The sequence below is a fragment of the Mesorhizobium sp. M2A.F.Ca.ET.043.02.1.1 genome (genome assembly GCF_003952405.1).
In the GTDB taxonomy this organism is placed as follows: domain Bacteria; phylum Pseudomonadota; class Alphaproteobacteria; order Rhizobiales; family Rhizobiaceae; genus Mesorhizobium.
Genome location: NZ_CP034445.1, coordinates 900,991 through 958,661, shown reverse-complemented (window position 1 = coordinate 958,661; position 57,671 = coordinate 900,991). Strand labels below are relative to the sequence as shown.

The window sequence follows — 57,671 nt, the reverse complement described above, 5'->3', positions numbered from 1 at the left end:
ATAGGCGTCGTTCTCCCAGCCGATCAGGACGTCGCCCAGGCCCTTCTGAGCAAAGGTGACGGTCGAACCGCGCGCGCCGCTGTCGAGCACCGGGGCGTTGGCATAGAGCTTGGCGACGAATTCCTTGGTCTTGGCCTCGTCGTTGCCGTCATGCGCGTTGGCGTAGGCCCAGGCCGCCAGGTAGTTCCAGCGCGCGCCGCCGGAGGTCTTCGGGTTCGGCGTGATCACCTGGACGCCGTCCTTGACCAGATCGCTCCAGTCGTGGATGCCCTTGGGGTTGCCCTTGCGCACCAGGAAGATGATGGTCGAGGTGTAAGGTGCTGAATTGTTTTCGAATTTCTTGCGCCAGTCGGGATTGATCTTCTTCGACTTCGAGACGATGGCGTTGATGTCGCCTTCGAGCGCCAGCGTCACCACATCGGCGTTGAGGCCGTCGATCACCGCACGGGCCTGGGCGCCCGACCCGCCATGCGACTGCTGGATGGTGACCGTCTCGCCGGTCTCGGCTTTCCAGTGCGCCGCGAAGGCCTCGTCATAGGCCTTGTAAAGCTCACGTGTCGGATCGTAGGACACGTTCAAAATGGTCGTATCGGCAAACGCGAAACCGAGCGTGCCGAACTGGACAGATGTGGCGACCAGCGCGCCGAGCAGTTTCCTGAAATGAGGTTTGGTCATTCCCGCCTCCGTTGAACTGCTGCGAACTCTAGCGAGTTTATAGAATTTAGATGCATTGAATGTTGCCTTTTTCGCCTCCTAGAAGCAATTTTTCGCCGTATGTCCGTCGCTCGAAGAAATATCTTCCTCAAGCCGGCGACACCATGAATCCTTGCCAGCCCGCCTAATTAGAACCGGCGACGGTTTGGGCAAGGCTGGATGGTTCCCGGTTAAGGCGCTGTGACCGGAAAATCGAAGCGCTGTTTTGGAAAAGGCTCTTTGGCGAGGGTGAAGTGCCACCATTCGCGCGCGTAGTTGCGGAAGCCAGCGGCGTGCATGGCGGCAAGCAGCATCTTGCGGTTCGCCGCCGCTTCGGCGGGGAGCGGGCGGTGCGCCGTCTCGCTCATCGGATCGAAGCAGTCGAAACCGGTGCCGAAGTCGAGCGTGTCGCCGTCAGGCGCGCCGCAGGCCGGGTGAACCGCGCTGGTGGCGTCGGCGATAGCGAGGTCGAGGGTCGAGCCGCGCGAATGGCTGGACAGCTCGCCGATATAGCCCTTGGCGATAAGATCGCCACGCCGGACGGTCGGATACCACTGCGGATCCGGCGGGCCCGCTTCTCGCGTCCATCGGACCATATCGGCGACGGCTCGTGCGGGCCGGTAGCAGTCGAAGACGACCAGCGTCAGGCCTCTGGCGGCCACGACTTTCTGGACGCTGGACAGCGCCTTCGCCGCTTGCGTGGTCAGTACGCAGACGGGCGCGTCATAGCCGTCGACCTTGCGGCGCAGGAAGTTTTCGCGGCCGGCGTAGCGGATGTCCTGGCGGATGGTCGGATCGACATCGGCCAGCCTGACGAAGCCGGGGGGCAGAGGATCGGCAAGGGCTGGGGTGGGAGTTGCGGATAGGAGGGCTAGGGCTGCGGCCAGAGCAACTCCTAATGGAAAGGTATGGCGCGAGGCCCCCCTCTCTGCCCTGCCGGGCATCTCCCCCTCACGGGGGAAAGGCAGTTTGGGCGCCGCGCTCGTGCTTCCTGCGTTGAAGACTAGCGAAAGCGCCGAAGCGAATAATCTCCCCCCTTGAGCGGGAGATGGCCGGCGGGCCAGAGAGGGGGGCCTCGCACCGGACATCAGTGGAGAAGCTCCGCGCGCCCATCCCTCGAGAAACGCAATCCCCAGATCGCCTGCCGGTGTTCTACTCAACGAAAACCTTCACGCTGGCAGCGCGGCCGGCGGCGTCGATTACCGTCAGCGTCGAATAGCCGGTGCCGTCGGGCTGCCAGGTCGCGGTGCGGCGGCGGTCGATGCCGGCGAGCGGCCTGCCGTTGGCGAGCCAGCGGAACGGCGCGCGGCCGCCCTGCAGCTTCAGCACCAGCGGCGTTGCGTCGGCTGAGTTGGTGCCGAGGTCTACGCGGGCGCCATTGGGCGGGAAGATGATGGTCGGCGCCGGCTCGGCGGCGGTGGCCTGCACCAGGCCGTCGGCGCCGGCGCCGAAGCGGGCGAACGTCACCGGCAATTCTTCGCGCTTGGGATTGAAGACACCCGGCGGCCGGCCGGGCAGCGGCACGCTGGCGAGGCCGGAACGGACGAAGCCTTCGAACAGGATGGGTGCGGCGGAGACATAGCCCGACAGGCCGGGGACGGGGCTGGCATCGGCGCGGCCGACCCACACGCCCAGCACGTAGCGGCCGTCGAAGCCGATGGACCAGGCATCGCGATAGCCATAGGAGGTGCCGGTCTTGTAGGCGATGCCGCGCTGCATGGCGCCTTCCGGCGGCTTCACGCCGGACAGGATGTCGTTGATCTGCCAGGCCGCCTGGTCGTCGAGGATGGTGGCGGTGGCGCGCTCGGCATTGGCGGGCTCGGTGCCGTCATGCAGCGTGTGCATCTTGCCGCCATTGGCGAGCCCCGTATAGAGCTGCACCAGGTCGCGCAACGTCACGCCGACGCCGCCCAGTCCGATCGCCAGGCCCGGCGCCTCGTTGACGGGCAGGATCGGGTTGACGCCGGCCTGGCGGAAGCGTGCCGTCAGCCGCGCCGGGCCGACGGCGTCGAGCACCCGGATCGCCGGCACGTTGAGCGACAATTGCAGCGCCTGGCGGATAGAGACGTCGCCCTGGTAGCCCATGTCGAAATTCTTCGGCCGGTAGCCTCCGAAATCGGCCGGGCTGTCCTCGATGATCGTCTCCTGCGCCACCAGCCCCTGCTCGAAGGCCAAGCCGTAGATGAAAGGCTTCAGCGTCGAGCCGGGTGAGCGCACCACCCTGGTCATGTCGATCCAGCCGGAGCGGCTGGCGTCGGAGAAATCGGCCGAACCGACCTCGCCGAGGATGTCGCCGGTGCGCGCATCGGCCATCACCATGGCGATGGAAAGTTTCGGGCCAAGCTTCCTGGCGGCATCCCTTGCGACCTGCTCCAGCCCTTGCTGCACACTCCAGCGGATGGTGAGTTGCAGCGGCCTGCCGGGCACGGCCTTGGGCAGCATGGCGTAGGAGGCGTGCGCGGCCAGCGCCGGCAGTTTTCTGCGCAGGCCGGAGACGTCGTCTAGCGCCGCGCGCTGCGCTTCGCGTTCGCCGAGCAGGCCGGCCGAGACCATGCGGGTCAGCACGCGGTCGCGCGCGGCGTGCGCGATGCCGAGATTGCGGTCGGGCCGGCGCTTTTCCGGCAATTGCGGCAGCGCGACGAGGAGGGCGGCTTCCGAGACTGTGAGGCGCTTCGGCTCCTTGCCGAAATAGGCGAGCGAGGCGGCGCGCACGCCCTCGAGATTGCCGCCATAGGGCGCCAGCGTCAGATAGCGTTCGAGGATTTCCTGCTTGGAAAGCCGCCGCTCGATCTGGATGGCGCGCAGCATCTGCTTGAGCTTGGAGCCGAGGCTGCGGCTGTCGCGCGGCTCGATCAGCCGGGCGAGCTGCATCGACAAGGTCGAGCCGCCGGAGACGATATGGCCGCTGGTGAAGAGCTGGCCGGCGGCGCGGCACAGCGCCAGAAGGTCGACGCCGCGGTGGTCCCAGAAACGTTTGTCTTCATAGGTGACCAGCATGTCGACGAATTGCTTGTCGACCTGGTCGAGCCGGGTCTCGAGCCGCCAGTAGCCGTCGGGCGTGGCGAAGGCGCGCAGCAGTTGGCCGTCGCGGTCCTGGACTTCGGTGGAGACCGTCAGCTTTGCCGGCAGCGGCGGCGGGAAGACGCGGTCGAGTTCCCAGAGCGCGGCGAGGGAAAGTGCCGCGAGGCCGGCAAGCGAGATGCCTGCGATCGCGGTGCGTCTGAGAAATTTCCTGGAGAGCATGGCGCTGCCCCTCATCCGCCTGCCGGCACCTTCTCCCCGTATAGGGACGGGGAGAAGGATAGACCGGCGACCTCGCTATTCCGCCTTCACCTCCATCACGCCGGTGGCGGTGCGGGCCGAATATTGCGGCCGGTACATGTCCTCCACCGTCGCCGCCGGATGGGCGTAGGTGCCGGGTGTCACGGCGCGCACGACATAGGCCAGCGTGATGTTGCGGTCGCCGTCGCCTTCATTGGGATTGAAGGCGGCGACGAAGCGGTCGTCGCGGAACTCCAGATGCGCGGCGTCGGTCTGCGCCAGCCAGGAGAAGTTGGACAATTGCGCGCTGGAAACCAGGCTCGGATTGTCGATCTCGAAGCCGGCGGGCAACAGATCGGTGATCAGCAGCCGCGACGGCCACTTGTTCTGCTCGTAGATCTTGAGCACGACCACATAGCGCTCATTCTGCCTGGCTTCGGTGACGTTGGCCTCGGTGCCGTCGAGCTTGTAGTAGGTGCGATCGATGGTGAAGCCGTCGCCGCCGGCGGGCAGTGGATCGACCGGCGCGGCGACCGCGGTCACCACCGCCTGCAGCGACGTCGCGCCGGTGTTGGCGATGGTAAGCGGGCTGTCGACCAGGTCACCGCCGGCGACCTGGTCGGAATAGCCGCCCGAATGCGGCGCGCCATTGACGGAAAGCGTGATGGAATCATTGCCTTCCTTCAGCGCCCGCGCGGCAAGCAGCATCCAGGATTCGTCCTGCGTGCTCGTCCAGCGGGCATCGGCGCGCGCCACGCCGACCAGCTTGATCAGTTGCGGCATGATGCTGGGCACCGGCTTCGATTCCGCCGCCAGCGCCAGTATCGCCGCGCCGTCACGCAGCCGCGAGCCATAGTCGGAGCGGTACCAGTCGTAGTCGGTTTCAGACTGCGCCAGCCGGAGCGCCGTCTGGAAGGTCGATTCCGAACGCTGCGTGTCGCCGTAGAGCGCCAGGCTCGCCGCCAGTTGCGCGACCGCCATCGGGCTGGAGAAAGCTTCGAGCTGCGTGTCGGCGTAGTAGCGCAGGTCGCCTATCGAGGCCTTCTTGTTGCGGGCAAGCACATAGAGCGCGTAAGCGATATCGCTGCCCTTGTCCTGGACGTCCTGGTCGTAGCCTAGCGAGTTCTGCAGATTGTTCAGCGCCTGGTTCATCGCCAGCGCCGGCACATCGTACTTTTCCTCGCGCGCGCGGGTCAGGAACTCGCTGACATAGGCATCGAGCCACAGATCGCCGGAGCCCGGCCCCCAGAGGCCGAAGCTGCCGCTCGACGACTGATAGGAGAGCACCTTGTAGATGGCGTCCTGGATGCGTTGATGCAGGTCAGGGTCGCTCTCCATGCCGATGCTCTTGGCCATGTCGTTGACATAGAGCAGCGGCATGGCGCGGCTGGTGGTCTGCTCGGCGCAGCCATAAGGGTAGCGATCAAGGCTCATCAGCAGCGACGGCACGTCGAGCGCGGACGACTGCGAGACGCCGACGCTGACCGAAGCGCCGTCGAGCACGCTGGCGGCAAGCAGCTCCTTGTCGACCCGCAGCGAGCCGCCATGCGGCTTCAGGTCGACAACCATGCGGTTGGTGACCGGAAGCTGCGCCGGCCGCACCGGCAGATAGAGCGTCTGCTCGACCTGGGTGCCGTCGGCATGGGCGAGCTTGACGGTGACCGAAGCGTCGCCCGCGGTCTTGGCGACCAGCGGGAAGGTGAGCGACTGGCGCTTGCCCTGGGCGAGCGTCAGTTTTTCCGGCAACGGCTTGTCGCCGGTCGAAAGGTCGCCGGTGGTGGTGACGGACAGCGCGTAGTCGCCGGCCGGGCCATCGGTGTCGGCTATGTCGAGGCGCATGGTCGCCGCATCGCCCGGCGCCAGGAAGCGCGGCAGGCCGGCGGTGATCACCACCGGATCGCGCACGATGACGTCGGTCTGGGCATGGCCGACGGCCTCCTTGGTCCAGGCGACCGCCATGACGCGCACGGTGCCGTTGAATTGCGGGATGTCGAAGTCGATCCGCGCCTTGCCGTTGGCGTCGAGCTCGACCGGGCCGGAGAAGAAGGCGACCAGCTTTTCGGTCGGCGGGCTGCCTTGCGCCTGCATGTTGGCGCCGTCGCCACCGGTGCGTATCTTGCCCATCGTGCCGAGCGAGCCGTCGATCAGGCGGCCATAGAGATCGCGGATCTCCAGCCCCAGCATGCGTTGGCCGAAGAACCAGTCCTCCGGATCGGGCGCCTTGTAGTTGGTGAGGTTGAGGATGCCGACGTCGACGGCAGCCACCATCACATAGGCGTTTGTGCCCGGCTGAGCGCCGTTCACCGCGACCGGGATTGACAGCTGCTGGCGCGGCAGGGTCTTTTCCGGCGGCGTCAGCGAGACTGCGAGCTTCTTCGAACCCGGGTCGACCGACAGCCACTGGATGCCGATGGCGCGGGCCGGCATGCGCGATTCCTGCGCGTCGCCGGGCCGGAACAAGGTCGCCGTGACATAGGCACCGGCGCCCCAGTTTTCGCCGACCGGAATGTCGACAGTGCTGCCGCCGGCCGGCACCGAAGCGGTGACGGTCTTCAACAGCTTCTCGGCGCCGATCGTGACCAGAAGTTCGCCGGCAAAATGCGGCGAGATCTTCAGCTTGGCGACTTCGCCGGTGGCGTAGCTGTCCTTGTCGAGGGCGATCTCCAGCCCATCGGGTGTCTCGGTGGTGGTCGAGGCGACGTACCAGCCGGCGTCGAATTCATAGCTGGTCGCCGGACCATCCGGGTCAGCCGTCTCGACCTCGAGACGGTAGCGGCCCCAGTCGACGGGCAGCGACACGGTCGCCTCGCCATCGGCCTTCAGATCGACCGAGCCATTGGCGACGGCCTTGGTGAGGTTGACCGCCTCGTAGTTCCAGGAATTGTTGGAACGGTACCACTGATAGTTCCGCTCGACCTTGACCAGCGACCACTGGGCGCCTTTCAGGTCCTCGCGCTCGCCGTTCGGATCGACGGCGATGATGCTGAATTTGGCCGTTCCGCCTTGCGGCACCTCATCGCCTTCGAAATCCGGGCGAATGCCGATGACATCGCGCTGCGGCCGAACGCCGATATCGAGCGAGCGCTCGACGGCGCGGCCGCCGGCTTCGCGCATGCGCACCGTGACCTTGGCGTTGATCAGCTTGGTGGTCGACGGCAACTGGTCGATGGTGATCGGGAAGGTCGCCTTGCCGTCGTCGCCAACGATCGGAAGATTGGCGAGGGGCGTCACGGTCGGCTCGCTCGACTGCTCGTCGGCGAGGCCGAAGGTGAAGTCCTTGAAGCTGTCCCAACTGCTCGTGGTCGACAGCGTCATCTCGCCTTCCAGCGCCAGGCCCGCGGCCGGCGCGCCATAGAGGAAGCGGCCGTCGACGGTGGCGTTGGCGGTCTCGCCCTGGGCGATCTCCCTCTTGTCGGCGGTCAGGTCGAATTCGATGCGATCCGGCACGAAGTCCTCGACCAGGAACATCTGGCTGGCGACCGGCGACTGCTTGGGATCGGTGTAGATCGACACCGTCCAGGTGCCGCGCATGGCGTTGGCTTCGAGCGGCAGGTCGACGGCATGGCCGCCGGCGGACTCGCCATTGCTGACGATGCGGCGGTTCTCGACGCCGTCCGGACGGGTGAAGATGAAGGTCAGCGGCAGGTTCTCGACCGCTTTTGCCGCGCCGTCGCGGGCAAGCGCCGCGACATGGACGTCCTCGCCGGCGCGGTAGATGCCGCGCTCCGTCCAGGCATAGACGTCGAGCGCGCCGGGCGAGGCGCGCCCTTCGACGCCGCGATCCGACAGGTCGAAGCCGGCTTTGCCCATGTCGAGGAAGACAAAGTCATTGTCGCCCTGCTTGGCCATCAGCACGGCCGGCACCATGCCGTTTTCGCCGCGGGTCAGCCCCGGATTGAAGACGGCGTGGCCCTCGGCGTCAGTGGTCGCGGTGCCGAGGATTTCGTTGTTCCTGGCGAGCAATGTCAGTTCGGCGCCGGAAATCGGCTTGGCCGAGCCCAGCGAACGGGCAAAGACGTTGAGCCCGTCCTGGCCGGTATAGGTGGAAAGGCCGATGTCGGAGACCACGAACCACTGCGTGGCGCGCGAACCGTAATCGTCGCTCTTGTCGTCGACCGGCTGCGCGGTCAGCACATAGACGCCGGGCTTGCGCTGCGGGATCGCCTCATCAACCGGGAAAGAGGTGGTCACCTCCTTGTTGAGATCGTTGGTGATGTCGAGCGTGCCGGACCAGACGGGCTCGCCCATCTGGTCGGAAATGGTGGAAATATCGTAGCCGTCGAGCTGATGCAGGAACTGATAACCGGACAAAAGCTGCGCCAGCGAACGATCACCGATGCGATAGAGCGTCATCTTGGCGGCGTTCATGTTGACGGTGACGACCGGAATGCCGCGGCGGGCGCCGGCCGGCAGCACGAAACTGTCGCCGGTGAAGCGGGCTGACGGGGCGCGGTCCTGAACGTAGATCGACAGCACGACAGGCGCCGCGATCGTTTCACCGATTGCCGCCGGCAAGCCGGCGCGGAAAGTCACGTCATAATGCTGGCCGTGTTCCAGGCCCTCGACGCAGATCTGCTTGTCCTTGGCCTCGACGGCCTTGGGCGCGGCATTGTCGACGGTCACGAATTGCGCATAGTCGACGCCGGTCTTGACCAGTTCTTCGGAGAACTGGGCGCAGATGAGCGGCGAAGAGGAATCGGCGTCGACGGTGTGCTCGACGACGCGGAAACCCTTGCGTGCCTTGAGGTCGGCATAGTCGGCCTGGACGGCCGGCGAGCTCACCAGCGCAAGGCTCGCCTCATAGGCCTGAAGCGACGGCCGGTAGAGATCGCGCTTGTCGAGGCCGGCGCCAAGCAGCGCCAGCGCCTCGGCGCGGGTCTTTGCCGTGCGCACCAGCTTGTAGGCGTTGAAGGCCGCCGACGTGGCGTTCATCGGGAAAGTCGAGGGTTCGGTGGTGTTCGACGCCGGCTCCACGGCGAGTATCTCGCGAGCCAGCGCCAGCCAGAGCGCGCCGTCATCGGGCAGAACGGAGATCGCGGCCTCGTATTTCTGCGTGGCAAGGCGATGGTCGCCGGTGAGCGAGGCCTGCTCGGCGGCGGCCTGCAAGGCAGCAAGGCCCTCGGTCGGCTTGTCATAGGCCGGATCGGTCAGCTTGTTGCGGAACTGCTGGGCCTGGTCGGCCATCCAGTTCGGGAAAAAGGGCAGAGCCGGCGGAGCGCCGATATCGGGGTCGCCATCGACATTCGCGACCTTGCCGGCAACGGCACCGGTGAAGGATTTCAACTGGTTATAGTCGGATTTGAGAAAGCACCACTTTGCCTTGGTGTTGTAGGTGAAGGCGCGGCAGGCGGTATCGCCAAGGCATGTGGTCTTGCACTGGTCGAGGCTGACATTCTGCTCCGATCTCAGGTCGAAGCCGAAATAGTCGGAATTGTCGGTCGTCACGATTCGCCGGGCTTCGGCCGCAAGCGCCGCCCCGCCCAGGGCGAAAAAGATGAGAAGAAGGAAAGAGACACCACGAGCCGCGCGCATTGCCATACCACCCTCCAGACATCGCCAGCGTCCGGGCATGATCAAGCTTCGTGCAGGCTTGTCAACGCCGGAACGCCGCGGGTTTTTCACCCGCCAACGGTTTCCATGCCGGCCAAAGGCCGGTATTTCGACAGAACCTCTATGAGACGGATCACACTTTCTTGCGGAATCGCAAAAGGTGTGAATTCCAAGCCCGGTCCATTTCAGACAATTGGATTGTGGCCCCTTTACGAACATTTCGGAACTTCATTCCAATTTTAGTTTTGTCGACTAGGTTGTCTTAATGCCGGCGCGTGAAAAGCAGATGTCAGGAGGGTTCGCGCCAGGGCGCGGGCTTCCGCGCGCCCTGCTTTTCGCGCTTTTTTGCGCCGCAATGCTGGCCGGGGAGGTACGGCAGGCGGCGGCTTTCGAGATTTTCGGCATCAAGCTCTGGGGCTCGTCCAAGGACGAGGATGCCGACATCGTCGATCCGCTTCGCTATTCCGTGACGCTCAATGCGCCTGATGCCGACAAGGATCTAGTGAAAAGGCTCGAAAACGCCTCGGCGCTGAAGAACGACGAGGACCATCCGGTGTCGGGATCGCTCGGCCTGATGGCTAAGGCGCGCGGCGACCGCGAACAACTGGTCGCCGCGCTCTACGCCGATGCCCGCTACGAAGGCGTGGTCACCATAACGATCGAAGGCAAGTCGATCGACGAGTTGCCGCCGGACGCCGAATTCAAGGGGCCGCAGCCCATTCCGGTCGTCGTCAGCGTCGCACCCGGGGCGAAATTCACGCTTGGCAATATCCGGCTGAAGGGCGATGCCGCCGGGCTGGCGAGCGCCGATTTCGGGCTGATCGCCGGCGGCGATGCCGGCTCCGGCGCCGTGCTCAAGGCCGAAGCGCTGATCGTGCGAGCGCTGAAGGACGAGGGCAGGCCGCTTGCAAAGATCACAGACCGCGAGATCGTCGCCGAGCACGCCAGCTCGACGCTGGACGTGACGTTGACGGTGGCGGCCGGCCCGGTCGCCGGCTATGGCGACACCACGGTCGAGGGCACGGAAAAGGTCGATCGCGACTTCACCGAATACATGACCGGGCTGAAGCGGGGCCAGCAATATTCGCCGCAGGAAATCGACGATGCCCGCGACCGGCTGCTCGGCCTCGAGGTCTTCAACAGCGTGACCATCAAGGAAGGCGACAGCCTCGACGCCAACGGCAACATCCCGATCGACGTCCAGGTAAGCGAGCGCAAGCCGCGCTTTTTCGGCCTCGGCGGCACGTTCTCGAATACGGAAGGGCTGGGGCTAGAAGGCTATTGGGGACACCGCAACCTGTTCGGCCAGGCCGAGAAGCTGCGCATCGACGGTTCGATCAGCGGCATCGGCAGCAACAGCCTTTCAGCTCTCAACTACAATGCCGGCGTCATGTTCGAGAAGCCGGGCGTGCTCGGGCCGACGTCGAAATTCTTCACCGGCGTCAAGACTGTGTTCGAGCACCCCGATGCCTATGACCATTTCTCGGTGAAGGGCGACGTCGGCGTTTCCTACGATCTCGACAAGCAGCAGCGGGTCTCGGCCGAATTCGACCTCGACTATTCGAGGATCACCGACGCTTTCGGCAAGCATACCTATCTGATCGCCAGCGTGCCGCTGCAATATGTCTATGACAATCGCGACAACAAGCTCAACCCGACCAGGGGCTTCCGCTTCCTCGCCTATGCCGAGCCAAGCTACGACATATTGAACGGCGCGACCTTCCTGAAGCTGAAGGGCGAGGGCTACACCTATCAGTCGCTGGACACGGCAAGCAGGTTCTTGCTCGCCGAACGCGCAACGCTGGGCTCGATCGTCGGCACCGGCCTGCAGAACGTGCCCGCCGACCGGCGCTTCTATTCCGGCGGCGGCGGCTCGGTGCGCGGTTATTCCTACCAGGGCATCGGCCCGAAGGATATTGACGGCCAGCCGATCGGCGGCCTCTCCTTCTTCGAGACCTCGGTGGAGATGCGTATCGGCGTCACCGACACGATCGGCATCGTTCCCTTCGTCGATGCCGGCACGGTCTCGATCAAATCCTTCCCGGATTTCTCGGATGTGAAGGTCGGCGCCGGCGTCGGTCTGCGCTACATTACCCCGTTCGGGCCACTGCGCATCGACGCGGCGGTGCCGCTAAACCGCGATCCGGGCGATCCGCATTTCGGCATCTATGCCGGCATCGGCCAGGCGTTCTGACGATGAAGATCTTTTGGCGCATCCTCCGCATCTTTATCTGCACGCTGCTTCTGCTGCTGGTGGTGGCGATCGGCGCCCTGGTCGTCCTGACAGGCACCGAAGGCGGCCGTCAGAACCTCGCCGGCCTGATCTCGAAGATGGCCTCGAGCGAGGACCGAAAGGTTACGGTCGCCGGCATCGAAGGCATCTGGTCGGGGGCGCTCAGGGTCGATCATGTCGTGCTGGAGGACCGCGCCGGCCCCTGGATGGTCGCACGCAACGTGGCGCTCGACTGGTCGCCGACGGCGCTGCTCTCCCGGAATTTCAATGCTGACCGCTTCGCCGCCGAGCGGATCGAGCTGGCGCGGCTGCCGCAGCCGAGCCAGCAGCCGTCGCAGGGCGGCTCGTCCAGCCTGCCGGTGTCGATCGACGTGAAGCAGATCGACCTGCCGGAGATCGCGCTGGGACAGGAGCTTGCCGGCAGCGGGATCGCCGAACTGGCCGCCAAGGGCTCGCTCCAGGCCGATCCGTCGCCGCTGGCGATCGAGAGCGTGCTCAATGTCTCCCGCCATGACGGCAAGCAAGGCAATGTCGACGCCAAGATCCACTTCGCGCCGGCCGACAACAAGCTCGACCTCGATCTCAAGGCGTCGGAACCGGCCGGCGGCATCATCGCCAATCTGCTCAAACTGCCGAATGCGCCGCCCGTCAACATCGTCGTTTCCGGCAGCGGACCTTTGGCCAATTGGAGCGGCGTCGGCACCTTTATGGTCGACAACCGGATCGTCACCCAGTTCACCGGCCGACACCAGCTGTCCGATAAGGGTCATCACATCGAGGCCAAGGGCGACGGCGAATTCGAGCCGTTCCTGCCGGAGAAGATAAAGTCGCTGTTTGCCGGCAAGACGAGCTTCGACCTCGCCGGAACGGCCACCGCATCGGGTGGGATCGATATCGAACAGGCCACCATCGAGAGCGACTCCGTGCACGGCGCCGCAACCGGCAATGTCGATCCGAAGGGCGCCAGCGACCTGGCCGTCGAGCTTGCCGCCAAGGACAAGCCCGTCACCATCGATGTCGGCAACAGCGCGGTTCCGATCCTGGTCGCGGTTGAAAAGGCCACAGTGCGCGCCTTCGGCGACGGCAAGGCGCCGATGGTCGATATCGGCACGTCGCTCACCTCGGTCGCCGTCGGCGGCACCCAGCTCAACAATATTACCGGCGCGATCCATTCCGATGGCTTTGACATCGAAAACCGCAGCGGACCGCTCAGCATCAAGCTCGCCGCCGCCGGGCTGAAGACCGACGTCGCCACGCTGGCGCCGCTGGTGACCGGCAAGCTCGCGGCGGATCTCTCCGGCACGATCAGCCGCGAGACCGTGACCATCGACAAGGGCACCTTGAGCAGCGATGCGCTCAATGCCGGGCTGACGGCAAATGTGGCGCTGGCCGACCTGTCGATGACGCTGAAGATGAATGCCGACGCCGACTCCAAGGCATTGCCGCCGCAGATCAGCTCGCTGCTCGGCGAGCGGGTGCAATTCTCGGCCAGCGCCACGCGCGATCCGCAAGGCGCGTTCGCCGCCAACTCGCTGGAGATCAGCTCCGGCTCGCTCAGCGCCAGCGGCACCGGCAGCATGCAGGGATCGGACCTCCAGGCCAGCGTCAAGGGCACGTTGGGCGACGTCTCGCCGCTGTCGTCGCTTGCCGGCACACCGCTTGAGGGCGGAGTCAATTTCGCGCTGACGGCAAGCGGTCCGCGTCTGGCGCCGGATTTCACAGTGTCGGCAGACAGCGCCAGCCTGACGGCGGCGGGCCGCACCGTGAAGGACATCAAGCTCTCGGCCAAGGGCAAGGCCGATGTCGCCAATCCGACCGCCGACGTCTCGCTGACCGGGAATGCCGAGGGGCAACCACTCGACATCGAGGCTTCGCTGGTGACCGTCGACGGCAAGCGCTCGATCAAAGGGCTCAGCCTGGCGCTCGGCGACAACAAGGTGTCGGGCGATCTCGCGCTCGACGACAAGTTCCTGCCGCTCGGCACGCTGACGCTTGCCGTGCCCGATATCGGGCCGCTCGCCGCGCTGGCAAACCAGACCGCCACAGGCGACATCAACGGCACGATCGACTTTGCCAAGGAGGGCGAGGCGCCGACCGTCACCATCAATGCGGCCAGCACCTCGATCGCGCGTGGCGACCTGGCGGCAAAAGCCATCACCGTCAACGCGCTGATCGCCAACTATCTAAAGGGGCCGGCGATCTCGGGCACGATCAAGGCCGACAATGTGACCTCCGGCGGCACGGTCATCAGCGGCATCGGCATCGATTTGAAGCGCGATGGCGACTGGACCAACTTTACCGGCGGCGCCACGGCGTCCGGCATTCCGGCCACCGCCACGGGGCGGGTTAAGATCGCCGACGGCACGACAAGCGTGGAAATCACGTCCGGCGAGGCGACAGTGCGCGGCATCAAGGCGGCCATCGCCGAGCCATCCAGCCTTTCCGTCGCCAATGGCGTGACGACAATCGATAAGCTCGCGCTCAACCTCGGCGGCGGCTCGGCGACGGTTTCCGGCAGCGCCGGTGAGACCCTGGACGTGATGGCCAATCTCGCCAACCTGCCGCTGGCGCTCGGCAATGATTTCGTGGCCGGCCTCGACGGGGCCGGAACGCTTGAGGGCACCGCGCACGTCACGGGTCCATCGTCCAACCCCGACATCCAGTTCAACGCCAAGGTGGCGGGCGCCGAGACCAGCCAGACCCGGCAGGCGGGGCTCGGGCCGCTGAATCTGGACGCTGCTGGCAGCTACACGCTGGCGGGCGGCGTCGCCCTGGACCACGCCACGCTTTCGGGCGACAAGATTTCAGGCAAGGCCGCCGGCACCCTCAATCCCAACGGCGCCAGCGACTTCTCCCTCGACCTTTTATCATCGGGGCCCAGCCTGCCGTTGACGCTCGGCCGCGCCGACAGCCCGGTCAAGGTCGAAGCCCAGTCCTTGTCGGCAAAGATGGCGGGCGAAAGCACGCAAGCGCGGCTCGATGTGTCCGCCATCCTGCCGTCCATCGTCGCCAGCCAGGGGAAGGTGGATGGTCTCACCCTGGCGCTGCATTCGGATGCCTTCGACCTCAAGGGACGGGCAGGCCCGGTCTCCGGCACGGTCTCGCTGGACAGGATCGGCCTCGACAATCCGTTGATCGCACCGCTGATCGCCGGCAAGGTGGTCGCCAAGGTCAATGGCCGCCTGGCTCCCGATTCCGTCGCCCTCGACAGCGGCTCGCTGACCAGCGATGCGCTCAACAGCCAGGTCTCCGGCCGGGTATCGCTGGGCGATGGCGCCGTCGACCTCAATATGAAGGCCGAGGTCGCGTCTTCGGCCTTGCCGGCGGCGGTGCGCGGCATGCTGGGCGAGACGGCGCAGTTGAGCGCCGCGCTGAAGCGCGATGCCGGTGGCAATGTCAATATAGACGGCCTCAAGCTCAATTCAGGCGCGCTTACCGCCGATGGCCAGGCGAGCCTTGCCGACGGCAAGCTGGCCGCCGGCATCAGAGGCGCGTTGAGCGATGTTTCGGGGCTCTCGAAGGACGCCAAGGGCGCCATCGCTTTCGCCCTCAACGCGCAAGGCCCGGTCGCCGCGCCCGACCTGTCGATGACGGTGGACAGCGACCGGCTCCTCGTGGCGGCGCGCGAGATCACCGGACTGAAGCTGACGGCCACCGGCAAGGCCGATGCCGCTAATCCGGCAGCCAATGTGCAGCTCACCGGCATTGTCGCCGGGCAGAATTTGCAAGGCAGCGCCGTGCTCGCCACGACCAATGGCAGCCGAGCGATCAACGGGCTTCTGCTGTCGCTCGGACCGAACAAGATTTCCGGCGATCTCGCGCTCGACGATGCTTTCGTGCCGGTCGGCACCGTTTCGCTCGACCTGCCAGATATCGGACCGCTCGCCGCGCTGGCCTTGGAAAAGGCCGAAGGCAATGTGCGCGGCACGATCGCCTTTACCAAGGCGGCCAACGGGCCGAATGTCGCGGTCAAGGCGAACACCTCGGAGATCAAGCGCGGCGATCTTTCCGCCAGGAATGTCGCCATCAACGCGCAGATCGCGAACTATATGGCAGCACCGGTGATCGCCGGCACGGTGCGGGCGGAGAGCGTGACTTCCGGCGCCACCGCCATCACCGGCATCGATGTCGATCTCAAGCGCGACGGCGACTGGACCGGTTTTTCTGGCGGGGCCACCGTCAAGAACATTCCGGCCAGGGCGGCCGGGCGCGTGAAAGTGGCGAACGGCACGACGACCATCGAGCTCGCGTCCGGCCAGGCGACCGTGCAGGGCATCAAGGCCGCGATCGCGCAGGCCTCGACGGTGACCATCGCCAATGGCGTGACCACGCTCGACCGGCTGGTGCTCAACCTCGGCGGCGGCACGGCAACGGTGACGGGCAAGGTCGCGCAGGCGCTCGACATCAACGCCAACCTCGCCCGGGTGCCGATTTCGCTCGCCAACAGTTTCTCGCCGGGTCTCGACGCGGCCGGCTCGATCTCGGGCACGGTCAAGGTGACCGGCCAGCCTTCGATCCCCTCGGTCGCCTTCAAGATCGATGCCGCCGGCGTGCAGACCTCGCAGACGCGTGGCGCCGGCCTTGGCGGCATGAATGTGTCGTCATCCGGCACTTTTGCCGGCAACAAGCTCGCCTTCGACGCCAACATCAGCGACGGCGCCGGCCTCGGCCTCAAGGGCGGCGGCTCGGTGACGACGGCGGGCACGCCAACCTTGGCGCTCGATTTCAACGGCAAGGTGCCGTTCTCCTTCCTGGCCGCAAAGCTCGCCGCGCAAGGGCTGGCGCTCAACGGCACCGCCAATGTCGATGTGCAAGTGCGTGGTCCTGCATCCGCGCCGGTTATCAGCGGCAAAGTCACGACATCCGGCGCGCGCCTCATCGATGCGCGCTCCGGCCTAGCGGTGAACGACATCGCCGCCGACGTCTCGATCGGCGGCGGGGTGGCCAGGATCAACCGCCTGACCGGCACACTGTCGACGCGCGGCAGCCTGTCGGCGAGCGGCACCGTGGGCATCAATCCGGCGCAGGGCTTCCCGGCCGACCTGTCGATCAAGCTCACCGACGGCCGCTACACTGACGGCCGGGTGGTGACCGCCAATCTCGGCGGCGACCTGACCGTCAAGGGGCCGCTCGTCTCGGCGCCGGTGATTGCCGGCACCCTTAACCTGGCGAGGACGGTCATCACCGTCCCGGAAAAGCTGCCGGGTTCGCTCTCGGCGCTGGATGTGAAGCACAAGAACGCACCGGCGTCCGTACGGGCGCAGGACAAGGCGCTGCGCCCGGCAACGTCCGGCGGCAGCAGCAACAGCGGCAGCGGCCTGACGCTCGACGTGACGGTCAACGCGCCGAACCAGATCTTCATCCAGGGCAGGGGTGTCGACGCCGAACTGGGCGGATCGCTCAAACTAACCGGCCCGGCTTCGGCGCCCAGGGCGATCGGCACCTTCACCCTGCAGCGCGGACGGCTGATCATCCTTTCCAAGCGACTGACCTTCACCGATGGCACGATCGGGTTCCAGGGGTCGCTGGTGCCCTATCTCAACTTGACGGCGACCACCACGACGAGCACCGCCACAGTCACGGTCGTCGTCTCAGGCGAGGCGACCAATCCGAAGTTCACGTTCTCCTCCGTGCCGGCGCTGCCCCAGGACGAGATCCTGGCACAACTCATCTTCGGTCAATCCATGTCCAAGCTGTCGCCGCTGCAGATCGCGCAACTTGCGAGCGCCGCCGCGCAACTGGCCGGCGTCGGCGGTTCGACCTCGTTGCTCGAGAACCTGCAAAGCGCCATCGGCGTCGATGATCTCGACGTGACGACGGATGAGAAGGGCGGCACCGCGGTTTCGGCCGGCAAGTACCTCAACGATCGCACCTATGTGACGATACAGAAGGGCGACAAGCCAGGCTCCGGCAAGGCGACGATCGACCTCAATGTCGGTCGCGGGGTTAAGCTGCGCGGCGAAGCCAATGACGCCGGCGAGGCCAAGGGCGGCGTCTTTTACGAACGCGAATATTGAGGTTGTGCCGGGCCGGATTGGCCAAGGCGAACCAGGGGCGACCGCCGGTACGGGGCTGCTATCCTTATAAAATGTATCGATTTAATGGCCCGCGGGAATTTTTTAGGGAATCCGCGTCGCGATAACAAATTTGCGTCAAGACTGTCGCTATCACGCGAACCGGGTTGCAGCCAAAGATGCACATTCCCTGGCATGTTCCTCCTCCATACCGTCTTTTTGACAACGCGGTCCGGATGCGGAATGTTAAAAGGCGGAAAGCCAACAATGGGAGCAAGTCATGGCAATCTATAAGAGCAATGGTGATCAGGTTCCTGATCATATCTTGGCGTTGGCCGAAGAAGCCAAGGCGGGAAAGGTCGATCGTCGCGAATTCCTGGCGCTCGCCAGCGTTTTCGGAGCGTCCACGGCGATGGCCTACGGCCTGATCGGTCTGGCCGATCCGACCCCGGCGAAAGCCGACGACGTACAGGGCAAGAAGGGCGGCACGCTGAAGGTCGCGCAGTGGGTCAAGGATCCGAAGGATCCACGCAAGGCCGACTGGTCGGAAATCGCCAATGCCGAGCGCCAGGCGCTTGAGCCGCTGGTTAAGTACACCACCGAGTACACATTCCGCCCCTATCTCCTGGAAAGCTGGGACGTGAACGATGACGCGACCGAGTACACGCTGCATGTACGCAAGGGCGTGACCTGGTCGAACGGCGATGCTTTCACCGCCGACGATGTCATCTTCAATCTCAAGCGCTGGGCCGACAAGAAGGCCGAAGGCAACTCGATGCCCGGCCGCCTTGGCACGCTTGTCAAGGACGACAAGCTCGACGAGAGCGCCGTGACCAAGGTCGACGACATGACCGTCAAGCTGAAACTCGGCAAGCCGGACATCGCGCTGATCCCGAACATGTGCGATTATCCGGGCCTGATCGTCCACAAGAGCTTCGACGAGAAGGGCGGCGATTTCAAAGCCTGCCCGATCGGCACCGGCCCGTTCGAGCTCGTTTCCTACGACGTCGGCCAGAAGGTCGTCTACAAGCGCCGCGCAGACAACAAGTGGTGGGACGGCGAGGTGTTCCTCGACGGCATCGAGTTCATCGACTACGGCACCGATCCTGGCGCCATGGTCAGCGCCTTCGAGGCTGGTGAAGTGCACACCAATTTCGAGACCTCGGCCGACTATGTCTCGATCCTCGACGGCATGGACCTGGTGAAATCCGAGGTGGTGACGGCTGCGACCATCGTCTGCCGCACCAATGTCAACCACAAGCCGTACGACAACCAGAAGGTTCGTCAGGCGCTGCAGCTCGGCGTCGACAACGCGGTCGTCCTGCAGCTCGGCTACGGCAATGCCGGCACGCCCGCTGAGAACCATCACGTCAGCCCGATCCATCCGGAATATTTCGAGCTGCCGAAGATCAAGCGCGACGCCGCCAAGGCCAAGGCCCTGATGGCGGAGGCAGGCCAGGCCGACTTCGAGCACGAGCTGATCACGGTCGACGAGGACTGGCACAAGAACACCGGCGACGCGATCGCAGCCCAGCTGCGCGACGCCGGCATCAAGGTGAAGCGCACGGTGCTGCCGGGCTCGACCTTCTGGAACGACTGGACGAAGTATCCGCTGTCGATGACCAACTGGAACATGCGCCCGCTCGGCGTGCAGGTTCTGGCGATCGGCTATCGCACCGGTGAAGCCTGGAACGAGACTGCTTGGTCGAATTCCGACTGGGATACCAAGCTCAACGCCGCGCTTGCCGTCGCCGACGCGGCCAAGCGCAAGGAAATGATGAAGGACATCGAGCAGATCCTGCAGGATTCCGGCATCATCATCCAGCCGTACTGGCGCAAGCTCTACAGCCACTCGACCAAGGCGGTGCAGAACTTCAAAATGCACCCGACCTACGAGCACGACTACGGCAAGGTCTGGCTGGAACAGGCCTGATCGGAACGAACGGACAAAGGGGCGCTCGGCCCCTTTGTCCCCTTCCTCGCGTGACCCGGGACCGGAGAGCCGTTGCAACGAAAAAGTTGCGGACTCGTCGAATGGGGTCATGCAATAAACTGGGTTGATTGCATTCGAAGGTCAGTTTGCCGGCTTGCCCCGCATCGCGTCGGAGTGGTCGCGCAATCAGGCTCCCCCAACCCATCGGCAGGGGTCCGCCATGCTTTCTTTCATCCTGAGACGTCTCGGCACCATGGCGCTGACGATGCTGTGCCTGACCTTGGTCGTTTTTTTCCTGATCAATCTCGGTCCCAATCTGAAGAAGCTGGCGATCAGCCAGACAGAAATGCACACCTCCGCCGAACAGCTGGAAAGCTGGCTGGCCAACCATGGCTACCGCCAGAACTTCTTCCTGCGCTACGGCCAGTGGCTGGGGTTCTCCCCAAACAGCCGATCACCGACCCGGCGACTGGAAAACCGGCGCAGCGCTTCTCCTTCTGCAACGACCCGGTCGCGCCGACATTCTCCGGCGTGCTGCAGGGCGACTTCGGCTGCTCGACCAAATTCAAGACGACCGTCGCGGCGAAGCTCTTTCCGGCGCTCGGCGCAACGGGGCTTTTGATGTTCTGGGTGCTGGTGGTGATGGTGCCGATCTCGCTGCTCATCGGCATCCTTGCCGGCATGCGCGAGGGCTCGCGCACCGACCGCACGCTGTCTGTCGCTTCGATCGCCTCGACGGCGACGCCTGAATATGTCTCGGGCGTCATCTTCACCGTCATCTTCGCATCCTGGCTGGGCTGGCTGAACGGCTCGGCTGCGTCCGCCAGCCAGGGCCTCACCTTCTACAATTTCACCCTGCCGGTGATGACACTTGCCATCTACGGCATCGGCTACATCGCGCGCATGACGCGCGCCTCGATGGTGGAGGTGATGACGCAGCAATACATCCGAACTGCCCGCCTCAAGGGTCTGTCCTTCGGCAGCGTGGTCGTCAAGCATGCGCTGCGCAACGCTTTGATCGCGCCGTTTACCGTCATCATGCTGCAGTTTCCCTGGCTGCTCACCGGCGTCGTCATCGTCGAGGTGATGTTCCGCTACCAGGGGTTCGGCTATACGCTGGTCGAGGCTGCGGGCAACAACGACATCGACCTGCTGCTCGGCTGCTCGCTGGTTTCGGTGTTCATCGTCTTGATCACGCAGCTCATCTCCGATGTCGGCTACGCGTTCCTCAATCCGCGCATCAGGGTTCAATAAGGGGCAGGGCCGATGCAGACCGAGTATATCAATGCCTTCGACATCGTTGTCGGCGTGCTCTGGCGTTTCTGGCCGGTGTGGATCGCGTTGATCCTAGTGATGGGCGTCAGCTTTGCCTATAAGAAGCGGCTTGGCCTTTACGGCCAGCTCTTTGACAGCGGCGTCGGCATCGCCGGCGTCTTCATCTGCCTGTTCTGGCTGTTCACGGCGATCTTCGCTTCGACCATCTCGCCCTTCGATCCCCTGGCGCAGGTCTCGGTGATGAAGGACGCGCTGCCCGGCGCGATCGAGCCGGCGTCGAAGCTGATCTATTATTTCGGCGGCGATAAGCTCGCCCGCGACGTGTTCTCGCGCATGGTCTACGGCAGCCAGATCGTGCTGATCATCGCGCCGGCCGCCACCGGCTTCGCGCTCATGGTCGGCATCACGCTCGGCCTGCCGGCCGGCTATTACGGCGGCAGGATTGACACGCTGCTGTCCTTCCTCGCCAATCTGGTGCTGGCTTTCCCGGTGATCCTGTTGTTCTACCTCCTGGTGACACCGGGCATCATGGACACGCCGATCCCCTATGCGATGGCGGGTCTGTTCTTCTTGTTCCCGATCATCTTCTTCAGCGTCCTGTTCTGGACGCGTTTCAAGAACCGGCCGGACCGGCTCTATATCCTGCTCGGTATCACGCTTATCCTCGGTGGCTGGATTTATGTCGGCCTGGTCTTCGACAAGGATCCGCTGCACATCGTCCACATCGATCCCAACCAGCTCAACATCTTCGTGGCGGTGGTGTTCGCTTCCAGCCCCGGCGTGTTCCGCATCGTGCGCGGGCTGACCATGGACATCAAGACGCGCGACTATGTGGCGGCGGCGCAGACGCGCGGTGAATCGCCCTGGTACATCATGCTTTGGGAGATATTGCCCAATGCGCGCGGGCCGCTGATCGTCGATGCGTGCCTGCGCATCGGCTACACGACGATCCTGCTCGGAACGCTCGGCTATTTCGGCCTGGGGCTGGCGCCGGAAAGCCCCGACTGGGGCACCGCGATCAAGGACGCCAGCCGGCTGCTGCGTTCCTTCATCCACCCGGCGCTGCCGCCGACGATCGCCCTGATGTCGTTCGTGCTGGGGCTCAACCTTTTGGCGGACTCGCTGCGCGAACAGTCGATGAAGGATTGATGGCGAGGGCTCAGGCCCTACCTGCTGGAACAATTTAGGATTGGAGCGACCCATGAACGAGGCAGTTCGAGATCCGGCTCAACCCATCATCGAGATCGAGAACCTCTCGATCTCCTTCTTCACCCGCAAGGGGGAGATCCCGGCCGTGATGGATTTTTCCTGCACGGTGATGCCCGGCGAGGCGATGGGTATCGTCGGCGAGTCCGGCTGCGGGAAGTCAACCGTGTCGCTCGGCATCATGCGCGACCTTTCCAACATCGGGAAGATCGTCGGCGGGCGCATCAAGTTCCAGGGCAAGGACATGGGCGAGCTCTCCGAGGAGGAGCTGCGCGCCATCCGGGGCAACAAGATCGCCATGATCTACCAGGAGCCGATGGCGAGCCTCAATCCGGCAATGAAGATCGGCCAGCAGCTGATGGAAGTGCCGCTAATCCACGACAAAGTATCGAAGGAGGAGGCTTATAACCGCGCGCTGGAGATGGTGCGGGCGGTGAAGCTGCCCGACCCTGAACGCATGATGCGCTCCTATCCGCACCAGCTTTCGGGCGGCCAGCAGCAGCGCATCGTCATCGCCATGGCGCTGCTGTCGAAACCGGCGCTGCTTCTGCTCGACGAGCCGACCACCGCGCTCGACGTCACCGTCGAGGCCGGCATCGTCGAGCTGGTCAAGGGGCTTGGCGAGAAGTTCGGCACCTCGATGATCTTCGTGTCGCACAATCTCGGCCTGATCCTGGAAACCTGCGACAGGATCACGGTGATGTATTCCGGCGAGGCGGTCGAGACCGGGAAGATCGAGGACGTGTTCGACCGGATGCGCCATCCCTATACGCAAGGGCTGTTCCGCTCGATCCCGCTGCCTGGCGCCGACAAGAACTCGCGGCCGTTGATCTCCATTCCCGGACAGTTGCCGCTGCCGCATGAGCGGCCGAAGGGCTGCAATTTCGGGCCGCGCTGCCACCATTTCGTCGAGGGCGTCTGCAACGCTGCGGAAATCCCGATGGTCCCGGTTGAGGGCCATGAGGGGCATTTCTCGCGCTGCGTGCGCTTCAACGAGATCGACTGGGAGGCGCTGCCGCCCGGCGCCAAGAAGGTCAACGAAAAGGTCGAGCCCGGCGCGCCAGTGCTGAAGATCCAGGACCTCAAGAAATACTACAAGGTCGGCGGCAGCGAGCTGTTCGGCTCCAGCGAAGGCCGCGTCGTCAAGGCCAACGAGACGATCTCGTTCACCGCGCGCGAATCCGAGACGGTGGCGATCGTCGGCGAGTCCGGCTGCGGAAAGTCGACGCTGGCCAAGGTGTTGCTCGGCCTCGAGACCGCCAGCTCCGGCACGGTGACCTTGGCCAACAAGGAGATCCAGTCGACGGGCATCGAGAGCCGCGGCGTCGACACCGTCTCGTCGATCCAGATGGTGTTCCAGAACCCCTTCGACACGCTGAACCCCAGCCACACGGTCGGCTCACAGATCATCCGCACGCTGGAGAAGTTCAATGTCGGCAAGACGGTCGCCGAGCGACGCCAGCGTATGCTGGAGCTGCTCGACCTGGTGAAGCTGCCCAGGGCCTTCGAGACCCGCAAGCCGCGCCAGCTTTCGGGCGGCCAGAAGCAGCGCATCGGCGTCGCGCGCGCCTTTGCCGGGGACGCCAAGGTGGTGGTGGCCGACGAGCCGGTCTCGGCGCTGGACGTCTCGGTGCAGGCGGCGGTGACCGAGTTGTTGATGGACATCCAGCGCAAAAACAAGACGACGATGCTGTTCATCAGCCACGATCTGTCGGTGGTGCGCTACATCGCCGACCGCGTCGTGGTCATGTATCTGGGCTACATCGTCGAGCAGGGCACGACCGACCAGATCTTCTCGCCGCCCTACCATCCCTATACCGAGGCGCTGCTGTCCGCGATCCCGATCGCCGACACCAGCGTGGTCAAGAAGCACATCGTGCTCGAAGGCGACATCCCGTCGGCGATGAACCCGCCGACCGGCTGCCCGTTCCAGACGCGCTGCGGCTACAAGAAGCTGGTGCCGGACAATCTGTGCGAGACGAAGGTGCCGCCGGTGAAGAATCTCGGCGGCGGCCATACGAGCCTATGCTGGCTTTCGGACGACGTGCTGGCCAAGATGGAGCCGGTCATCAAGTTCGACAAGGAGCATGCCGCGCATGAAGGCGTGCCGGATGATGCGCCGCATGGCGTGGGGCCGGGCTTTGCCGGTGCGCCGCCGCAGCGTCCGGACGGCAAAAACGCCAGCGCGGAAGCCGACGCGATCGGAGAGGGCGTCGAGGAGAACGACGCGGTGCGTAAAGCCCGTCGCCATGAAGTGCGCGACGAGGATTCGGAAACCGGCGTCGCCAGGCCGAAGGATACGACAAGGCGGCACTAACCCAGGACGGGTGTCAGCTGCCGCATTGCCGTAGCTGCGCCTGATAATCGCGCGCCATCTGGTCGGTGGCGCGTGCGTAGCTTTGAACGCCGGCGTCGCCGCGGTTGCCGCGGCCATAGGCGGTCCAGCCGAGATAATAGGCCAGATAAAGATTGTAGGTGTCGTTGCGCGCGACACCGAAAGAGTCGGCGGTCTTGGAGTGGTACCAGCCGACGAAATCGATGGCGTCGGCGAAGCGTGTGCGGCGCGCCGCCCAGTTGCCGGTCTCGCTTTGATATTGCGACCAGGTGCCGTCGAGCGCCTGCGAATAGCCAGTGGCGCTCGAGACGTGCGTCCACGGGATGAAGCCGAGGAGCTTTGTGCGCGGCGGGCGGGCATTGCTCTTGAAGCCGGATTCCTTGCGCACCGTCGCCATCAGCACGGGAATGGGAATGCCGTATTTCTGCTCGGTCCGCTCGGCGGCGGACTGCCAGTTGTCGAACCAGCCGTCATTCTGGTCGAACACGGCGCAGACATTGTTGATGTGGCTGGGCGCTGTCGCGCAGGCCGACAGCGCCAGCAGCACGCAAACAGCGACAATTTTACTAAAACTCGACCTACGCATTGGAAGACGAATAGGCCGAAATCATAAAAGGAGTCTTGCGCGGTTCCTTAACGCTGACGCGGGAAGCGCGAAAAATCCAGTATCGATATTCCGACCAACTGCGTCGCTATTCTCTTCGTCGATTTCCAAAAATGCCGCCTTGGCTAAAATCGCGCCGGCAAATGGCGAATTCCTGACAGCTCGCCTGTGATACCGGCGCTCTGATGCGCGCATGAGCGAACCAAGACGCAAGCGCGGCGCCGAGCGCACCAGCAACCGAGGACCCGCCGCCATCCCGCAACTGCCGCTGCGGCGGGTGGAGAATCCCTATCCGCCGATGGCGCTGTTGTCGGCCGACCAGATCGAGGCGATCCACCAGGCATCGATGCACCTCCTGGAGAATTTCGGCGTCGAGGTGATGAGCCCGCGGGCGCTGTCGCTGTTCGAGCGCGCCGGCGCCAAGGTCGATCACGGGTCGATGAATGTGCGCGTCGACCGCGGCATGGTCGAGGAAGCGCTGCGGTCGACGCGCAGCAGCTACACGCTTACCCCGCGCAATCCGGCTCGAGCCATCCATCTCGGCGGCAGCACCATCAACTTCACGCTGGTGGCCGGACCGCCCAATGTGCACGACATGGAGCGCGGCCGCCGCACCGGCAACATGCAAGATTATCAGGACCTCGTCCGGCTGGCGCAGCATTTCAACTGCATCCATATGCTCGGCAACCAGGTCTGCGCGCCGATCGAGCTGCCGGCGAACACAAGGCATATGGACACCTATTTCGCCAATCTGACGCTGACCGACAAATGTTTCCACGTCTCGGCGATCGGGCGGGGCAGGGCGCTGGACGGCATCGAGATGATGGCGATCGCGCGCGGGCTGACGCTGGATGAGATGGCGCAGGACCCCGGCGTCACCACCATCATTTCGGTCAACTCGCCGCGCCGCTTCGACGAGATGATGGCGGAAGGGCTGATGACCATGGCCGAATACGGCCAGTCGGTGGCGGTGACGCCGTTCACGCTGATGGGCGCGATGAGCCCGGTGACGCTGGCCGGCGCGCTGGCGCAGCAGAACGCCGAGGCGCTGTTCGGCATCGTGCTGACGCAACTGGTGCGGCCGGGCGCGCCGGTGATGTATGGCGCCTTCACGTCCAATGTCGACATGAAGTCGGGCGCGCCGGCCTTCGGCACGCCGGAGAACACCAAGGCCAACATCGCCTCCGGGCAATTGGCGCGGCACTACAATTTGCCGTACCGCACCACGCCGGGCTCGGCCTCCAACGCCGCCGATGCGCAGGGCGCCTATGAGACGATGATGGCGCTGTGGGGCGCGGTGCTCGGCCACGGCAATCTCGTCTATCATGCGGCCGGCTGGCAGGAGGGCGGACTGACGGCTTCGTTCGAAAAGCTCATCATCGATGTCGAGATGATCCAGCACATGATGGATTCCTGCGGCCGATCGTGGTCGACGAGGCGGAACTCGCCGTCGAGGCGCTGGGCGCGGTGCCGACCGGGGGTCATTTCTTCGGCGAACCGCACACGCTTGAGCGCTACGCCACCGCCTTCTACCAGCCGATGCTCTCCAACTGGCAGAATTACGAAGCCTGGCAGGAGGCAGGCGCGCTCGACACGACGGCGCGCGCGACCAGGCTGTGGAAGAAGGCGCTGGAGGAATATGTCCAGCCGGCCATGGACCCCGCCATGCGCGAAGCGCTCGAAGCCTATATGGCGCGCCGGAAGCAAGCGATCGGGCAAGGCGAGCCGTGAGGGAACGGCTTTCCATCTTGAATCATTTCAGCCTCTCAACTCACTGAACCAACGAGAAGAACCCATGAAGTCGCATGCAAAGGTCGTGGTCATCGGCGGCGGTGTCGTCGGATGCTCGGTGCTGTTCCATCTCGCCCGCCATGGCTGGACCGATGTCGTGCTTCTGGAGCGCGACGAGCTGACTTCGGGTTCGACATGGCATGCGGCCGGCGGCATGCACACGATCAATGGCGATCCCAACATCGCCAAGCTGCAGAAATACACGATCTCGCTCTACAAAGAGATCGAGGAGCTTTCAGAACAGGCGACCGGCGTGCATCTTACCGGCGGCGTGCTTCTGGCCGCGACCGAGGCTCGAATGGATTGGCTGCGCGGCGTGGTGTCGAAGGGCCGTTATCTCGGCTTCGACCTCGAAGTAATCTCGGCCAAGGAAGCGGCGGAACTGATGCCGCTCATAGATCCCAGCCAGTTCGTCGGCGCGGTGCGCAACAAGGAGGACGGCCATCTCGACCCGTCCGGTGTCACGCACGCCTATGCCAAGGCCGCACGGAAGCTGGGGGCCGAGGTCGAGCGCTTCACCAAGGTCGAGGACATCGTGCGCCGTCCCGACGGGTTGTGGCGCGTCATCACCAACAAGGGGGATGTCATCGCCGAGCATGTTGTCAATGCCGGCGGCCTGTGGGCGCGCGAGGTCGGCCGCATGGTCGGACTGGAACTGCCGGTGCTGGCGATGGAGCATATGTACCTGATCACCGAGGACATGCCGGAGGTCGCCGACTGGAACAAGAAGACCGGCACCGAGATCATCCACGCGGTTGATTTCGACGGCGAGCTCTACCTGCGCCAGGAGCGCGGCGGCATGCTCATGGGCACCTATGAGAAGGCCAACAAGGTCTGGTCCGAATTCCAGACGCCGTGGAATTTCGGCCATGAGCTGCTGGAGCCGGACATCGACCGCATCGCGCCGTCGCTGGAAGTCGGCTTCCGCCATTTCCCCGCTTTCCAGAAGACCGGCATCAAGCAGATCATCAACGGCCCCTTTACCTTCGCCCCGGACGGCAATCCGCTGGTCGGCCCGGTGCGCGGCCTGCCGGGCTTCTGGGTCGCCTGCGGCGTGATGGCCGGCTTCAGCCAGGGCGGCGGCGTTGGCCTCGCGCTGTCCAACTGGATGATCGAGGGCGATCCGGGCGCCGACATCTGGGCCATGGACGTGGCGCGGTATGGCGACTGGGCGACGATGGCTTATACCAACGCCAAGGTGCGCGAGAATTATTCGCGGCGTTTTTCGATCCGCTTCCCGAACGAGGAGCTGCCGGCCGGGCGTCCTCTGAAGACGACGCCTCTCTACGACATGCTGGCCGCCAGGGGCGCGCAATGGGGCGTGTCCTACGGGCTCGAAGTGCCGCTCTGGTATGCGCCGGAAGGCGTCAAGGACGAGTTCTCGTGGCGGCGTTCGACCGACTTCGACCATGTCGCCAAGGAAGTCGCGGCGGTGCGCAATGGCGTCGGCCTGTCGGAGATCTCGAACTTCGCCAAATACAAGGTGACGGGCGAGGGCGCGGCTGGATGGCTCGATCGCGTATTCGCCTGCAAGCTGCCCAAGCGCGGCCGCATGACGCTGGCGCCGATGCTGAAGGACGACGGCAGACTGATCGGCGATTTCACTTTGGCCAATATCGACGACGCAGAGTGGTTCGTCGCCGGCTCAGGCATCGCCGAGCAGTATCACATGCGCTGGTTCGAGGCCCATCTGCCCAAGGATGGCTCGGTGCGGATCGAGGCGCTGGGACAGAAGCTCACCGGCCTTGCGATTGCCGGGCCGAAGGCGGGGGAGGTGCTCGCCAAGGTCACCCGCGCCGATGTTTCCAACAAGGCGTTCCCCTTCATGGCGGTGGCCAGGATGGACATCGGCATGGCGCCGTGCCTTGTCGGCCGGGTCAGCTACACAGGCGATCTCGGCTATGAGATCTGGGTGGCGCCGGAATACCAGCGCGCCTCCTACCAGGCGCTGCTCGCTGCGGGAGAGGAGTTCGGCATTGGCCCGTTCGGCTCGCGCGCGCTGAATGCGCTGAGGCTGGAGAAGAACTACGGCTCATGGGCGCGCGAGTACCGGCCGATCTACGGGCCGGTCGAGGCCGGGCTCGACCGCTTCGTCGCCTATGGCAAGGACGCCGATTTCATCGGCAAGGAAGCGGCGCTCGCCGAGCGCCGAGAGGGCGGCAAGCTTCGGCTGCGCGCCTTCATCGTTGATGCCGTCGATGCCGATGTGATCGGCGACGAAGCGATCTGGCATGACGGTGTCGTGCGCGGCTGGGTCACGTCGGGCGGCTACGCGCATAATTCGAAGAAATCGGTCGCGATGGGCTATGTGCCGAAGGAAATTGCCGACAGACCGGACGGTTTCGAGATCGAGATCCTCGGCCAGCGTCACGCGGCGCGCATCCAGGCGGCGCCGCTGTTCGACGCCAATTTCGAGCGGATGCGCGGCTAGAGCAATTCCAGGAAAAGTGCGAAGCGGTTTTCCGTCCGGAATTGCGTCAAAACAAAAAGCCTCCTGGCGCGCATCCTGCCATCAGGCTCTGGCGCTGTCGCGATTGTCCAGCGCGAAGGCGCCCGAACCGGCAAAGAACAGGTAGAGGAAGACGAAGCAGAACAGGATGGCTGCGTCGCCGCCGTTGTTGGCCGGGAAGAAGTCGCGCGGGAAGTGCGCCATGAAATAGGCGATGGCCATTTCGCCGGCCAGGAGGAACGCCACCGGGCGGGTGAAGAGACCGAGCGCCAAGAGGATGCCGCCGGCGAATTCGAGGATACCTGCAGCCGTCGTCAGGCCGGTGAGGGCGTGCGGCTGGGCGCTTACCGGGAAGTTGAACAGTTTTTGCGAGCCATGTTCGATGAACTGCAAGGCGGTCATGATGCGCAACACGCCCAGCGCTTGCGGGCGGAACTGAGCAAGGCTTTCGAAAAGCTTCATCCGAAACTCCATTTACCCCCGCTCGGGCCTTAGATTATCGCCCGGCAGTGGACCACTCACTTCCCTTGGCCAACCATCAACAATCGGTGAGCCGTAATGGCTTGAGTCCCCATATTTCTTCTCGCGATGGTTGCATATATATCCCTATGGTTGTACTAGAGGGGTGATGAATCAAACCAAGCGAGTCTCCTTGATCATGAGAAAAGTCATCATCGGCCTCTTCGCAATCCTTGCAGGCACCAGCTTCGCCATGGCCGCCGATACCGGCTGCGAGACCTTCAAATGGCCGGTCGAGCGCGAGCAGGCGCTGTTTCCGGCGGCGCCCGCCGCGCAGTCCGGCGCTACCCTCACGGTCGGGCAAGCGGCGGATTTCTCGCTTGAGGCTGTGGATACCGTCAGCTTCGAAGTGCCGCCGGAGCGGGCACCGAAAGCCGGCACGTTCGGCGCGACAGCAAATGTGACGGTGCCGCCTGATGGCGAGCTGCAGCTCAGCCTGTCCGACGAGGCCTGGATCGATGTGGTGCAGGATGGCAAGACCGTAAAATCGGCAGCCTTCAGCGGCGTGAAGACCTGCCCTGGCATCCGCAAGAGCATCCGCTTCAAGCTCGCCGGCGGCGCAGCGATCATCCAGCTCAGCGGCGCGAAGAAGGCCGATCTGAAGCTGGCGGTGCTGACGCCGGAGTGACTAATTTAAGAGAGCGGCGCCAGCCGGATAAGTCTTGCCCGTCCTTCGCAGCAATTGCGGAGGGTTGATCGCACCTCTCCCAAGAGGGAAGCGCAATCGCAGACGGCAGCGCTGCCCCCTCTCCGTCCGCTGCGCGGACACCTCTCCCCCATTTCATGGGGGCGAGGAAACGCTAACCGCGGATGTCGCGGTCTTGAAAGCTTGGGTTCCTCGCCCCCATGAAATGGGGGAGAGGTGGCTCGGCGAAGCCGGGACGGAGAGGGGGAGCGCCTTATGCGATTGCCCGCTCCGAGGGAGAGAGAATTCTACCGAACCGGTGCCAGCAGGGCGAAATGCGCGCCTTGCGGGTCCTGGCATTGGATGATCCATTGGCCGCTCGGCACGTCCATCGGCCCCATGATGACCTTGCCGCCATTGTCGGTGACGCGCTTGGCGGCGGCGTCGATGGCGTCGACGTTGAAATAGAACTGCCAGACGGAGACCGGGATCTGCGGCGGCTTGTTCATCATGCCGCCGCCGGATTCCGGACCGGCGCCGAAGGTTTTGTAGATGCCCATCTCGCCCATGTCGAACTCGCCGGCGCTCGTCCAACCGAACTGGGTAGAATAGAAATCGAAGGCGGCTTTCCAGTCCGACGTGTAGAGCTCATGCCAGCCGACATGACCGAGCGTGGTTGCCGGCACCGGCGGCTGGTCAGGCTGATTGGGCTGCAGGAACATGAAGGCCGCACCCTGCGGGTCGGCGACGACCGCGAACCGGCCGACGCCCGGAATATCGTCGGGCGCTCGGTGCACGGCGCCGCCGGCGTCCTTGAGCGCCTGGGTGGAGGCGTCAACATCCTTGGTGTAGATGTAGCCCAGCCAGGTTGGCGGCATGCCCCTCTTGGCGGGTTCTTCCGGCATGGTCATCAATCCGCCGACGCCGCGCTCGGCGGAATTCACCACGATGTAGCGGGGCATGCCGGGGGCGTTGTCGAAGGGCTCGGCCTTCCAGCCGACAACGGCGGTGTAGAAGGCCTCGGCGGCGTCGAGGTCGGTGGTCATCAGTTCGTACCAGAAGAAAGGTTGCGGGGATTTCGGCATGGTCGGTCTCCTCACCGGTTCAGGCAGCGATCGCAGTTCGATCCATCCTAGGACGATCCTGGCGACAGAAATCCGACATGGGCCGAAAATCCCGGTCGGCAAGGCGTCCCGCTCCTGATCTTGCATAGCCCACTCTTTTCGACTTTGCTGCCGGCAAAGAGGGGTTTGCCTTCCATGCGCCAGATGTCGCTCACGCCCGAGCTTGTGGCTCTTTGCCATCGCGAGGAGATCGATCCCGGTCCGAGCGGGGAGTGGACGCAGCTCAGCGACGACGATTTCGGCGCGCTCGCCACGCGTCTCGCCGGCGAGGCCGATGAGGGACCGCTTTGGGTGTTCGCCTATGGCTCGCTGATCTGGAAGCCGGCCTTCGAGTCCGTCGAGCAGCAGCGCGCCTCGGCGCATGGCTGGCATCGCTCCTTCTGCCTGGATCTCGTGCGCTGGAGAGGCAGCGCTGAGCAGCCGGGGCTGATGATGGCGCTTGAACGCGGTGGGCGCTGCGACGGCGTCGTCTACCGCCTGCCGGATGGCGAAAAGCCGGCCCAGATCGAGAGGCTGCTGCGACGCGAGATCGACGACCACGAGAGCGTCGCCTCCGTCAGATGGGTTCCGGTGCGGACGGCGCAAGGTCGGGTGCGGGCGCTGGGCTTCTGGGTCGGCGTGGCGGGCAGGGGGACGTCGCTCGGGCAGCCGCTGGAGAAGGTGGCTTGGGTGCTGGCGCGCGCGTGCGGCCATGTCGGCTCGGGTGCTGAATATCTCTACAACACCGTCAGCCATCTCGAGACCTTCGGCATCCATGACCGCAATCTGTGGCGGCTGCAGGAATTGGTGGCGGACGAGATCCGGTCGATCCATGGCCACAGGGTCACAAATCATGGCGCGGCAGAGATCAATGAGGCGGCTATAACATGACTTGATTTGTCATGTTTTTACTCAACCTTTTCAGGGGTTTGGCCGAAAATTGACCAATTGATAAAAAAATAAAACGTGCTAGCCTTCCCCAAAACGACAACAAGGGGAACTGGAATGGCGACTGGTCATTTCATCGAGGGCATTGCCGGCGGCCGGCTGTCTTCCGAGCAATATGCCGACAATTTTTCCGACCTGCACCCGCCGCTCGATCACCACGAAGCGCTGGTCGAATCCGACCGCTGCTATTTCTGCTACGACGCGCCCTGCATGAATGCGTGCCCGACCTCGATCGACATCCCGCTGTTCATTCGCCAGATCGCGACCGGCAATCCGCTGGGCTCGGCCAAGACGATCTTCGACCAGAACATCCTTGGCGGCATGTGCGCCCGCGTCTGCCCGACCGAGACGCTGTGCGAAGAGGTCTGCGTGCGCGAAGTGGCCGAAGGCAAGCCGGTGCAGATCGGCCGGCTGCAGCGTTACGCCACCGATGTCGCGATGAGCGAGGGCAAGCAGTTCTACAAGCGCGCCGAGCCGACCGGGAAAAGCATCGCCGTGGTCGGCGCCGGTCCGGCCGGGCTGGCGGCGGCGCATCGCCTTGCCCGCCATGGCCATGAGGTGACGATCCTGGAGGCACGGCCGAAGTCCGGCGGCCTCAATGAATATGGCATTGCCGCCTATAAGAGCGTCGACGATTTCGCCCAGGCTGAGGTCGACTATGTCACCGCGATCGGCGGCATCGACATCCAGAACGGCAAGGCGCTCGGCCGCGACTTCCAACTGGCCGACCTGATGCGCAACTATGATGCGGTGTTCCTCGGCATGGGGCTCGGCGGCGTCAATGCGCTGCGCGCCGAGGGCGAAGACGCCGACGGCGTTGCCAATGCGGTCGAGTTCATCGCCGAACTGCGCCAGGCAAGCGACCTCTCCAGCCTGCCGGTCGGCCGTCGCGTCGTCGTCATCGGCGGCGGCATGACGGCGGTCGATGCCGCGGTGCAGTCGAAGCTGCTCGGCGCGGAGGAGGTGACGATCTGCTATCGCCGCGGCCAGGAGCATATGAACGCTTCGGAGTTCGAGCAGGATCTGGCCGCCGCCAACGGCGTCACCATCCGCCACTGGCTGCAGCCCAAGCGCGTCATTGCCGAGAACGGCAAGGTCTCGGCAATCGAGCTCGAATACACCGCTATGAGCGGCGACAAGCTTGTCGGCACCGGCGAAAGGCTCACGCTCGTCGCCGACCAGGTGTTCAAGGCGATCGGCCAGAGTTTTGTGCCGGCGCATCTCAACGGCAGCGCAGAGGCGATCGAACTCGAAGGCGGCCGCATCAAGGTCGATGCCGAAGGCCGCACCTCGCTGGCCAAAGTCTGGGCCGGCGGCGATTGCATCTTCGGCGGCGACGATTTGACCGTATCGGCGGTGGCGCAAGGGCGCGACGCGGCCGAGAGCATCCACCGGGCACTGACCTCTAATGGGAGGGCATGAGCATGGCAGACATCCGCAACAATTTCATCGGCATCAAGTCGCCAAATCCGTTCTGGCTGGCCTCTGCGCCGCCCACCGACAAGGCCTACAATGTCGAGCGCGCCTTCAAGGCCGGCTGGGGCGGCGTGGTGTGGAAGACGCTCGGCGAAGAGGGGCCGCCGGTCGTCAATGTCAACGGTCCGCGCTATGGCGCGATCTGGGGCGCCGACCGCCGGCTGCTCGGCTTGAACAACATCGAGTTGATCACCGACCGCGACCTGCAGACCAACCTGCGCGAGATGAAGCAGGTGAAGATGAACTGGCCGGACCGGGCGCTCATCGCCTCGATCATGGTGCCTTGCGTGGAGGAAAGCTGGAAAGCGATCCTGCCCTTGGTCGAGGAGACCGGCGCCGACGGCATCGAGCTCAATTTCGGCTGCCCGCACGGCATGAGCGAGCGCGGCATGGGCTCGGCGGTCGGCCAGGTGCCGGAATATATCGAGATGGTGGTGCGCTGGTGCAAGCAGTATACGCGCATGCCCGTCATCACCAAGCTGACGCCCAACATCACCGACATCCGTAAGCCAGCGAGAGCCGCGCATGCCGGCGGCACCGACGCCGTGTCGCTGATCAACACGATCAACTCGATCACCGGCGTCGATCTCGACTCCTTTGCGCCACAGCCGACCATCGACGGCAAGGGCTCGCATGGCGGCTATTGCGGCCCGGCGGTGAAGCCGATCGCCATGAATATGGTGGCCGAGATCGCGCGCGATCCTGAAACCCGCGGCCTGCCGATCTCCGGCATCGGCGGCATCACCACCTGGCGCGACGCCGCCGAATTCATGGCGCTCGGCGCCGGCAATGTGCAGGTCTGCACGGCGGCGATGACCTACGGCTTCAAGATCGTGCAGGAGATGATCGCCGGCCTGGAGAACTGGATGGACGAGAAGGGCCATGCCTCGCTCTCCGATATCATCGGCCGCGCCACGCCCAACGTCACCGACTGGCAGTATCTCAACCTCAACTATGTCGCCAAGGCGCATATCGACCAGGACGCCTGCATCAAATGCGGCCGCTGCCACATCGCCTGCGAGGACACCTCGCACCAGGCGATCACCAGCATGGTGGATGGTGTGAGGCATTTCGAGGTGACCGAGGCCGAATGCGTCGGCTGCAACCTCTGCGTCAATGTCTGCCCGGTCGAGGGCTGCATCACCATGGCGCCGCTGGCGGCCGGCGTCGTGGACCAGCGCACCGGCAAGCCGGTGTCGCCGATCTACGCCAACTGGACGACGCACCCCAACAATCCGATGGCCAAGGTAGCGGCGGAATAAACTCGGGTTCCTCGCCCCACGACAGTGGGGAGAGGTGGCCCGGCGAAGCCGGGACGGAGAGGGCGCCTTCGCGGCGGCTGGACACCGCCAAGGCCCTTAATTGCTTTTTTCCCTGCGCCTCGTCCTTGACCGGTTTCTGGCTTCGCAGAGGGTGGTCCCCCTCTCCGTCCCGGCTTCGCCGGGCCACCTCTCCCCCGCTTTGCGGGGTGCGAGGAACCCAGGTCCTGCGAAGCGCCGTTCACTCACATTGCCTTGATGAATTGGCAGAGCAATTTGCATTTTCCCATTGCAGATAAAAATTATCCACGATAAGTTATATCCACGAATTGGAGATCGGCACGATGAAACTGGGCGATGGCGTTGAGGCGGCCATCCACTGCGCGGCGACGCTGGCCAGCGTGGACGGCAACAGCACCATGCCGGGCGCGGCGCTGGCGGAGTGTTTCGGGCTGTCGCCGAGCTATCTGTTGAAGCATCTCAACCAGCTCACGGCGGCGCGCATCCTTGAATCGGTGCCGGGGCCGGCGGGCGGCTACAGGCTGGCGCGGGCGGCGGAACGTATCACGCTGCTCGATATCGTGCTGGCGGTCGAGGGCAGGGAGCCTGCCTTCCGCTGCGGCGAAATCCGCCAGCGCGGCCCGGTCAAGATTGACGCCTCGGCCTATGTGAAGCCCTGCGGCATCAACGCCGCGATGCTCAAGGCCGAGCGCGCTTATCGGGCAGCGCTTGCCGACGTGAAGCTGTCCGATCTCGTTGCGGAGTACGCCGCCGAAGGCGATCCGCGCTCCTATGCCGCGAGCTGCGCTTTCGTCGAGCGCCACCAGCGGCCGCAGAAATCCGCTTCATCCAAGCAGACTTAAACCCCTAACCCGCCCAAAAAACTGGAAGGAAAGACGATGAAACAGAGATTGCAGTTCTTTGCCAAGGCGCCGGAAATCATGAAGGCGGTGTCGGCGCTCAACAAGGCCGTCGACGAATGCGGGCTGGAAGTGAGCCTGCTGCACCTGATCAAGCTCCGCGCTTCGCAGATCAATGGCTGCTCATACTGCGTCGAGATGCACAGCCGCGAGGCGAGGCGCGACGGCGAGACCGAAACCCGGCTCTATCTCGTCGCCGCCTGGAAGGAATCGCCGCTGTTTTCCGAGCGCGAGCGTGCCGCTCTCGCATGGACCGAGGCCGTGACGCTGATCGCCGACAATGGCGTGTCGGACGAGCTCTACGCCAGCACGCTCGAGCATTTCTCGGAAGAGGAACTGGTCAAGCTCTCGGTCGCACTCGGCATGATCAACACGTGGAACCGGTTGTGTATTCCCTTCCACGCCATTCATCCGATGCCGGCTGCCAAGGCTGCCTGAGTGTATTCATCGATAGCGTGGGCCTGTGACAGGCCCACGCTTTTTTCATTTTCAGATCAACGACATGTTTGAGAATTTTGAGAACGAGATTCTAATCATCGCACGGCTGCTGCTCGGCGGTGCTTTCGTCTTTGCCGGACTGAACAGAAAGCTGGTCGCTTCGTTGATGGCCGCGCGTGGTGTCCCGCAGGCCGCGCTCGCTCTGTGGCTCGGCATCGTGCTGCAGGTCGCGGCTGGGGCGCTGGTGATCGCCGGCATATGGACCGCGCCAGCGGCGGCGGCCCTGATCCTGTTCCTCATCGTCGCGACGCCGATGTTCCACAATTTCTGGGATCATCAGGGTGCCGATCGCGCTGTCCGTATCAACGGTGTCGTCAGCAATGCCGCGCTTGGCGGAGGCTTCTTGGCGCTGATCGCGCATTCGCTTTGACGGTCCAGGGCTAGGCCGCGAACCTCAAGCCGCCGTCGCAGGTCAGCACCTGACCGGTCATGAAGCTGTTCGAGACCAGGAAGGCAATCGCCTCGGCGACATCCTCGGCGCGGCCGATGCGGCCGACCGGAGTCTTGCCGGCATATTCGGCAAACACCGCTTGCCGCTGATTGTCCGGCAAGAAATCCCACCAGGGCGTGTCGATGACGCCGGGCGCCACGACGTTGACGCGCAGCGGCTTCAGCTCGACAGCGAGGATCGGCGCGACGGTCAAGAGCATGCCGTTGATGGCGCCGATGCCGGCGACGCCCGGCGCCGCGATCTGCGCCGAGACAGCCGAGATGAAGGTGACCGATCCGGTCTTGTTCAGCGTCGGCAGGGCTGCCTGCAGACAGGACAATTGCGGCCGGATCTTTTCGTCGACGCCGCTGCCGATATCGGCGAGGTCGAGCGTCGCGAACGGTCCCATCCCCTTGCCGCCGCTCGCGGCGAGAACCAGGTGATCGAACGGCCCTAGGTCTTTGAAAAACCGCTGCACCTCATCAGGATTGCCGGCATCGAACGCAGCCTTGTCGGCTGAGCCGCCCAGGCTCTTCCACGCAGCCTTGAGTTTTTCCTCATTGCGGCCGGTGATCGTGACTTTCATGGCGGGGCTGACCAGCTTTTTGGCCGTCGCGAGGCCGATGCCGGATGAGCCGCCTATGATGACGCAATGTTCGATGGTCTCGCTCATGGGTGTTGTTCCTTGGATGTTGCAGAAGATTGTCCGGTCAATTCGAGGCTCAGCGCCCGCAGCCGGCGGCGCGCCTTTTTGTCATAAGCCTGCGCATCGGCGCGCGATTCCCGCTGGCCGTCGAAATAGCGGCCGCTGCGCCTTTCGAGCGCCGGGGAGGTCGCGAGGTTGAGGATGGCGTCAGCGCCGGTCTCGACCGAGCTCAATGGTCTGACGCCCGCCTGCCGGACCATCGTGGTGTCCATGTAGCTTGCCGGATGCAAGGCGTTGACGGTGATGCCGGTGCCCTCGAGCTGCTGAGCCAGATCGACGGTGAACAGGATCTGCGCCAGCTTGCTCTGGCAGTAGGCGCGCACGCCGCTATAGCCGTGCGTCAGCATGACGTCGTCGAAATCGATCGCCTGCTGGCCGGCCGAGGCGACGTTGACGATGCGCGCCGGCGCGCCTGCCTTGAGAAGCGGCAAGAGCTCGCACGTCAGCAGGAAGCCGGCGAGATAGTTGACGGCGAAGCGCAGCTCGTAGCCGTCGGCACTGACCTGCCGCTTGGCGCCCTGGCCGCCGGTGCCGACGCCGGCATTGTTGATCAGGATGTCGAGCCGGTCGGTCCTGGCGCGCACGGCTTCGGCGAGGCGGCGTACTTCGGCGAGGCGGCGTACTTCGGCAAGCGAAGCGAGGTCGGCGGCGAGGAATTCCGCCTCGCCGCCCTTGGCCTCTATCGCGGCGACCGTCGCCTTGCCGCGGCCTGCGTCGCGGCCATGCACCAGCACGCGGGCTCCGGCGGCGCCGAGCCTTTCGGCGACCACACGGCCGACGCCGTCGGTCGAGCCGGTGACGAGAATGGTTTTGTCCTTGTGTTCCATGTCCAGAGCCTCCTTGCGCTGCTCTGAACGGAAAGATGGGACACCGCGCGCATCCCAAACAGTTCAAACTTTATCCTGGTATCAGTACTGCTATAATAGGCGCATGGATGCCATCGCCCTTTCCCCCGAAGATCACCGCCGGCGCGAGCTCGGCGCTTTCCTGCGTTCGCGGCGCGAACGGCTTTCGCCTGATGCGGCCGGCATCGCTTGCGGCGCACGGCGGCGCACGCCGGGCTTAAGGCGCGAAGAAGTGGCGATGATCGCCGGCGTCGGCACGACCTGGTACACCTGGCTGGAGCAGGGCAGAGACGTGCGTCCCTCGGTCGAGGTGCTGTCGGCGCTCTGCCAGGCGCTGCGGCTCGACGGCGCCGAGCAGCGCCATCTGTTCACGCTCGCCGGGCGCCAGCAGCCGGAGCGGCGGCGCATCGTGCAGACAAAGGTCGAAGGACCCTTGCTGCACATGCTGGAGAGCCTGGTGCTGCAGCCCGCCTATGTCGTCGGCCCGCGCTGGGACGTGCTGGCCTGGAATGACGCAGCGGTCGCCATTTTCGGCGATTACGGCCAGCTGGAGGGCGATGCCCGCAACATCCTCCACGGCGTCTTCACCGATCCGCACCGGCGGCACCTTTTGGTGGACTGGGAGCAGCTGGCGCGCGCGACCCTTGCCGCGTTCCGCGCCGAGAGCGCGAAATACACCGGCGATCCGGATTTCGAGCGGCTGATCGCGCTGATGATGCGCTCAAGTCCGGAGTTCCGCGAATGGTGGCCGCAGCGCGATGTCGTGCACAGGCTTTCCGGCCTGAAGCACCTGCGGCATCCGATCGCCGGCGCGATGACGTTCGAGCATATGAGCCTCTCGATCGACGACGGTTCGGATATGAGGCTGATCGTCTATACGCCGCTTGCCGAGCAGAACTCGGTAGCGAAGTTGAAGAAGCTGCTCGAGGGGCTTCCGACCGAGCGGCGCAGCGCGTGAGGTCGATTGCTGGAAGGCGGAGCCGTCCGAGAAAGGCAGCGGCAAGCCCATCACTTCGTCATCCATGGGCGGAGCAAGGAGCGTAGCGACGCAGCGCAGACCCGAGGATCCATTCCGTGACTTCAATGCGCTTCTGCGGTGCAGAATTCTGCTCCGCTGCGCCCTTCGATCAAGGTAACGGAATGGATCCTCGGGTCTCCGCGTCCGCTTCGCTCCCGCTCCGCCCGTGGATGACGAAGTGACGGACGCCTCGCCAGTCTCCAAGGTCGGCAACAAGCAGATGACGGAGACGGGTCGCACCCGCTAAGCCATCTTGTCGACGCTAGCCCTTCGGCTTCAACCCATCCAGGAACAGCTGCTCCAGGAACCGCGCCGCGTCCTCGAAGCGGCCGTCGCCGCCGCGATCGGCGCCGAGCACGGCGCGGACCTGGACGTCGAAATCGGCATAGTGCTGGGTTGTCGCCCAGATCGAGAAGATCAGGTGCCAGGGATCGGTGCGGGCGATCTTGCCGGCGCGCATCCAGCCCTTGATGACGGCAGCCTTCTCGTCGACCAGGGTCTTCAGCTCGCCCTCCAGCATCGGCTTGATGCGCGGCGCGCCCTGCAGAATCTCATTGGCGAAAAGCCGGCTTTCGCGCGGGAAGTCGCGCGCCATCTCCAGCTTCCTGCGGATATAGCTCCTGAGCTCCGTCAGCGGGTCGCCGATGTCGTCCAGCTCGCGCAACGGCGCCAGCCAGGTGTCGAGCAGGCGCTGCATCAATGTCTCGTGAATGTCTTCCTTGCGGCGGAAGTAATAGAGAAGGTTCGGCTTCGACATTCCGGCGGCTTCAGCGATCTGGTCGATGGTCGAACCGCGAAACCCGTTGGCAGAGAAGACTTCGAGCGCCGCTTCGAGGATGAGCTCGCGCTTTTCCTGCTGGATGCGGGTGCGGCGGGGAGCGGAGCCTTCCATCGTGTCCGTCATCCTTGCGCGGTGCCGCGCCGACCATCTGGACCAATTCTCTGGACCAGTTTTTCCTTGGGCTGTGGAGCGCGCTTTTTATGCGGCATTTCCGCTAGTAATCCTTTGACCGCCGACAGGCGGCGCTAACGTTTGTCCAACCGGTCAAAAATTTGCGTAGCATGAAAACGCAGCAAAGACCAAGCGTTGGCCACCGAAACAGGTTACAAGGGGAAGTCCTGGTCATGTCCAACCGGCTGAAAGTCACGCCGAACGATCTCAGCGCATTCTGGATGCCGTTCACGGCAAACCGGCAGTTCAAGCAGGCGCCACGCATGTTCGTGTCCGCCAAGGACATGCATTACACCACCAGCGACGGTCGCAAGGTGCTCGACGGCACCGCTGGCCTCTGGTGCGTGAACGCCGGCCACTGCCGGCCGAAGATCACCGAGGCGATCCAGCACCAGGCGGCCGAGCTCGACTATGCGCCGGCTTTCCAGATGGGCCATCCCATCGTGTTCGAGCTGGCGAACCGGCTGGTCGATATCGCGCCGAAGGGCATGGACCATGTCTTCTTCACCAATTCGGGTTCGGAATCGGTCGAGACCGCGCTGAAGATGGCGATCGCCTATCACCGTGTCAGGGGCGAGGGCTCGCGCACCCGTCTGATCGGCCGCGAGCGCGGCTATCACGGCGTCAATTTCGGCGGCATCTCGGTCGGCGGTATCGTCTCGAACCGCAAGATGTTCGGCACGCTGCTCGGCGGCGTCGACCATCTGCCGCACACGCACCTGCCGGAGAAGAACGCCTTCTCGAAGGGCGTTCCGGAGCATGGCGCGGAGCTCGCGAACGATCTCGAGCGGCTGATCGCGCTGCATGACGCCTCGACCATCGCGGCCGTCATCGTCGAGCCGGTCGCCGGCTCCACCGGCGTCATCCTGCCGCCGAAGGGCTATCTGCAGAAGCTTCGGGAAATCTGCACGAAGCACGGCATATTGTTGATTTTCGACGAAGTGATCACCGGCTTCGGCCGCCTCGGCGCGCCGTTCGCGGCGGACTATTTCGGCGTCACGCCGGATATCATGACTACCGCCAAGGGCGTTTCCAACGGCGTCATCCCGATGGGCGCGGTGTTCGTCAAGAAGGAGATCCACGACGCCTTCATGACCGGCCCGGAACATATGATCGAGTTCTTCCACGGCTATACCTATTCGGGCAATCCGATTGCGTGCGCCGCGGCGCTCGGCACGCTGGACACCTACAAGGAAGAGGGCCTTTTGACCCGCGGCGAGGAGCTGGCGCCGTACTGGGAGGACGCGCTGCATTCGCTGAAGGGCGAACCGCATGTCATCGACATCCGCAACATCGGCCTGATCGGCGCGATCGAGCTGGCGCCGATCGCCGGCAGCCCGACCAAGCGGGCGTTCTCGGCCTTCGTGAAAGCCTTCGAGCGCGGCGCGCTGATCCGCACCACCGGCGACATCATCGCGCTGTCGCCGCCGCTGATCATCACCAAGGGCCAGATCAACGAACTGATCGACCATGTGCGGGATGTTCTGAGGTCGATCGACTGACAAGCTGGGACGGACATCCTTCCCGTCGAGGGGAGGGTCCGTGAAGCGGCTGGACGAGGTCGGCTAAGAAACGCCGGCCTCGATGGTCGGGTAGTTCAGGCAGGCTGCGCGCCGATGCCGGTCAGGATCACCCGCTTGATGTTTTCCTTGGCTTCCCGCCATTGCCGGTCGGAGAGCGGCTTGCCGCCGTTCAGCGTCTCGATCTGGTGGCCGAAATCGGCGTAATGCTGTGTCGTGGCCCACAGCATGTAGAGGAGATGGCGCGGGTCCACCGGGTCCATCTTGCCCTCTTCGATCCAGCGCTTGATGATCGCGACGCGGCCGTCGGTCCATTCGCGCAAGGTCGACTCCATATAGTCCTGAAGCACCGGTGCGCCGTGCATCACTTCCGAGGCCCAGACTTTCGAACCATCGGGGTGGCGGCGCGATATTTCCATCTTGGCGTCGATATAGGCGCTGATACCGTCTATCGGCCCGCGCGCGACATCGAAGCAATTGGCCGCCTGCAGCCAGATCTCGAAGATGTTCTGGACGACGGACCGGTAGAGTTCTTCCTTGGTGGCGAAATAATAATGGAGGTTTGCCTTCGGCAGCCCGGCCAGGTCGGCGATCAGCTGCATCGTTGCGCCGCCGAACCCGGCTTCCGCGAACACCTTTTCAGCGGCGAGCAGAATGGCCTTTTCATTCTCCCGTCTTATGTCCTGGCGCCGCATCGGACGGGTGGATTCGGTCATGTCTCCCCCAAGATTCTCGTTGACCGCTTGGTCAGCTTGTGTAGTCTGAAAGCTGACCATACGGTCAGGATGCAAACCACTCAAGGGGCGACAAGACCCCTGGTGAAAATGGGAACCGCAAATGGCCGCACCCGGCGAAAATCTGCGAATCAATTCAGACCGTTTGTGGGACTCCCTGATGGAGATGGCGAAGATCGGCCCCGGCATCGCCGGCGGCAACAATCGCCAGACGCTCACCGATTCCGACAAAGAGGGCCGCGCGCTTTTCAAGTCCTGGTGCGATGCGGCCGGGCTCTCGATGGGTGTCGACCAGATGGGCACCATGTTCATGACGCGCGCCGGCACCGATCCGGATGCGCTGCCGGTCTATGTCGGTTCCCACCTCGATACCCAGCCCACCGGCGGCAAATATGACGGTGTGCTCGGCGTGCTCTCGGGTCTGGAGGTTCTGCGTTCGCTCAACGATCTCGGCATCAAGACGAAGCATCCGATCGTCGTCACCAACTGGACCAATGAGGAGGGCGCGCGTTTCGCCCCGGCCATGCTTGCCTCCGGCGTGTTCGCCGGGGTGCATACACAGGACTACGCCTATGCCCGCAAGGATCTGGACGGCCTGACCTTCGGCGACGAGCTGAAGCGGATCGGCTGGGTCGGCGACGAGAAGGTCGGCGCGCGCAAGATGCATGCCTATTTCGAGTACCACATCGAGCAGGGACCGATTCTGGAGGCCGAGAACAAGCAGATCGGCGTGGTGACGCATTGCCAGGGCCTGTGGTGGCTGGAATTCACGCTGACCGGCAAGGAGGCGCATACCGGTTCGACGCCGATGACCATGCGCGTCAATGCCGGCCTCGCCATGGCGCGTATCCTGGAGATGGTGCAGACGGTGGCCATTGAGAACCAGCCGGGCGCCGTCGGCGGGGTCGGACAGGTCAAGTTTACACCCAATTCGCGCAACGTTTTGCCGGGCACCGTCGTCTTCACCGTCGACATCCGCTCGCCGGACCAGGCGAAGCTCGACGGCATGCGCGCCCGCATCGAGAAGGAAGCGCCGAAAATCTGTGAGGCGCTCGGGGTCAAATGCTCGGTCGAGGCAGTCGGCCATTTCGATCCGATAACCTTCGATCCGACGCTGGTCGGCCGCGTGCGCACCGCCGCCGAAAAGCTGGGCTACAGCCACATGAACATCATTTCCGGCGCCGGACACGACGCCTGCTGGGCGGCCAAGGTCGCGCCAGCGACCATGGTCATGTGCCCTTGCGTGGGCGGTCTCAGCCACAACGAGGCCGAGGAAATCTCCAAGGAATGGGCCGCGGCTGGCGCCGACGTGCTGTTCCATGCGGTGGTGGAGACGGCGGGGATCGTCGAATGAGCGACTAGAGCATTCCACCGTTTCACGGAAACGGTGGAATGCTCTAGTGTCTTTGTTTTAACGCAATTTCGGACGGAAAACCGCTTCACACTTTTCCTGAAATTGCTTCGGACCAATCACCTCGCAACGCCGCTCGCAAAGAAGCGCGAAAGAACAGGGGAACAGATATGACCAAAGTCATCCGAAACGGCACCATCGTGACGGCCGACCGCACGTGGAAGGCCGACGTGCTGATGCAGCACGGCAAGATCGTCGCCATCGGCTCCAACCTGCATGGCGATCATGAGTTCGACGCCACCGGCTGCTATGTCATGCCGGGCGGCATCGATCCGCACACCCATCTCGAAATGCCGTTCATGGGCACTTATTCGGCCGACGATTTCGAATCCGGCACGCGCGCGGCACTCTCCGGCGGCACGACCATGGTGGTCGATTTCTGCCTGCCGGCGCCGCAGCAGTCGCTGCTTGAGGCGCTGCAGATGTGGGACAACAAGACCTCGCAGGCGGCCTGCGACTATTCCTTCCACATGGCGATCACCTGGTGGGGCAAACAGGTGTTCGACGAGATGGCGACGGTGGTCGACAGGGGCATCACCTCGTTCAAGCACTTCATGGCCTACAAAGGCGCGCTGATGGTCGATGACGACGAGATGTATGCGTCGTTCCAGCGCTGCGCCGACCTCGGCGCGCTGCCGCTCGTCCATGCCGAGAATGGCGATGTGGTCGCGGCACTGTCTCAAAAGCTGTTGGCCGCCGGCAACAACGGCCCCGAGGGGCATGCCTACTCGCGTCCCCCGGAAGTGGAAGGCGAGGCGACAAATCGGGCCATCATGATCGCCGACATGGCCGGCGTGCCGCTCTATGTCGTGCATGTCTCGTGCGAGCAGAGCCATGAAGCCATCCGCCGAGCCCGCCAGAAGGGCATGCGGGTGTTCGGCGAGCCGCTGATCCAGCATCTGACGCTCGACGAGACCGAATATTTCAACAAGGACTGGGACCATGCGGCGCGCCGGGTGATGAGCCCGCCCTTCCGCAGCAAGTGGCACCAGGATTCGCTGTGGGCGGGCCTGCAGGCCGGCTCGCTGCAGGTGGTTGCGACCGACCACTGCTCCTTTACCACCAAGCAGAAACGCAACGGCATCGGCGACTTCACAAAAATCCCGAACGGCACCGGCGGCCTCGAGGACCGCCTGCCAGTGCTGTGGACGGCCGGCGTCAATACCGGCCGCCTGACAATGAACGAGTTCGTCGCGGTGACCTCGACCAACATCGCCAAGATCCTCAACATGTATCCGAAGAAGGGCGCGATCGTCGAAGGCGCCGATGCCGACATCGTCGTGTGGGACCCGAAGCGCAAGAAGACGATCTCGGCCAAGAAGCAGCAGTCGGTGATCGACTACAACGTCTTCGAAGGTTTTGAGGTGACCGGCCTGCCACGCTTCGTCTTCTCGCGCGGCGAATTGTCGATCGAGGAAGCGGACGTGAAGGCCAAGGCCGGGCATGGCGAGTTCGTGGCGCGTGAGCCGAACGCGGCGGTCAACCGGGCGCTGTCGACCTGGAAAGAGATTTCCGCGCCACGCAAGGTGGAGCGTACCGGCATTCCGGCCACGGGGGTCTGACCATGCGCGCTCTTCACCTTGCGATCGCGGCGGCCGCGATGCTGGCCGCCGGCCATGCATCGGCCGCCGGCATCGATCTCTCAAAACCTTATGGCGACAAATATGGCTGCATAAACCGGAACGGCCAGGAGGTCGCCGCCGACAAGATGCTGCTTCTGACCGACAAGGAATTGATCACGGCGGCCAGCGCCTGCACCTTCAGCGACAAGCAGCCCCAGGCCGACGGATCGCTGGTGGTGACGGCAAGATGCGAGGCGGAGGGCGAAGAAGGACAGGCGCCGACCAAGTTCACCATCAAGCGCAGCGCGAAGAACGCCAAGAAGCTGGTGGTGGCCGATGAAGAGGGCAATGTGATGGGCGAAGTCTCCCGGTGCAAATGACGGCGATCCCGTCAGTTCCTGTGAGGTGTGTTCGTTCCGGCCGCATTTATGCGACGCCAAGCGATGCCGCTTGGCTGCAAAATGCCCTAAGCGACGAGGCCATCCAGTTCGGGCAACAGGACGACGCTTTCCTGCTCGTTGGGATCGGTGCGGGCGATCACCGCCGAGGAGGGCGCCCCGCTCAGATTGGCGGGCAGATGCGGCACGCCGGCCGGAATGTAGAAGAGATCGCCGGCCTTGACGACGATGTGGTGCTCGAGCCGGTCGCCGTACCAGGTGTGGACCTCGCCCGAGAGCACGTAGATGGCCGTCTCGTGGCTTTCATGCATATGCGCCTTGGCGCGGGCGCCGGGCGGCATGGTGAGAAGATGCATGCAGATGCCGGAGGAGCCGACGGTCTCCGCGGCGATGCCGGCGAAATAGCTCAGCCCCTGCTTGCCCTGATAGGTGTTTTCGGGGCGAACGAGATGACAGGTGGGTTTAGGCGACATCGGCAAGCCTCCGGGCGGCGTCGATCGGGTGGGACAGGACGAGTGGAAAGCAACGCTATCATAAAATCAACCGGATTGCGGACGGCGCGGCAGCGGCTGCGAAAGGCAGGCTGCAGCCAATGAGTGAACAGCCGCCAGCCGTCGTTTCGGCAAGCAAGCTCGGCCTCACCTTCCAGACCAATGACGGTCCGGTGCAGGCGCTGTCCAATGTCGACCTCACCATCGGCAAGGGAGAGTTCGTTTCCTTCATCGGCCCGTCCGGCTGCTGCTGCGCGCATCGCCGATCTGGAAAGGGCGACATCCGGCACAATCTCCGTCAACGGCATGACGCCCGAGCAGGCGCGCGAGAAACGCGCTTACGGCTATGTCTTCCAGGCGGCAGCCTTGTTCCCGTGGCGCACCATCGAGCGCAATGTGGCGCTGCCGCTGGAGATCATCGGGCTCAGCCAGGCCGAGCAGGCGGAGCGCATCAAGCGCACGCTGGCGCTGGTCAATCTTTCTGGCTTCGAGAAGAAATATCCCTGGCAGCTTTCCGGCGGCATGCAGCAGCGCGCCTCGATCGCGCGCGCGCTCGCCTTCGACGCGGACCTTTTGTTGATGGACGAGCCGTTCGGCGCGCTGGACGAGATTGTGCGCGATCATCTGAACGAGCAGCTTCTCGACCTCTGGGCGCGGACCAACAAGACGATCTGCTTCGTCACCCATTCGATCCCCGAGGCGGTGTATCTGTCGACGCGCATCGTGGTGATGTCGCCGCGGCCCGGCCGCGTCACCGACATCATCGAATCGACGTTGCCGAAGGAGCGGCCGCTCGACATCCGCGAGACGCCGGAGTTTTTGGCCATCGCCGCGCGCGTGCGCGATGGGTTGAGGGCTGGGCACAGCTATGATGATTGACGGGAGGGCGAATGAGTGCGGACGACGCCGCCACGCCTTCGTCATCCTAGGGCGGAGCGACGCGAAGCGGAGCGCAGACCCTAGGATCCATGCCGTGACGTCGGCCGAAGGGTCCAAACGGTGCAGAATGGTCGCTAACCGCCGCAGAACGCAGGGAGTCTTATTCTGGACCGATGCGGAGCGTCGAAGTAACGGCATGGATCCTAGGGTCTGCGCTGCGTCGCTTCGCTCCTTGCTCCGCCCTAGGATGACGAAGAGCGGGTGCGCCACGGCACCCCAGTTCAAGCTGCCCTGCCTTCGCTTCGCTCCGGCCACCCTCTCCCCGGTGGGGAGAGGAGAAGGGGGGCGGCGCTAGATGGATAGCTTCCGCTCGAAAATCATCCCCGTCACCACCATCCTCGCCGGCGTGGTGGTGCTCTGGTACGTCTTTGCCGTCATCCTCAACGCGCCGTTCCAGCGCGATCTCGATCAACGAGGCAATGAGACGCCCGGCACGGTCGAGTTCATCGGCAAAACGCTGTCGCAGCCGAAGCCGACGCTGCCGGCGCCGCACCAGGTGGCGGTGAATTTCTTTGAGAACACTTTTCTGCGGTCCGTCACCTCGAACCGCAGCCTCGTCTACAACGCCTGGGTGACATTGTCCTCGACGCTGCTCGGCTTCGCCTTCGGCACCGCGCTCGGCATCCTCATTGCCGTGGGCATCGTGCATGTGGCGACATTCGACCGCAGCCTGATGCCGTGGATCATCGCCTCGCAGACCATTCCGATCCTGGCGGTGGCGCCGATGATCATCGTGGTGCTGGCGGCGATCGGCATCACCGGCCTGATCCCCAAGGCGCTGATCTCGACCTACCTGTCGTTCTTCCCCGTCGCCGTCGGCATGGTGAAAGGCCTCCGCTCGCCCGAGCTTATGCATCTCGATTTGATGCATACGTACAATGCCAGCGCCTCGCAGACCTTCTGGAAACTGCGCGTGCCGGCCTCGGTGCCGTTCCTGTTCACCTCGATGAAGGTGGCTGTCGCGGCAAGCCTGGTCGGCGCCATCGTCGGCGAGTTGCCGACCGGCGCGGTCGCGGGCATCGGCGCCAAGCTGCTTGCGGGCGCCTATTACAGCCAGACCATCGATATCTGGTCGGCGCTGGTCGCAGGCTCCATCGTCGCGGCGCTGCTCGTGATGGTAGTGGGCATCGCCGGGCGCCTCGTCGACCGCGCCATGGGCGGGAGGCCGGCATGACCTGGCTGAGGCCGTCCTGGCAAGCGGCGCTGGCAATCCTGCTTTGCCTCACCGCCTTTGCGCTCGGCGCGATGACGAAGCCGGAGGCAGCCGCGCTGGCGGACCCGGCCGCAACGCTGGCCTATCCCTATATGGGCGCAAAGGGGCTGATCATCGGGCTGCTGCTCATCGCGGCGCTGGTTTCGATCGCAAAGCTAACGCCGCTCGTGGAGGCGATCGTGCTCTTCGTCGGCGCCCATGCCGCCGCTTGGCTGCTGATCAAGGGCATAACCGGTTTCGAAGGCACTGCGCTGGCCCCGTATTTCCTGCTGCTTGCCGCCGCCTGGCTGCTCGCCTGGCGTTGCGTTGCGCTGTTGTCTTCGTTGCGCCCGAACCAAAGCGTCGCGAGGAACGCATTGCGCCTGATTATCCCGGCGATCTTCGGCGCCTGGATCTTGATCATCTGGGAAGCGGTGACGCGCGGCGCGGGCATCCCCTTCATCCTCTTGCCCCCGCCGAGCGCTATCGGCGCGCGCATCGCCAACTCGCTGCCGATCCTGGGCTCGGATGTGCGGCAGACGATCTTCAAGGCGGTGCTGATCGGCTATGTCGTTGGCAACCTCGCCGGCTTCGCCGTCGCCATCCTCGCAGACCGCGTGCCGTTCCTGCGGCGCGGGCTCTTGCCGATCGGCAATATGGTGTCGGCGCTGCCGATCATCGGCGTGGCGCCGATCATGGTCATGTGGTTCGGCTTCGACTGGCCGTCCAAGGCCGCTGTCGTCATCATCATGACCTTCTTTCCGATGCTGGTGAACACGGTCGCAGGGCTGGCCGCATCCGGGCATATGGAGCGCGACCTGATGCGCACCTATGCCTCCGGTTACTGGCCGACGCTGCTCAAGCTCAGGCTGCCGGCGGCAATGCCTTTCATCTTCAATGCGCTGAAGATCAACTCGACGCTGGCCCTGATCGGCGCCATCGTCGCCGAGTTCTTCGGCACGCCTGTGGTCGGCATGGGATTCCGCATCTCGACGGAAGTCGGGCGGATGAACATCGACATGGTGTGGGCCGAAATCGCAGTTGCAGCACTGGCGGGTTCGGTCTTTTATGGCGTGGTCGCTCTCGTCGAGAGAGCCGTCACGTTTTGGCATCCCTCTGTCCGAGGTGGATAGGGGCGGTGGGTTTGGGCACTAACTTCAGAGGGTAAAAACATGAAAAGACTGCTAATTTCCGCTTTGGCCGGCGCCATGTCGCTGGCCGCCTTCCAGGCGATGGCCGCCGACAAGGTTACACTGCAATTGAAATGGGTCACGCAGGCCCAGTTCGCCGGCTATTATGTCGCCAAGGCCAAGGGCTTCTATGACGCCGAAGGCCTCGACGTCGACATCAAGCCGGGCGGCCCGGATATCGCGCCCGAGCAGGTGATCGCCGGCGGCGGCGCCGATGTCATCGTCGACTGGATGGGCGGCGCGCTGGCGGCCCGCGACAAAGGCGTGGGGCTCGTCAACATCGCCCAGCCGTTCAAGAAGGCCGGCATGGAACTGGTCTGCCCGAAGGCCGGTCCGATCAAGACGGAAGCCGACTTCAAGGGCCACACCCTCGGCGTCTGGTTCTTCGGCAACGAATATCCCTTCTACGCCTGGATGAACAAGATCGGCCTCAAGACCGATGGCGGCCCGGACGGCGTCACCGTGCTCAAGCAGAGCTTTGACGTGCAGCCGCTGATCCAGAAGCAGGCCGACTGCATCTCGGTCATGACCTATAACGAATACGGTCAGGTGCTGGATGCCGGCTACAAGCCCGAGGACCTGATCGTCTTCAACTACTCGGCCATGGGCAACGACCTTTTGGAAGACGGGCTCTACACGCTCGAGGACAAGCTCAAGGATCCGGCCTTCGAGGACAAGATGGTTCGCTTCGTGCGCGCCTCGATGAAGGGCTGGAAATACGCTACCGAGAACACCGACGAGGCGGCGGAAATCGTCGTCGACGCCGGCGGCCAGGACGAGAACCACCAGAAGTTCATGATGAAGGAAGTGGCCAAGCTGGTCGACAATGCCGACGGCAAGCTGATCCCGGCCGCTTACGAGCGCACCGCCAAGGCGCTGCTCGACCAGAAGATCATCAGCAAGGAGGCAAGCGGCGCCTACACGACCGCGATCACCGACAAGGCGATCAAGTAAGCTCGGGTCTCTACAGCCGATATTGAAAGGGGGGCGACCGCCCCTTTTTCTTGCCCGCGGTAAAATAATCGTGTGCCGGGATACATCCGGCGACCCAACCGTTGATTGGCGCATCCGCACGTCGGGGAGCCGTGGAGGATGCTGCAATCAACGGAGGTTCTTCATGCGCATCCTATCCGTGCCGATGCTTTCGGCCTTGGCCGTCTCGACCGCCTTCCTTCTCGCATCGCCGGCCATGGCCGAGACGATGAAGTTCAAGGCGACGCTCGATGGCGGCCAGCAGAGCCCGCCCGTCACCACCAAGGGCAAGGGGACCGCCACACTGACCTTTGACACGACAAGCAAGAAGCTCAGCTGGAACGTCAAATATTCCGGCCTCAGCGGGCCTGCCGTGGCTGCCCACATCCACGGTCCGGCGGACATGGGCGCGAACGCGGACCCGGTCATCCCGTTAAAGAAGCTGAAGAGCCCGATCAAGGGATCGGCGACGCTGACGGACGCGCAGGCGGCCGATCTCGAGGCCGGCAAATACTATGTCAACGTCCACACCGCCAAGAACAAGGACGGCGAGATCCGCGGCCAGATCGAGAAGGCGATGTAGCACGGCGAATTGCATTGAACTTTGAAGGCTGGCGGGACAGCGCCCCCTCTGTCCTGCCGGCCATCTCCCCCACAAGGGGGGAGATCAGATGTCACGCCGGCTTTCGCCAATCACCAGCGTTTCAAAAGGGCGGGGCGATGGAACTGCTAATCTCCCCCTTGTGGGGGAGATGGCCGGCAGGCCAGAGGGGGGCGAAGGATCGCTGCCTATACCTTGCAGGCACTCAGCTCTTGTTGCGGATCTGCGTCAGCGTGCGGGTCGGCGTGATCGCTTCGGGATCGAGCTTGATCTCGACGATCGCCGGCTTGCCGCTGGCCAGCGCGCGTTCGAAGGCCGGCGCGAAGTCGGTGGTCTTTTCCACCGTCTCGCCATGGCCGCCATAGGCGCGGGCGAGCGCCGCGAAATTCGGGTTCTTGAGTTCGGTGGCGACGACGCGGCTCGGATATTCCCGCTCCTGATGCATGCGGATCGTGCCGTAAATGCCGTTGTTGACGACGATGACGATGATCGGAAGGTCGTACTGAACAGCGGTCGCGAACTCCTGGCCGTTCATCAGGAAGCAGCCGTCGCCGGCGAAGGCTATCACGGTGCGATCCGGGAACAGTGACTTGGCGGCGACGGCCGCGGGCGTGCCGTAGCCCATCGAGCCGGAAGTAGGCGCCGCCTGCGTGCCGAAGCGGCGGGTGCGGTAGAAGCGATGCACCCAGGTGGCGTAGTTGCCGGCGCCGTTGGTGAGGATGGCGTCTTCCGGCAGGACCTTTCCAAGATGCTCGATGATCGGGCCCATCTGCACGGCGCCTGGGCCGGTCTGAGGGGGCGTCGACCATTCGAGATAGGCGGCATGCGCCTTTTCCACCTCGGCCGCCCAGGAAGGGCTGGCGGCGGGCTTGCATTTGGCGAAGGCCTCGACGAAAGCGGCGGGCGAGGCATTGATCGCAATCGTCGGCCGGTAGACGCGGCCAAGCTCGCCGGCGTCGGCATGGACATGCACCAGCGCCTGGTCGGGGTAGGGGCTTTTCAACAGCGTGTAGTCGGAAGACGGCATCTCGCCCAGGCGGCCGCCGATCAAAAGCACGACGTCGGCCTGCTTGATCCGCTCCGCGAGCTTGGGATTGATGCCGATGCCGACATCGCCGGCGTAATTCGGATGGAGATGGTCGAACAGCATCTGACGGCGGAAGGAGCAGCCGACCGGCAGCGACCACGTCTCGGCGATCACGCGCATCTGCGCCACGGCTTCCTCGTTCCAGCGCGTGCCGCCGAGGATGACGAAGGGACGCTTGGCGTTGGCGAGCAGCATTTGCGCCGCATCGAGCTCGGCTTCGCCGGGACGCGTCTCGACCGGCGTGTGCGGAAGGGCTGCCGGAGCCTCGACCTCGCTGGTCAGCATGTCCTCGGGCAGCGAGATGACCACAGGGCCGGGGCGTCCTGACGTCGCGACCGAGAAAGCGCGGGTGACGAATTCGGGAATGCGCGTGGCATCGTCGATCTCGACCACCCATTTGGCGATGTCGCCGAAGAAACGCTTGTAGTCGACCTCCTGGAAGGCCTCGCGTTCCTTGGCGTGGCTGGCGACCTGGCCGATGAACAGGATCATCGGCACCGAATCCTGCATGGCGATGTGGACGCCTGCCGAGGCGTTGGTGGCGCCGGGGCCGCGGGTGACGAAGCAGATGCCGGGATTGCCGGTCAACCGTCCCTGGCAGTCGGCCATCATCGCGGCACCGCCCTCCTGGCGGCAGACGATGGTGCGGATCGAGGAGTCATGCAGCGCGTCGAGCACCGCGAGATAGGATTCGCCCGGAACGCAGAAGATGCGGTCGGTGCCGTTCGCCTCGAGCGCCTCGACGATCAGTTGTCCGCCGGTCTTCATTTTGCTTTCTCCAATTCGGCAAGGATTTCTGCGGTGTGCTCGCCAAGGCGCGGCGAGGGGCGCTCATAGACGAGCGGTGTGCCCGACATCACCATCGGCGCGCGCACCGAGGGCAGGCGGTTGCCATGGCCGTCGTCAAGGTCGAGCCGCATCCCGCGCGCGATGGTCTGCGGGTCGGCGAACATCTGGCCGATCGTGTTGATCGGGCTCGCCGGCACTCCGGCAGCCTCCAGCTTCGCCAGCAGCGGATCGCGGTCGAATGTAGCCAGCCTCTCGATAATCGTCTCACGCAACCTTGCGCGGTTGGCGACCCGCGCGGGGTTGGTGGCGAAATCCGGATTAGCGGGCAGATCGGCGAGACCGACCACGGCGCAGAACTTGCCGAACTGGCCGTCATTGCCGACAGCCAGGATAATGTGGCCATCCTTCACCGGCAGCACTTCATAGGGCGCTATGTTCATATGCGCATTGCCCATCTGCACCGGCGACTTGCCGGAGACCAGATAGTTGAGGTTCTGGTTGCCGAGCGCCGAGATCTGGCTGTCATAAAGAGCCATGTCGATGTGCTGGCCCTCGCCGGTCCTTTCGGCATGGCGAAGCGCGGCCTGGATGGCGATCACCGAATAGAGGCCGGTAAAGAGGTCGGAGATGGCGACGCCGGCCTTCTGCGGCTCGCGGCCCGGCTCGCCGGTGATCGACATCATGCCAGCCATGGCCTGGATGATGAAATCGTAGCCGGCGCGGGGCGCATAGGGACCGTCCTGGCCGAAGCCGGTGATCGAGCAATAGACGAGGCGCGGATTGATCGCCTTCAGGCTTTCATAATCGAGGCCGTATTTCTTGAGGCCGCCGAGCTTGAAGTTCTCGATCAGCACATCGGCGGTGGCGACCAGCTTGCGCAGCGTCTCGGCGCCTTCGGACTGGGAGAAATCGATGGCGATCGAACGCTTGCCGCGATTGCAGGAATGGTAGTAGGCGGCCGAGAGGTTCTCGCCGTCATGGCTCATGACGAAGGGCGGGCCCCATTTGCGGGTATCGTCGCCGCCGTCCGGGCTCTCGACCTTGATGACGTCGGCGCCGAGGTCGGCCAGCAATTGCCCGGCCCAGGGGCCGGCCAGGATGCGGGCAAGCTCTATAACGCGGATGCCTTTCAGCGGGGGTTCGGCCATGGATCACCGTGTTCTAACGAAAGGCAGCCTCTAGCAACCCGCACCGGTCGTGTCACGACCCATGCAGTAGGCCAAGCCGGATCAGGGTTTCAGCACGCCGTCAGCCCAGGCGGCGAAATCGTTCATGACGGTGTCGCGGTTGATCTCGTTCAGGCTTTCATGGCGGGTTTCCGGGTAAACCTTTGAAACCAGATTCGAAAAGCCCATCGCTTGCATGCGCTTTGCCAAATGATGGACGGCCTTGCCGTAGTCCGACGCGGGATCCTTCTCGCCACCGATGAGATTGACGGGTAGGTCGCGGCGCACGGCTGCGAAACTTGAATCCTTGCCGGCGTGCTGCGCCATGTTGACGACATCGCGCCACATCGAGATCGAGGCGTCCCAGCCGCAGAGCGGGTCGACGACATATTTGTCGACCTCGGCAGGGTCGCGCGACAGCCAGTCGAACAGGGTTCGGTGGTTGGGCACTGCCTTGCCCCAGGCCTGGAAGGTGAGCTTGGGCAGGAGGCGCGACGGCACGTCGGAGCCCAGCCGCATCCGCTCCCAGCCGAGGATGAGCAGCGCCAACTGGCCGAGAAGCCCTTGCGAGAAATTGCCGTTCCAGATCGCGGCGGCGCGGACGCGCTGCGAATGGCGCAGCACGAAGTTCAGAGCGATCGAGGCGCCCAACGAATGCCCGAAAACGATCACCGGCAGTCCCGGGTGCTCTTTCGCGATCAGGTCGTGAACGGCGTCAACATCGGCGATCACCTTGGCGATGCCGTCGCTGTCCGCGAACTTGCCGATCGGCGCGTCGGGCGCTTTCGTCGCGCCATGACCGCGGTGATCGTGGGCATAGACATGGAAACCGCGCGGCGCGAGGTAGTCGGCAAAGCGGGCGTAGCGCGCAGCATGCTCGGCCAGACCATGGTTGATCTGCACCATGGCGCGTGGCTTCGCCTCAGCGTGTTTCACATAGAGGTTGAGCTCGGCCCCGGTCGGTGAGGCCAGGCTGGTTTGCTTGTCAAATGGCATGTCTCGCTCCCTCGGCGACTGTTGGGCGAGGGCGCCACATACGTCAAGTGGATGGGCGGCTTGCGGACACGCCGATGGAGCGCTCAGCTGGGGATTGTTCTTCGCACGGTGAAAAAAGATCGCAATTCTGACACGCCGGCTGTTCTAGTGTGACGAATCCAACACGGATCAATGATCGCCGGGAGAGCGGGAATGCGGGTTTGGGCATTGTGGGGTTCGATGGTGCTGGCTCTGGTCGGCGCCGGCGCGGCGCATGCCGACGTGAAGATGAGCGGAACTTTCGTGGCCGACAGCGCCTGTCCGGCGACGCAGGCGATCAAGAACGGTAAGAACCCCGGCAACATCTCGACCGAAGCAGGCAAGTCCTACGATCTTCTTGCCGGCAACAAGGACGAGCCGACCCATTATCTCATCCAGGTGCCGGGCGCCGACCCCGAGCGGCGCTGGGTGAAGATCAGCTGCGGCCATGTCAGCGGCGGCAGCGCGGCGACCACCTCGGCGCCGTCCGGCCAGACCAAGCCGTCGGCCTCCGGAAAACCCGAATATGTCTTTGCGCTGAGCTGGGAGCCGGCCTTCTGCGAGACCAAGGCAAGCAAGCCCGAATGCAAGGCGCAGAATCCCACCGAGTTCGATGCCTCGCATTTCACGCTGCATGGATTGTGGCCGCAGCCGAACGGCAATTTCTATTGCCAGGTGCCGGCGGCCGACAAAGCCAATGACAATCCGGCGCATTGGGGAGATTTGCCGCCGGTAAAGCTCGACGCGAACACGCGCGCCGAGCTCGACCAGGTGATGCCAGGCACCGCCTCCAAGCTGGAGCGGCATGAATGGATCAAGCACGGCACCTGCTACGGCAAGAGCCAGCAGGAGTATTTCTCCGATGCGCTCAATCTGATGCGGGCGGTGAACGCTTCCCAGGTGCGCGATCTCTTCACCAAGAACATCGGCAAGCAATTGACCTCCGACCAGATCCGCGGCGCCTTCAACGCGGCCTTCGGCGCCGGCGCCGGGGACCGCGTGCGCGTCTCCTGTCTGGTCGACCCGTCGAGCGGCCGGCGTCTGATCGGCGAGATCACGCTCGGCCTGTCAGGCCCGATCGGGCCCGACAGCAAGCTCGCCGACCTCCTCATGGCGTCCGCGCCGACAGCCAAGGCCGGCTGTCCGAAGGGGACGGTCGACGCGATCGGTTTCCAGTAGGCGGGATTGATTGAGCAGGCCGTTCTTGGTCAGGCCGATCTGGGCGTCGCCTGGATGATGATCGGCTCGCTGCCTGGTTCGCCGACTACGCGGTCGCGGCCGCTGAATTTGGCCTTGTAGAGACGCTGATCGGCCAGCGCGAAGATGTCGGCCAGGGAGCGTGTCGTCTCGCTGACGGTGGAGACGCCGGCGCTCACCGTGATGTTGAAGCGGGCAGTATGCCCCGAGGTCTTGGTGGCGTTCCTGATGGTCTCCCCGAGCAGCCTGGCGGGCGCGTGCGACTGTTGCGTCAGTATGGCGAATTCCTCGCCGCCGATCCGGAACACCTGATCGTTGCCGCCGATCGTCTCGGCCAGCAGCACGGCCATCGATTTCAACACCTTGTCGCCCTCGGCGTGGCCGAAGCGGTCATTGATCGACTTGAAATGGTCGACGTCGACGATGAGGAGGCTGAGCGGCTTGCCCATCCTGATGGCGGCCGTGACCGCGGATTCGCCGTCGGCATCGAAGCTGCCGCGATGCAGCAGGCCGGTAAGACCGTCGCGGCCGACATATTTGACCAGGGCCTCATAGCGTTCGCGATAGGTGAGGGTGTCGAAGATGTCGGAGAGGCCGCGCGGTACGGCGACATCATTGTCCTCGATCCATTTGAGATAGGCTATGAGCATGCCGCTATAGGCAAGCGCGGCGCCCATCTTGGCGAGCCAGCCCCCGAAGAAGACCTCGATCGGCGCGCCGGCGACGAAATGCAGCGCGGTGAAGAAGCCGGCCTGATCGAAGGTG

At 64.2% G+C, this 57,671-nt stretch carries 39 protein-coding genes and 3 pseudogenes (2 of these 42 only partly in view); 26 read left to right on the top strand and 16 right to left on the bottom strand.

Annotation, left to right across the window (positions count from 1 at the left end; all coding sequences use genetic code 11):
* The 4 genes from EJ068_RS04500 to EJ068_RS04485 all read right to left on the bottom strand — a co-directional run.
* A protein-coding gene (locus EJ068_RS04500; RefSeq protein ID WP_127252527.1) for a sulfate ABC transporter substrate-binding protein crosses the window boundary here: on the bottom strand, positions 1–675 show its 5' portion. It extends 354 nt beyond the left edge of the window; only the first 675 of its 1,029 coding nucleotides appear in the window; its start codon is at positions 673–675; the stop codon falls past the left edge of the window.
* A gap of 209 nt (positions 676–884) precedes the next feature.
* Positions 885–1,637 carry a M15 family metallopeptidase gene (locus EJ068_RS04495; RefSeq protein WP_245463335.1) on the bottom strand — a complete coding sequence of 251 codons (753 nt, stop codon included), beginning with the start codon at positions 1,635–1,637 and terminating at the stop codon, positions 885–887.
* 208 nt (positions 1,638–1,845) lie between these two features.
* A complete protein-coding gene (gene pbpC / locus EJ068_RS04490; RefSeq protein WP_127252525.1) occupies positions 1,846–3,936 on the bottom strand; it encodes a penicillin-binding protein 1C in 2,091 nt (696 codons plus the stop codon).
* A 75-nt stretch (positions 3,937–4,011) separates the two neighbouring features.
* Positions 4,012–9,492: an alpha-2-macroglobulin family protein gene (locus EJ068_RS04485; RefSeq protein ID WP_127252524.1), complete on the bottom strand. Its 5,481-nt coding sequence runs from the start codon at positions 9,490–9,492 to the stop codon at positions 4,012–4,014.
* 277 nt (positions 9,493–9,769) lie between these two features.
* Between EJ068_RS04485 and EJ068_RS04480 the strand changes: the two genes are divergently transcribed.
* From EJ068_RS04480 to EJ068_RS04455, 6 genes and pseudogenes are all read left to right on the top strand, one after another.
* Positions 9,770–11,698 carry an autotransporter assembly complex family protein gene (locus EJ068_RS04480; RefSeq protein ID WP_127252523.1) on the top strand — a complete coding sequence of 643 codons (1,929 nt, stop codon included), beginning with the start codon at positions 9,770–9,772 and terminating at the stop codon, positions 11,696–11,698.
* Between the two features lie 2 nt (positions 11,699–11,700).
* The gene (locus EJ068_RS04475) at positions 11,701–17,754 is read left to right on the top strand and encodes a translocation/assembly module TamB domain-containing protein (RefSeq protein ID WP_129554481.1); all 6,054 of its coding nucleotides are present in this window, start codon (positions 11,701–11,703) and stop codon (positions 17,752–17,754) included.
* A 277-nt stretch (positions 17,755–18,031) separates the two neighbouring features.
* Positions 18,032–19,684, top strand: coding sequence for an ABC transporter substrate-binding protein (locus EJ068_RS04470; RefSeq protein WP_126081934.1), 1,653 nt, complete (start codon positions 18,032–18,034; stop codon positions 19,682–19,684).
* A 220-nt stretch (positions 19,685–19,904) separates the two neighbouring features.
* A pseudogene (locus EJ068_RS04465) lies at positions 19,905–20,938 on the top strand (ABC transporter permease).
* Positions 20,939–20,950: 12 nt separating this feature from the next.
* Positions 20,951–22,108 carry an ABC transporter permease gene (locus EJ068_RS04460; protein ID WP_127252178.1) on the top strand — a complete coding sequence of 386 codons (1,158 nt, stop codon included), beginning with the start codon at positions 20,951–20,953 and terminating at the stop codon, positions 22,106–22,108.
* A 52-nt stretch (positions 22,109–22,160) separates the two neighbouring features.
* Positions 22,161–24,482: an ABC transporter ATP-binding protein gene (locus EJ068_RS04455; RefSeq protein ID WP_129554480.1), complete on the top strand. Its 2,322-nt coding sequence runs from the start codon at positions 22,161–22,163 to the stop codon at positions 24,480–24,482.
* A 13-nt stretch (positions 24,483–24,495) separates the two neighbouring features.
* On the opposite strand, the gene EJ068_RS04450 is transcribed toward EJ068_RS04455, so the two are convergent.
* Entirely contained in the window at positions 24,496–25,086 is a 591-nt protein-coding gene (locus EJ068_RS04450) for a hypothetical protein (protein ID WP_128315460.1), read from the bottom strand.
* Between the two features lie 211 nt (positions 25,087–25,297).
* On the opposite strand from EJ068_RS04450, the pseudogene EJ068_RS04445 reads away from it, so the two are divergent.
* Together EJ068_RS04445 and EJ068_RS04440 are read left to right on the top strand one after the other, a co-directional pair.
* Positions 25,298–26,835, top strand: a pseudogene (locus tag EJ068_RS04445) (trimethylamine methyltransferase family protein).
* A 64-nt stretch (positions 26,836–26,899) separates the two neighbouring features.
* Positions 26,900–29,326, top strand: coding sequence for an FAD-dependent oxidoreductase (locus tag EJ068_RS04440; RefSeq protein WP_127252181.1), 2,427 nt, complete (start codon positions 26,900–26,902; stop codon positions 29,324–29,326).
* An 81-nt stretch (positions 29,327–29,407) separates the two neighbouring features.
* Here the strand turns inward: EJ068_RS04440 and EJ068_RS04435 are convergent, their stop codons facing one another.
* Positions 29,408–29,806, bottom strand: a complete 399-nt coding sequence (locus EJ068_RS04435; RefSeq protein WP_126081941.1) for a DoxX family protein — start codon at positions 29,804–29,806, stop codon at positions 29,408–29,410.
* Positions 29,807–30,002: 196 nt separating this feature from the next.
* Here EJ068_RS04435 and EJ068_RS04430 point away from each other — a divergent pair, with 196 nt between their 5' ends.
* Positions 30,003–30,491, top strand: a complete 489-nt coding sequence (locus EJ068_RS04430) for a hypothetical protein (RefSeq protein WP_127252182.1) — start codon at positions 30,003–30,005, stop codon at positions 30,489–30,491.
* 305 nt (positions 30,492–30,796) lie between these two features.
* Here the strand turns inward: EJ068_RS04430 and EJ068_RS04425 are convergent, their stop codons facing one another.
* Positions 30,797–31,573 (bottom strand): VOC family protein, encoded by a 777-nt coding sequence (locus EJ068_RS04425; RefSeq protein WP_127252183.1) that lies wholly within the window; start codon positions 31,571–31,573, stop codon positions 30,797–30,799.
* A gap of 174 nt (positions 31,574–31,747) precedes the next feature.
* Here EJ068_RS04425 and EJ068_RS04420 point away from each other — a divergent pair, with 174 nt between their 5' ends.
* From EJ068_RS04420 to EJ068_RS04390, 6 genes are all read left to right on the top strand, one after another.
* Positions 31,748–32,482, top strand: a complete 735-nt coding sequence (locus EJ068_RS04420; protein WP_127252184.1) for a gamma-glutamylcyclotransferase — start codon at positions 31,748–31,750, stop codon at positions 32,480–32,482.
* A 114-nt stretch (positions 32,483–32,596) separates the two neighbouring features.
* Positions 32,597–33,961, top strand: coding sequence for an NAD(P)-dependent oxidoreductase (locus EJ068_RS04415; protein ID WP_127250690.1), 1,365 nt, complete (start codon positions 32,597–32,599; stop codon positions 33,959–33,961).
* A 2-nt stretch (positions 33,962–33,963) separates the two neighbouring features.
* Positions 33,964–35,277: an NAD-dependent dihydropyrimidine dehydrogenase subunit PreA gene (gene preA / locus EJ068_RS04410; RefSeq protein ID WP_127250691.1), complete on the top strand. Its 1,314-nt coding sequence runs from the start codon at positions 33,964–33,966 to the stop codon at positions 35,275–35,277.
* A 341-nt stretch (positions 35,278–35,618) separates the two neighbouring features.
* Positions 35,619–36,137 (top strand): Rrf2 family transcriptional regulator, encoded by a 519-nt coding sequence (locus tag EJ068_RS04400; protein ID WP_127386490.1) that lies wholly within the window; start codon positions 35,619–35,621, stop codon positions 36,135–36,137.
* A gap of 36 nt (positions 36,138–36,173) precedes the next feature.
* Positions 36,174–36,632: a carboxymuconolactone decarboxylase family protein gene (locus tag EJ068_RS04395; RefSeq protein WP_127250659.1), complete on the top strand. Its 459-nt coding sequence runs from the start codon at positions 36,174–36,176 to the stop codon at positions 36,630–36,632.
* A 64-nt stretch (positions 36,633–36,696) separates the two neighbouring features.
* The gene (locus tag EJ068_RS04390; protein WP_127250661.1) at positions 36,697–37,062 is read left to right on the top strand and encodes a DoxX family protein; all 366 of its coding nucleotides are present in this window, start codon (positions 36,697–36,699) and stop codon (positions 37,060–37,062) included.
* A 10-nt stretch (positions 37,063–37,072) separates the two neighbouring features.
* Here EJ068_RS04390 and EJ068_RS04385 read toward each other — a convergent pair whose 3' ends face one another.
* Positions 37,073–37,795, bottom strand: coding sequence for an SDR family oxidoreductase (locus EJ068_RS04385; RefSeq protein ID WP_127250663.1), 723 nt, complete (start codon positions 37,793–37,795; stop codon positions 37,073–37,075).
* Positions 37,792–38,655 carry an SDR family NAD(P)-dependent oxidoreductase gene (locus EJ068_RS04380; protein ID WP_127250665.1) on the bottom strand — a complete coding sequence of 288 codons (864 nt, stop codon included), beginning with the start codon at positions 38,653–38,655 and terminating at the stop codon, positions 37,792–37,794. The genes EJ068_RS04385 and EJ068_RS04380 overlap by 4 nt, the downstream gene beginning before the upstream one ends.
* A gap of 103 nt (positions 38,656–38,758) precedes the next feature.
* Here EJ068_RS04380 and EJ068_RS04375 point away from each other — a divergent pair, with 103 nt between their 5' ends.
* Positions 38,759–39,631, top strand: coding sequence for a helix-turn-helix transcriptional regulator (locus EJ068_RS04375; protein WP_127250666.1), 873 nt, complete (start codon positions 38,759–38,761; stop codon positions 39,629–39,631).
* 322 nt (positions 39,632–39,953) lie between these two features.
* On the opposite strand, the gene EJ068_RS04370 is transcribed toward EJ068_RS04375, so the two are convergent.
* Positions 39,954–40,583: a TetR family transcriptional regulator C-terminal domain-containing protein gene (locus EJ068_RS04370; RefSeq protein WP_095769027.1), complete on the bottom strand. Its 630-nt coding sequence runs from the start codon at positions 40,581–40,583 to the stop codon at positions 39,954–39,956.
* A 233-nt stretch (positions 40,584–40,816) separates the two neighbouring features.
* Between EJ068_RS04370 and EJ068_RS04365 the strand changes: the two genes are divergently transcribed.
* Complete coding sequence (locus tag EJ068_RS04365) at positions 40,817–42,145, top strand: aspartate aminotransferase family protein (protein WP_126060037.1); 1,329 nt, start codon at positions 40,817–40,819, stop codon at positions 42,143–42,145.
* Between the two features lie 95 nt (positions 42,146–42,240).
* Here EJ068_RS04365 and EJ068_RS04360 read toward each other — a convergent pair whose 3' ends face one another.
* Positions 42,241–42,879: a TetR/AcrR family transcriptional regulator gene (locus EJ068_RS04360; RefSeq protein WP_127250667.1), complete on the bottom strand. Its 639-nt coding sequence runs from the start codon at positions 42,877–42,879 to the stop codon at positions 42,241–42,243.
* 121 nt (positions 42,880–43,000) lie between these two features.
* Between EJ068_RS04360 and EJ068_RS04355 the strand changes: the two genes are divergently transcribed.
* From EJ068_RS04355 to EJ068_RS04345, 3 genes are all read left to right on the top strand, one after another.
* Entirely contained in the window at positions 43,001–44,251 is a 1,251-nt protein-coding gene (locus EJ068_RS04355; protein ID WP_127250668.1) for a Zn-dependent hydrolase, read from the top strand.
* A gap of 167 nt (positions 44,252–44,418) precedes the next feature.
* A complete protein-coding gene (gene hydA, locus EJ068_RS04350; protein WP_127250669.1) occupies positions 44,419–45,870 on the top strand; it encodes a dihydropyrimidinase in 1,452 nt (483 codons plus the stop codon).
* Between the two features lie 2 nt (positions 45,871–45,872).
* Positions 45,873–46,250: a hypothetical protein gene (locus tag EJ068_RS04345; RefSeq protein ID WP_127250670.1), complete on the top strand. Its 378-nt coding sequence runs from the start codon at positions 45,873–45,875 to the stop codon at positions 46,248–46,250.
* 86 nt (positions 46,251–46,336) lie between these two features.
* Here EJ068_RS04345 and EJ068_RS04340 read toward each other — a convergent pair whose 3' ends face one another.
* Positions 46,337–46,747 (bottom strand): cupin domain-containing protein, encoded by a 411-nt coding sequence (locus EJ068_RS04340; RefSeq protein ID WP_189342085.1) that lies wholly within the window; start codon positions 46,745–46,747, stop codon positions 46,337–46,339.
* 113 nt (positions 46,748–46,860) lie between these two features.
* Here EJ068_RS04340 and EJ068_RS04335 point away from each other — a divergent pair.
* The 5 genes and pseudogenes from EJ068_RS04335 to EJ068_RS04310 all read left to right on the top strand — a co-directional run bounded on the left by EJ068_RS04335 (position 46,861) and on the right by EJ068_RS04310 (position 51,635).
* Positions 46,861–47,638: pseudogene (locus tag EJ068_RS04335) on the top strand (ABC transporter ATP-binding protein).
* 355 nt (positions 47,639–47,993) lie between these two features.
* Entirely contained in the window at positions 47,994–48,872 is an 879-nt protein-coding gene (locus EJ068_RS04325) for an ABC transporter permease (protein WP_127250673.1), read from the top strand.
* Complete coding sequence (locus EJ068_RS04320) at positions 48,869–50,023, top strand: ABC transporter permease (RefSeq protein WP_127250674.1); 1,155 nt, start codon at positions 48,869–48,871, stop codon at positions 50,021–50,023. The genes EJ068_RS04325 and EJ068_RS04320 overlap by 4 nt, the downstream gene beginning before the upstream one ends.
* Before the next feature lie 39 nt (positions 50,024–50,062).
* Positions 50,063–51,034 (top strand): ABC transporter substrate-binding protein, encoded by a 972-nt coding sequence (locus tag EJ068_RS04315; protein ID WP_042637338.1) that lies wholly within the window; start codon positions 50,063–50,065, stop codon positions 51,032–51,034.
* 163 nt (positions 51,035–51,197) lie between these two features.
* Positions 51,198–51,635 carry a CHRD domain-containing protein gene (locus tag EJ068_RS04310; protein WP_127250675.1) on the top strand — a complete coding sequence of 146 codons (438 nt, stop codon included), beginning with the start codon at positions 51,198–51,200 and terminating at the stop codon, positions 51,633–51,635.
* A 223-nt stretch (positions 51,636–51,858) separates the two neighbouring features.
* On the opposite strand, the gene EJ068_RS04300 is transcribed toward EJ068_RS04310, so the two are convergent.
* The 3 genes from EJ068_RS04300 to EJ068_RS04290 all read right to left on the bottom strand — a co-directional run bounded on the left by EJ068_RS04300 (position 51,859) and on the right by EJ068_RS04290 (position 55,691).
* Entirely contained in the window at positions 51,859–53,508 is a 1,650-nt protein-coding gene (locus EJ068_RS04300; RefSeq protein ID WP_127250676.1) for a thiamine pyrophosphate-binding protein, read from the bottom strand.
* Complete coding sequence (locus tag EJ068_RS04295; RefSeq protein WP_127250677.1) at positions 53,505–54,677, bottom strand: CaiB/BaiF CoA-transferase family protein; 1,173 nt, start codon at positions 54,675–54,677, stop codon at positions 53,505–53,507. Before EJ068_RS04295 ends, EJ068_RS04300 begins: the two co-directional genes overlap by 4 nt.
* A gap of 81 nt (positions 54,678–54,758) precedes the next feature.
* Positions 54,759–55,691 (bottom strand): alpha/beta hydrolase, encoded by a 933-nt coding sequence (locus EJ068_RS04290; RefSeq protein WP_127250678.1) that lies wholly within the window; start codon positions 55,689–55,691, stop codon positions 54,759–54,761.
* 192 nt (positions 55,692–55,883) lie between these two features.
* Here EJ068_RS04290 and EJ068_RS04285 point away from each other — a divergent pair, with 192 nt between their 5' ends.
* Complete coding sequence (locus EJ068_RS04285; RefSeq protein WP_127250679.1) at positions 55,884–56,888, top strand: ribonuclease; 1,005 nt, start codon at positions 55,884–55,886, stop codon at positions 56,886–56,888.
* A 29-nt stretch (positions 56,889–56,917) separates the two neighbouring features.
* Here EJ068_RS04285 and EJ068_RS04280 read toward each other — a convergent pair whose 3' ends face one another.
* Positions 56,918–57,671, bottom strand: the 3' portion of a protein-coding gene (locus tag EJ068_RS04280) for a GGDEF domain-containing protein (RefSeq protein WP_127250680.1). Its footprint extends 524 nt past the window's final position; only the last 754 of its 1,278 coding nucleotides appear in the window; the start codon falls outside the window, past its right edge — the gene reads right to left on this strand; it ends in the stop codon at positions 56,918–56,920.

Bases quoted from the DNA above. Each gene is read 5' to 3' on its own strand.
- EJ068_RS04390 (WP_127250661.1), top strand. From the start codon at position 36,697: ATGTTTGAGAATTTTGAGAACGAGATTCTAATCATCGCACGGCTGCTG.
- EJ068_RS04400 (WP_127386490.1), top strand. From the start codon at position 35,619: ATGAAACTGGGCGATGGCGTTGAGGCGGCCATCCACTGCGCGGCGACG.
- EJ068_RS04420 (WP_127252184.1), top strand. From the start codon at position 31,748: ATGCGCCAGATGTCGCTCACGCCCGAGCTTGTGGCTCTTTGCCATCGC.
- EJ068_RS04385 (WP_127250663.1), bottom strand. From the start codon at position 37,795: ATGAGCGAGACCATCGAACATTGCGTCATCATAGGCGGCTCATCCGGC.
- hydA (WP_127250669.1), top strand. From the start codon at position 44,419: ATGACCAAAGTCATCCGAAACGGCACCATCGTGACGGCCGACCGCACG.
- EJ068_RS04355 (WP_127250668.1), top strand. From the start codon at position 43,001: ATGGCCGCACCCGGCGAAAATCTGCGAATCAATTCAGACCGTTTGTGG.
- EJ068_RS04370 (WP_095769027.1), bottom strand. From the start codon at position 40,583: ATGGAAGGCTCCGCTCCCCGCCGCACCCGCATCCAGCAGGAAAAGCGC.
- EJ068_RS04460 (WP_127252178.1), top strand. From the start codon at position 20,951: ATGCAGACCGAGTATATCAATGCCTTCGACATCGTTGTCGGCGTGCTC.
- EJ068_RS04455 (WP_129554480.1), top strand. From the start codon at position 22,161: ATGAACGAGGCAGTTCGAGATCCGGCTCAACCCATCATCGAGATCGAG.
- EJ068_RS04325 (WP_127250673.1), top strand. From the start codon at position 47,994: ATGGATAGCTTCCGCTCGAAAATCATCCCCGTCACCACCATCCTCGCC.
- EJ068_RS04435 (WP_126081941.1), bottom strand. From the start codon at position 29,806: ATGAAGCTTTTCGAAAGCCTTGCTCAGTTCCGCCCGCAAGCGCTGGGC.
- EJ068_RS04425 (WP_127252183.1), bottom strand. From the start codon at position 31,573: ATGCCGAAATCCCCGCAACCTTTCTTCTGGTACGAACTGATGACCACC.
- EJ068_RS04375 (WP_127250666.1), top strand. From the start codon at position 38,759: ATGGATGCCATCGCCCTTTCCCCCGAAGATCACCGCCGGCGCGAGCTC.
- EJ068_RS04480 (WP_127252523.1), top strand. From the start codon at position 9,770: ATGCCGGCGCGTGAAAAGCAGATGTCAGGAGGGTTCGCGCCAGGGCGC.
- EJ068_RS04310 (WP_127250675.1), top strand. From the start codon at position 51,198: ATGCGCATCCTATCCGTGCCGATGCTTTCGGCCTTGGCCGTCTCGACC.
- EJ068_RS04495 (WP_245463335.1), bottom strand. From the start codon at position 1,637: ATGCCCGGCAGGGCAGAGAGGGGGGCCTCGCGCCATACCTTTCCATTA.
- EJ068_RS04300 (WP_127250676.1), bottom strand. From the start codon at position 53,508: ATGAAGACCGGCGGACAACTGATCGTCGAGGCGCTCGAGGCGAACGGC.
- EJ068_RS04485 (WP_127252524.1), bottom strand. From the start codon at position 9,492: ATGGCAATGCGCGCGGCTCGTGGTGTCTCTTTCCTTCTTCTCATCTTT.
- EJ068_RS04395 (WP_127250659.1), top strand. From the start codon at position 36,174: ATGAAACAGAGATTGCAGTTCTTTGCCAAGGCGCCGGAAATCATGAAG.
- EJ068_RS04365 (WP_126060037.1), top strand. From the start codon at position 40,817: ATGTCCAACCGGCTGAAAGTCACGCCGAACGATCTCAGCGCATTCTGG.
- EJ068_RS04380 (WP_127250665.1), bottom strand. From the start codon at position 38,655: ATGGAACACAAGGACAAAACCATTCTCGTCACCGGCTCGACCGACGGC.
- EJ068_RS04440 (WP_127252181.1), top strand. From the start codon at position 26,900: ATGAAGTCGCATGCAAAGGTCGTGGTCATCGGCGGCGGTGTCGTCGGA.
- EJ068_RS04450 (WP_128315460.1), bottom strand. From the start codon at position 25,086: ATGCGTAGGTCGAGTTTTAGTAAAATTGTCGCTGTTTGCGTGCTGCTG.
- EJ068_RS04415 (WP_127250690.1), top strand. From the start codon at position 32,597: ATGGCGACTGGTCATTTCATCGAGGGCATTGCCGGCGGCCGGCTGTCT.
- EJ068_RS04285 (WP_127250679.1), top strand. From the start codon at position 55,884: ATGCGGGTTTGGGCATTGTGGGGTTCGATGGTGCTGGCTCTGGTCGGC.
- EJ068_RS04320 (WP_127250674.1), top strand. From the start codon at position 48,869: ATGACCTGGCTGAGGCCGTCCTGGCAAGCGGCGCTGGCAATCCTGCTT.
- EJ068_RS04475 (WP_129554481.1), top strand. From the start codon at position 11,701: ATGAAGATCTTTTGGCGCATCCTCCGCATCTTTATCTGCACGCTGCTT.
- EJ068_RS04430 (WP_127252182.1), top strand. From the start codon at position 30,003: ATGAGAAAAGTCATCATCGGCCTCTTCGCAATCCTTGCAGGCACCAGC.
- pbpC (WP_127252525.1), bottom strand. From the start codon at position 3,936: ATGCTCTCCAGGAAATTTCTCAGACGCACCGCGATCGCAGGCATCTCG.
- EJ068_RS04470 (WP_126081934.1), top strand. From the start codon at position 18,032: ATGGCAATCTATAAGAGCAATGGTGATCAGGTTCCTGATCATATCTTG.
- EJ068_RS04345 (WP_127250670.1), top strand. From the start codon at position 45,873: ATGCGCGCTCTTCACCTTGCGATCGCGGCGGCCGCGATGCTGGCCGCC.
- EJ068_RS04360 (WP_127250667.1), bottom strand. From the start codon at position 42,879: ATGACCGAATCCACCCGTCCGATGCGGCGCCAGGACATAAGACGGGAG.
- preA (WP_127250691.1), top strand. From the start codon at position 33,964: ATGGCAGACATCCGCAACAATTTCATCGGCATCAAGTCGCCAAATCCG.
- EJ068_RS04295 (WP_127250677.1), bottom strand. From the start codon at position 54,677: ATGGCCGAACCCCCGCTGAAAGGCATCCGCGTTATAGAGCTTGCCCGC.
- EJ068_RS04315 (WP_042637338.1), top strand. From the start codon at position 50,063: ATGAAAAGACTGCTAATTTCCGCTTTGGCCGGCGCCATGTCGCTGGCC.
- EJ068_RS04290 (WP_127250678.1), bottom strand. From the start codon at position 55,691: ATGCCATTTGACAAGCAAACCAGCCTGGCCTCACCGACCGGGGCCGAG.